The sequence below is a fragment of the Streptomyces sp. NPDC006193 genome, assembly GCF_040613915.1.
GTDB lineage: Bacteria > Actinomycetota > Actinomycetes > Streptomycetales > Streptomycetaceae > Streptomyces.
This window is the reverse complement of sequence record NZ_JBEXTB010000027.1, coordinates 1-56,798: the sequence shown is the minus strand read 5'-3', so window position 1 is coordinate 56,798 and position 56,798 is coordinate 1. Positions and strand designations below refer to the sequence as shown.

Here is a 56,798-nt window from a genome sequence, read left to right as displayed (position 1 = left end):
CCTCGTCGAGGAGTTCGGCGCAGGCGTCCAGGATCCGGGTCAGCCGTTCGGCGCTGCGCCGCTGGACGGGGGCGCGGCGGAGCGATGTCGCGTGGGGCACGGGCCTCATGATGCCTTTCCGCAGGGGTCCGGTGAACCTCGCCCCCTGGTACGGGGAAGGGCGGGCCGTGCGCTCATCCGCCGGCGGCCGGGGTACGCCCGCCGGTCGCGGACCGCGCGGTCCCCGCCTCCGCGTCCGACACCGTGATGTCGGCGGTGCTCTGGACCGGTCTGCCGCGGACCGCCCACACGGTGCCGTCGTCGGCGTACAGCCGGGCGGTGACGCGGTGGGTGCCGCGCGGGACCAGCCGGCCGGGCAGGTGGTACGCCGGGGTGCGCAGCCGGGCGACCCGGCGGCCGTCGACGAGGAGGACGACGAGCCCGCGCCCGGTGACCGCCGCCGGCCGCGCGCCCGGCGGGGAGCAGCGGAAGCGGCGGAAGGCCAGCCGCACGTCCCAGCCGCCGGCCGGGTCGGGGGTGACCTCGACGCCGACCCCGGGCGCGTCCTTCCCGGCGACTTCGCGCAGATGCCGGCCGGACTCGTCGGTGTCGTCCAGGACCTTCCCCACGGGCGACGGCGGGGCCGTGCCCCCGTGCGCCTCGCCGGCCGCGCAGGCGCCGAGCGGCAGCAGGGCGCACGCCGCGAGTGCGGTGAGAGGTCCGCGCGCCCACTTCTTCCACGACATGGCGGGGAGCGTAGAACACCCTTCCGGCACGCCGGATCCACCTGAGGTCGGGTTCGCGCCCTACCCCGGGGGGAGGACCCGGCCCTCTTGCGCGGCGGCCCCCCTCATTCCTACGGTGTTGCATAGGAATCGGGGACGCAAGGGAGCGATCATGAGCGGGGACGCGCGGAAGACCGCCGAGGGGCTGGCGTACCTCACCGGGTTCGGCAACGAGCACGCCTCCGAGGCGGTGCCGGGCGCCCTGCCCGAGGGCCGCAACTCGCCGCAGCGGGCGCCGCTCGGCCTGTACGCGGAGCAGCTGAGCGGCACGGCGTTCACCGAGCCGCGGGCGCACAACCGCCGCTCCTGGCTGTACCGGGTCCGTCCCTCGGCCGCGCACCCGGCGTTCACCCGCACCGGCAACGGCGCGCTGCGCACGGCCCCCTTCACCGAGACCGTGCCCGACCCCAACCGGCTGCGCTGGAACCCGCTGCCGGACCCGCCTGCGGGCACCGACTTCCTCGCCGGCCTCTGGACGCTGGGCGGCAACGGGGACGCGGCCCAGCGCACCGGCATGGCCGTGCACCTGTACCACGCCAACGCCTCGATGGAGCGGGTCTTCTCCGACGCCGACGGGGAGCTGCTGATCGTGCCGGAGCGGGGCGGGCTGCTGCTGCACACCGAGTTCGGCCGGCTGCATCTGGAGCCGGCCCACGTGGCGTTGATTCCCCGTGGGGTGCGCTTCCGTGCGGAGCTGCTGGACGACTCCGCCCGCGGTTATGTGTGCGAGAACTACGGTGCGCCGTTCCGGCTGCCCGAGCTCGGCCCCATCGGCGCCAACGGGCTCGCCAACGCGCGGGACTTCCGCGCCCCGGTGGCCGCGTACGAGGACGTCGAGGGCCCGGTGGAGGTGGTGAACAAGTTCTGCGGCAACCTCTGGACGGCGACCTACGACCACAGCCCCCTGGACGTGGTCGCCTGGCACGGCAACTACGTGCCGTACATCTATGACCTGCGCCGCTTCAATGTGCTCGGCACCATCTCCTACGACCACCCCGACCCGTCCATCTTCACGGTCCTCACCTCCCCGTCGGACACCCCGGGGCTGGCCGGCGTCGACTTCGTCGTCTTCGCCCCGCGCTGGCTGGTCGGCGAGGACACCTTCCGGCCGCCGTACTTCCACCGGAACGTGATGAGCGAGTACATGGGCCTGATCGAGGGCGCGTACGACGCCAAGGCGGAGGGGTTCGTGCCCGGCGGCGGCTCGCTGCACAACATGATGTCCGCGCACGGCCCCGACCGGGAGACCTTCGACAGGGCCAGCGCGGCCGAACTGGAGCCGCACAAGGTGGACGACGGGCTGGCGTTCATGTTCGAGACCCGCTGGCCGGTGACCCTCACCCCGCAGGCGGCCGGCGCGGACCACCTCCAGCGGCACTACGACGACGTGTGGCGGGGGCTGCAGCGCCACTTCCGCGCGTCCTGACGGCGTCGTTGCACACGACGGGCCCCGACCGGTACGGATAGCCCCGTGACCTCCTTCGCTCCGGATTCGATCGTCCTGAACCGCAAGCTGCCGCTGTGGTACCAGGTGTCGCAGTCGCTGCGCGCCTCGATACTGGGCCGCTCACCCGAGGACCCGCTGCGCCTGCCCACCGAGGAGCGGCTGGCGGAGCACTACGGGGTGAGCGTGCTGACCATGCGCCAGGCGCTGAAGGAACTGGAGGACGAGGGGCTGATCAGCCGGCACCGCAGGCGCGGCACGTTCATCGAGCCCGGGGCGCGGCGCGGGGCGCCCGTGCGGCTGCTGGGCTCGGTGGACGCGATCGTGGCCCAGCAGTCCGGGATGACGACCCGGCTGCTCGACCACGGCCCGGCGCCCGTGCCGGCCGGGCTCGCCGAGTACTTCCCCGGCCTCGCGCAGGTGGCGACGTACCACCGCCTGCGCAGCGACGAGAAGACCGGCGAGCCGACCAACCACGCGGTCAACCACATCCGTCCCGAACTGGCCGCGCGCATCGACCCGGAGGACCTGGTCCGCTGGCCCATGACCAAGGTGTTGCGGGACGTGGTGAAGGCGGACATCGGCCGGATCACGGACACCGTGGAGGCCCGGCTCGCCGACCCGGAGACGGCACGGCTGCTCGACGTCCCGCTGCTCAGCCCGATCCTGCACTACACCGGCGTCACGTACGACACCGCCGGCCGGGTGCTCGACGTGGCCGTCATCCACTACCGGGGGGACCGTTTCTCGTTCACCGTCACGCTGGACGCGACCTGATCCACCGGGCGGCTCAGGCCGTACCATGCCCAGCGTGACGCACGACGACGCTCCGCCGCTGGCGGACCTCATGCCGTGGTCCGTCGCACCCCCGCGGGTGGGCCGCACCTGGCCGACGGCGCCGGACCCGGCCTCGCTGAGAGCCCGCTGGGACGCCCTGCTCACGGCCGAAGGGGCGGACCGGGAAGCCCTGTTCGAGCCGAGCCGCGCCCGCACGCTCACCTCGGCGGTGGGCCGGCTGCCCGGCCGGTCCGGCGGCACGGAGCGGCTGGCGCGCGCCGCGGGCCCCTGCGCGGAGCCGGTCCGGGTGCTCGCGGCTCCCTTCGACGAGCAGTGGCTGATCCCGGACCACCGGCTGATCGACGCGGCCCGCCCGGAGCTGTGGCGGGTGGCGGACGCACAGCAGGTGTTCACGGCGGAGACGGGCGACCCCGGCCTCCCGCTGCTCGCGACGCCGTTCCTGCCCGTCCTGCGCACCGGCCGCGTCCGCCCCCTCCACCGCCGCCCCGGCGGCCGGGAACCCAACCTGGCCCCCGGCCTGACGGACCTGCTCGCGGCCCGCCTGGGAGGACCGCCCCCGCCCGCCGCGGACGTGCTGGCCTGGATCCTGGCGGTCGTCCGCCCCGACCTCACCGTCCCGCTCACCGAGGACGCCGGCCTGTGGGCCGCGGGCGTGGACCTGGGCCGCCGCATGCTGCGGCTGATGCTGCGCGACGGCGAACGCCCCAAGCTGCCGGGCGGCCGCCGGCCGTACGTCCGCGCTCCCCTGCCGGGCCTCCCCTCCCCCCGGCCCCGCCCCGGCGGGGGGATCGCGCCGCTCACCCCGCACTACGACCGGGACGAGGAGACCCTGCACCTCGGCGAGGGGCGGATCTCCCCCGTGCCGCCGGAGGCCTGGGACCACGAGGTGGCCGGAGTCCGGGTGCTCGAGGTCTGGTGCGCGGCCCGCACCGCCCCGGCCGAGCCGGGCACGCTGGCCGCGATCCGCCCGGCGGCCTGGCCGCAGACCTGGACGTCACAGCTGCTGGAGCTGATCACCGTACTGGCGCTGCTGGCGGAGGTGCGGGCGCAGCGGGCCGAGTTGCGGGTGACGTCACAGATCACCGCGGCCGGCCTGCGGGAGGCGGGCGTCCTTCCGGCGCCCGAGCCGGCCCGCCGGCCCGCCTCGGTCCTGGACCACCGGGAGGAGGGCCCGGAAGGACAGCTCGCCCTGCTCTGACCTCCCCCTCCCGCGTCCCAGGCCGCCCGCCCGGGAGAGCCGGGCCCGGCGACGGCGCCGCGAAGGCGCGGGCCGCGTCCCGCGGCGCCGGGAACGCCCGCCGGCGACCGGCGCCCCCGGCCCGCCGGTGCGCCCCGGCTCGACCCGGGCGGGCCCGGCCGGCACAGGGTGCGGCCCGGCCGCCACGCGGCGACGGCGGGACACCGCGGCCCGGCGGCCCGCTGCGCCCGCGGGCGCCCGCGCCGAACCGGCACGCGGCCGCCCCCACCCCCGCCTCGGGTCAGCGCGGCGTGAAGGCGTCGAGGACCCGTTCCAGCGCCCGTTCGAACACCGCCTCCAGGTCGACCGGTCCCGCGTCCTCCAGGAACGCGGCGGCCATCCTGGGGTAGGCCCCGGAGGCGATCCGGCTGCTCAGGTAGGCGATGCGCGCCGCGTTCTCCTCCTCCTGCGACCACGGCAGGGCGCGGACCCGCTCGGCGGTGTCGAGTTCGTTGCGGACGTACGTCGTCACCACGCCGTTGAGCATGGCGATCAGCTCGAACTTGGTGCCGTAGGACGCGTCCAGCGGGTCCAGGCAGGCCAGGCAGTGCTCCAGATGGCGCAGGGCGTGCGGGCTGAAGCCGTACACCGGGGACATCAGCCGCGGCAGCCACGGGTGACGGTGCATCAGATCGCGCGTCTGCCGTGCCACCCGGAGCATGTCGGCCCGCCAGTCGCCGCACGGCTCCCACAGCTCGTGCTCGGCGGCGGCCGCGTCCACCATCAGCTCGTACAGGTCCTCCTTGCGGGGGACGTAGTTGTACAGCGACATGGTGCCGCAGCCGAGTTCGGCCGCCACGTGCCGCATCGACACCGCGTCGAGCCCCTGCGCGTCGGCGATCCGGACGGCCGCGGCGGCGATGTCGTCACGCGTGTACGCCGGTCTGGGGCCCCGGCCGGCACGCTCCGGGCGCGCCCAGATCACCTCGGGGGCGGCCCGTCGGACTGCCATCGGTCATCACCTCGCCACCATCCTAGTTACGTACGGCGTACGTAGTGCGGTAGGGTCAGCGCATGATTACTACGTACGCTGTACTTAGTGAGGGCCTGGAGAAGCGTTTCGGCGCCGTCCGGGCCCTGCGGGGGCTGGATCTGGCCGTCGCCGAGGGCACCGTGTGCGGGCTGCTGGGCCCGAACGGGGCGGGCAAGACCACGGCGGTGCGGCTGCTGACCACGCTGCTGCGACCGGACGCGGGCTCGGCGCGGATCGCCGGGCACGACCTGGTGCGGGAGCCGGCGGCCGTGCGCCGCCGGATCGGGGTCGCCGGCCAGTACGCCTCGGTGGACGGTGACCTCACCGGCCGCGAGAACCTCCGCCTGTTCGCCCGGCTGCACCGGGTGCGGGGTCCGGCCGCCCGCGCGGACGAGCTGCTGGAGCGGTTCGGCCTCGCGGAGGCCGCGGACCGGAAGGCGTCGGCGTACTCGGGCGGCATGCGGCGCCGGCTGGACCTGGCGGCGAGCCTCGTGCGCCGTCCCGACGTGCTCTTCCTGGACGAGCCCACCACCGGGCTCGACCCGGCCGGCCGCGCCCGCGTGTGGCAGGCCGTGCGGGACCTGAAGGAGGACGGCACGACCGTGCTGCTGACCACGCAGTACCTGGACGAGGCCGACCGGCTCGCCGACAGCATCGCCCTGATGGACCGGGGACGGGTCGCGCACACCGGTTCGCCGGCCGGTCTCAAGGCGCTCATCGGGTCGTACGCGGAGGCGGTGGTCGCGGACGGCGACGCGCTGGCGGGGGCGGCGGCCGTCCTCCACCGGCTGACCGGCTCCGAGCCCGTGGTCGACCGCGGACGCAACACCGTCGGCGCGGCCGGCGCCGACCGGACCCTGACCCTGCCCCGCCTGGTGCGGGAACTGGACGCGGCCGGCGTGCCGTTGCTGGACGCGAGCATCCGGCCGCCGGCCCTCGACGACGTCTTCCTGCGGCTCACCGGCGAACCCACCCACGGCAAGGAGCACGCGGCGTGAACGCATGGGCGTACGACGGACTGGCGATGACGGGCCGGCAGCTGCGCCGGGTGCGCAACAACCCGGGCCTGGCGGTCCTCACCCAGATGATGCCGGTCAACCTGCTGCTCTTCTTCGGCTACGTGTTCGGCAGCGCGCTGGCGATGCCCGGCCGCGAGTACCGCTCCTTCCTCGTGCCCGGACTGCTCGTCGCCACCGCCGCCGGCGGCCTGATGACCGGCATGTTCCAGGCCGCCCAGGACACCCACCGCGGGGTGGCGGACCGGTTCCGCACGATGCCGGTGAGCCGGGCCGCGGTACCGCTCGGGCAGGCCGTCGCGGACCTCGTCGTCACGGCCGTCGGGACGGTGCCGCTGCTGCTGGCCGGCCTCGCGGTGGGCTGGCGGATCGAGGGGTCCGCGGGCGGGGCGGCCGGCGGCGTCGGGCTGCTGCTGCTCTTCCGGTTCGCCTGCACCTGCGCCGGGATGCTCCTCGGCCTGCTCACCCGCAGCGAGGAGGCCGCGGGTCAGCTCGGCGCCGCCTCCTTCGTGCTGCCGCTGCTGTCCGACGCGTACCTCCCGACCGGCGGCCTGCCGGGCTGGCTGCGCGCACTCGCCGAGTGGAACCCCATCAGCGCCGTCACGACCGCGCTGCGGGACCTGTTCGGCAACGCCCCGGTCCCTGCCGGCGCCGCCTGGCCGGTGGCCCACCCGGTCGCCGGGGCGCTCGCCTGGAGCCTCGCCCTGACCGCGCTGTCCCTGCCGCTCGCAGTACGCCGGTACGCGCGCGGCGAGTGACGCCGCGCTGCTGACAGGGGCGCCGCTCAGGGGCCATGATCCCGGCATGGACCAGCAGCCCCTGCCCCTGGAGGGCATCACCGTCGTCGCCGTCGAACAGGCCGTCTCCGCGCCCTTCGCGACCCGGCAGCTCGCCGACCTGGGCGCCCGGGTCGTCAAGGTGGAGCGGATCGACGGCGGCGACTTCGCGCGCGGCTACGACACGGCGGCCCGCGGTCTCGCCTCGCACTTCGTGTGGTGCAACCGGGGCAAGGAGTCCATCGCGCTGGACCTGAAGGACCCGCGCGGCCTCGACGTGGTGCGGCGGCTGGTCGCGGACGCGGACGTGTTCGTGCAGAACCTCGCGCACGGCGCCGCCGCCCGGCTGGGGCTGGACGCGGCCGCGCTGTGCGCCGCCCACCCGCGGCTGGTCGCCGTCGACATCTCCGGCTACGGCGCTTCGGGGCCGTATGCGGACAAGCGGGCGTACGACATGCTCGTGCAGTGCGAGGCGGGGCTGGTGTCGGTGACCGGGACGCCGGAGCAGCCGGTGAAGGCGGGGATCCCGGCGGCGGACATCGCGGCGGCCATGTACGCGTTCTCGGGGGTGCTGGCCGCTCTGGTGCGGCGCGGCACGACCGGACGGGGCGGGCCGGTGGAGGTGTCCATGCTGGAGGCGCTCGCCGAGTGGATGGGGCATCCCCTGCACCACGCGCTGCACGGCGGCGAGCCGCCGGCGCGCACCGGGCTGGCGCACGCCGTGATCGCGCCGTACGACGCCTATCCGACGGCGGACGGCGGGCGGGTGCTGCTGTCGGTGCAGAACGACCGGGAGTGGCAGCGGCTGGCCGGGCAGGTCATGGGCCGCCCGGACCTGGCCGCGGACCCGGCGTTCGCCACGAATGCCGCCCGGGTGGCGCACCGGGAGCGCACCGACGCGCTGGTCGCGGGGGCGCTGGAGGCGCTGGGGAGCGACGAGGCCCTGGCCCGGCTGGAGGCGGCGGGCATCGCCTGCGCGCGGCTGCGGGACGTGCGCGGACTAGCGGAGCATCCGCAGCTGGCGGCCCGGGACCGGTGGCGCCGGGTGGGGTCGCCGGCCGGGCCGCTGAAGGCGCTGCTGCCTCCGCTCACGCTGCCGGGCGGTGAGGAGGCGCGGATGGGCGACGTGCCCGCACTAGGACAGCACACCGGGGCGCTGCTGCGTGCCGTGGGGATGACGGACGACGAGATCGCAGCGCTGCGCCGGGACGGTGTGGCGGCCTGAGCGCGGGCGCCCTGCGGCGGCCGGTCCAGGATCGCTCGGTGGCGGTCCGGCAGCCGGTCAGTGGCCGCCGAACAGGGAGCGGCGCAGCCGGCGCAGCGGCGCGAAGAGGGAGACGCGGCTGACCCGCGCGCCCCGGTCGCTGCGCTGGTGCACGGAGTCACGCGCCGTCAGTTCACGCATCAGCGAGATCGCCTCCACCGTCTCCCGCTGCGGTACGGCGGGACCCGCCAGCACCGACAGATGACGGTCGAGACGCCTGCTGGTCGCGCTGCTCCCGCAGGTGATCGCAGGAACCCTGGCCCTGCTGCGCACTGTTATCTGCTCCATGTCACTCCCCACCCGTACGAGTCCACCCGGCCCGGGCAGGGTAACCCTATCGTCCCGGTGCGGCACGCGTGCATCTCGGCCACAGGAATCACCTTCCCCTTAAGGGGGTTGACCATCCCTCGCCGACTACTCTCCGAATCCGAGCGATTTCAGGGTGAGTTGGACAATCGGCTGCCCGGTGGGCCGAGCTGACCCACCGTCAGGTTCGACAGTCACGGCGAGTGACGTCGAGGCGGGATCGAGGCCTCTGGCGACCAGGGGCGTGTCGGCCGCGAGGAGCCCGAGGGAACGCGGCTGCGCCCGGGGACGCATGAGCCAGAGCTGGTGCACGCGCCCGCGGGGCGGGGCGCCGTACCCGCCGAGGGTGACCACGGCCTCCCGGCCAGAGGCGGAAGCGATCACTCCGATACTGCGGCCCCGCGCGTCCTCGCTGCTCGCCGCGCGGGCGTCGGGAGCGGCCAGAACGTGGGCGATCTCACGTGCCCGGTCCCGCTCGGCGGCGAGCCGGCCCTCCGTCCGGTGTGCCTGCACCGCGAACAGGGAGGCCACGACGAGCGCGGCGGCGGCCGTGGCGGTGGCGAACGGGACGAGGAGGGGCCGCCGCCGTGCGGTGCGGGCCCGGCGCGGCGGCGGCTGCGCACCCCACACGTGCGGCGGCAGCTGGGCGGCGCGCTCCCGGGCGGGCGTCCGCTCCTGCGGGGTGGTGCGGACGGCGGCCAGCACCCGCTCGCGCAGGGCGGCGGGCGCCGGGGCCGCCGCGGACCAGGCGAGCCGCACCGCGTCCTCGGCCAGGTCCCGCACCTCGGCGGCGCAGCGGTCGCAGGACGCCAGGTGCTTCTCGAAGCGGCGCCGCTCCCCGGGTTCCAGGGCGTCGAGCGCGTAGGGCGCGGCGAGGGAATGCAGGTCCCCGCGGCGCAGCAGCTTGCCGAGGATGCTCATGCGGCGCCTCCCAGGCACTCGCGCAGCCGGGAGAGTCCGTCGCGCATCCGCGTCTTGACCGTGCCGAGCGGCAGCGAGAGCCGCTCGGCCACCTCGCGGTAGGTGTAGCCGTCGTAGTAGGCCAGGGTGACCGACTGGCGCTGCAGCGCGGTGAGCCGGTCCAGGCAGCGGCGCACCCACTCGCGTTCCAGGCCGGCCTCGACCTCCTCGAAGACGTGGTCGAAGGCGACGTCGCCGGCACGCAGGGCCTCGCGCTGCTCGCGCTCCCCGGCCGCGCGGGCGCTGCGCACCCGGTCCACGGCCCGGCGGTGGGCGAGGGTGAGCACCCAGGACAGGGCACTGCCCCGGCCGGGGTCGAACCGGGCGGCGGAGCGCCACAGTTCGAGCAGCACCTCCTGGGCGACCTCCTCGGACTGCGCGGGGTCGCGCACCACCCGCCGCACGAGCCCGTACACCGGCCCGGACACCAGCCCGTACAAGTCCTCGAACGCCCGCTGGTCGCCGCGGGCCACGAGCACCAGCAGCTCGTCCGCCTGCATGCCGGCCCCCTCTCCGTGGCCGCAGCCGGCCCTTCCCCGCGCACCGCGCATCCGCACCGAGACACACCTCCCGGAGGACTTACGGATCGGCGGGCCGAAAACGCGGGTCTCCGGGCGGCGAAAAGTTTTTTCCCCGCGGACCGATCCGAACGGCGCGCCCGCTCCGTATACCCGTCCGACAAAGGCAAGCAGGCACTGAGGACGGACGGCATGACACCTCTCTTCTCCAGGAGCGGCACAGGACGCACGGGCCTGGTCACGCTCATCTGCGGCGCGCTGGCAGCCGGAGGGCTCGCAGCCGCCGGCGCCGCCGCACTGGAACCCGGGGCGGCCTCCGCCTCCTCCCACCGGGAGGCCCCGCTGATCTCGGGCACCCCGCAGTACGACAACACCGACCTGTACGCGTTCGTCAGCCCGGACAAGCCGGACACGACGACGATCGTGGCCGACTGGATCCCGTTCGAGGACCCGGCGGGAGGGCCCAACTTCTACACGTTCGCGGACGACGCGCAGTACGACCTGCACATCGACAACAACGGTGACGCGCGGGGCGACCTGGTGTTCCGCTACACCTTCAAGACCCGCACCAGGAACGGCAACACGTTCCTGTACAACACCGGTCCGGTCACCAGCCTGGACGACCCGGACCTGAACGTCACGCAGACGTACGACATCGAGCTCATCCGGCTCAAGAACGAGCACGTGATGTCGAGGACGAAGGTCGCCGACGATGTGCCGGTGGCCCCGTCGAACGTCGGCAAGGCCTCCATGCCGGACTACGGCAAGCTGCGCGCGCAGGCCGTGTACCGGACCGCGGGCGGCGCCGCGACCTTCGCCGGGCAGGCCGACGACCCGTTCTTCCTGGATCTGCGCGTCTTCGACCTGCTGTACGGCGGCAACCTCAGCGAGGTCGGCCGGGACACCCTCAAGGGCTACAACGTCAACAGCATCGCCCTCCAGGTGCCGAACGATCTGATCCGCGAGTCCGAGCACCAGCCGGTCGTCGGCATCTGGTCCACGACCCAGCGCCGCAACGCCCGCGGTTACTACAGCCAGGTCTCCCGCCTGGGCAACCCGCTGGTCAACGAGGTCGTCAACCCGCAGAAGGACAAGGACAGGTTCAACGCGTCGCAGCCCGCCCACGACGCCCAGTTCCTGAAGAACGTGACCGACCCCGAACTGCCGAAGCTCATCGAGTCCATCTACAAGATCAAGGCGCCGGCCGGACCGCGCAACGACCTGGTCGACGTCTTCCTCAAGGGCGTCAAGGGCCTCAACCAGCCCCCGAACGTGCGGGCCTCGGAGGAGCTGCGGCTGAACACCTCCGTCAAGCCGAGCATGCACCCCAAGCGGCTGGGCGTCCTGGACGGCGACAACGCGGGCTTCCCGAACGGCCGCCGGCTCACCGACGACGTGATCGACGCTTCGCTGCAGGTCGTGGAGGGCGAACTGGTCGGCTCCAAGAACGATCTGGGTGACGCGGTCGACGAGAACGACCGGAAGTTCGAGAAGTCCTTCCCGTACGTCGCCGAGCCCACGGCCGGCTCGCGCGGCCGGCTCGCCAAGGGCACGACCGCGGGGACGGACGTCCGCAGCCAGCTCGGGGACGCCCTCCAGCCGGCCGGCTCCTCCGCCGCCGGGTCCGGCGACACGATGCTGATCGCCGCCTCCGCGGCCTCCGGCGCGGCCGGGATCCTGCTGATCGGCACGGCGTTCGCGTGGTGGCGCCGGCGCATGCAGCGCGCGTACTGACCCCCGCACCCCCAGACCGGCGCGGCCCGTGTTCCCCCTCCCCCCACGACGGGCCGCGCCTCCCACACGAACCACGGAGGACGAGGCATGGGCCCGCGCACGCAGGACGACGAGAAGGACGGGCGGAGGGCGCCGACGGCCGGCCACGCGCCCCCGCCCCCGCCTGCCCCTCGGGCAGCGGGCGCGGCGGCGACCGGGGCGGGGACCGGGGCGGGTACCGGGGACGTGCGCACCGGCGAGCAGAGGACCGGCACCGGCACCGGCTCGGGTACCGGCGCCGGTGCCGGCTCGGGTGCGGGCGGGGCCGATGAGCGGGTCGTCGCCGTTCGCCGGGCCGGCGCCCTCGGGCGGCGGTGGCATGCCGGCCGGCTCGCCGGCGGCGCCGTCCTGCTGGCCGTCGCCCTGACCGGCGGTGCGATCGCCCTCGGCGCGGGCCGGGAGCCGGCGTCCGTGCCGGTCGCCGCCGACGCCTCCGGCGCCGTCGATCCCGGCATCCTGGGCGGCGGGAACCTGGACGCGGGCGTCACCGCGCTCCAGGCGCACCTGCGGTCCCAGCCGAAGGACTCCGCGAGCTGGGCCGCCCTCGGCCTGGCCTACGTCGAGCAGGCCCGGACGAAGGGCGATCCGTCCCGCTACCCGCAGGCGGAGCAGGCGCTGCGGCGGTCCCTGTCGCTGACCCCGGACAGCGACCAGGCCCTGGCCGGCCGCGCCGCCCTCGCCGCCGCCCGGCACGACTTCCCGCACGCCCTGTCCTTCGCCGACGCGGCCCTGCGGCGCAACCCGTACAACGAGCGCGCCCTGTCCTCCCGCATCGACGCCCTGGTCGAACTCGGCCGCTACGCCGAGGCGTCCGAGGCGGCCAAGACCGCCGACACGCGCAAGCCGAGCGTGCCCGTCTTCACCCGGTACGCGTACGTGCACGAGCTGCGCGGCGACGTCAGAACGGCGCGCCGGGTCCTGGAACAGGCCCTGGCCACCGCCACGTCGCCGGGGGACACCGCGTACGTGGCCGCCCAGCTCGGCCAACTCGCCTTCAGCAGCGGGGACCACCGCTCGGCCCTCGCGTTCTACGCCCGCGCCCTCGCCGCCGACGACGGCTACCTCCCGGCGCTGGAGGGCCGGGCCCGCGCGCAGGCGGCGAGCGGTGACCGCGCCGCGGCGATCAAGGGGATGGAGCTGGTCGTCGCGCGGTGCCCGCTGCCCGGCCCGCTCGTCCTGCTGGGCGAGCTGTACGAGGCCCGCGGCGGCGCCGGCGACCGGGCGCGCGCCCGGCGGCAGTACGCGCTGGTCGACGCCTGGACCGCACTGGCCCGCGCCAACGGCGTCGACGCCGACCTGGACACCGCCCTGGCCGCCGCCGACCACGGCGACAAGGCGGCCGCCCTGCGCGCGGCCCAAGCCGAGTGGGCCCGCCGGCACACCGTGCACACCGCGGACGCCCTCGCCTGGGCGCTGCACGTCAACGGCCGTGACGCCGAGGCCCTGCCGTACGCCCGCCGGGCCACCGCCACCGGCTACCGCAACGCGGCCTTCCTCTACCACCGGGGTGTGATCGAACGGGCCACGGGCCACCGGGCGGCCGGCCGTGCCTCGCTGACCGCGGCCCTGGAGCTGAACCCCGGTTTCTCCCCGCTGGGCGCCGCCCGGGCCCGCACGGCACTGGAGGGAGCCGAGTGAAGCCGCGTCCGCTGTGCCTGCTGCTGCTCGCGGTCGGGGCGCTCGTGCTCCTTCCCGCCGGCGCCGCGAGCGCGCACCCCCTGGGCAACTTCACCGTCAACCGGTACGACGGCCTGGTCGCCGCTCCGGGGCAGCTCCGCGTCGACCACGTGGAGGACCTCGCCGAGATCCCGGCGACCCAGGCCGGACCGGAGGTCGAACGGCTGGGTCTGCGCGCGTGGGCCCGGCAGCGCTGCGCGCGGGCCGCCGCGGGCAGCAGGCTCACCGTGAACGGCCGTGCCGTCGCTCTGACGGCAGGCCGCGCCACCGCGCGCCCGCGCCCCGGCCAGGCCGGGCTGGACACGCTGCGGGTGGAGTGCCGGCTGACCGCCGCGCTGCCCCGCACCGGCGCCGTCGCCCTCGGCTTCCGCAGCGCGGGCGCCGCCGGCGGGCCCGGCTGGCGGGAGATCACCGCGCGGGGCGACCGTATGCGGCTGCTGGCGACGGACGTGCCGAGGACGTCGGTCTCCCGTGAACTGACGGTCTACCCCCGCGACCTGCTGTCCTCTCCGGCCGACACCTCCACGGCCTCGGTGCGGGTGCGGCCCGGCGGCCCGGCGCTCGCCGGGGACGCGTCGCGGCGGGACGCCCCGGGCGCCGGTGTGCTGCCCCGCGGCGCCGACCGCTGGACCCGGGCCCTGGACGGCCTGGTGGCCCGGCAGGATCTGACCGTCGGGTTCGCGGCGCTGGCGCTGCTCGTCGCGGTCGCCCTGGGGGCGATGCACGCGCTCGCGCCGGGCCACGGCAAGACGCTGATGGCCGCGTCGGCGGCGGCGCGCGGCGGCCGGGCCCGGCCGCGGGACGTGCTGCCGCTGGCCGCCTCGGTCACCGTGACCCACACCCTCGGCGTGGTCGCCCTGGGCCTGCTGGTCACGGCCGGTTCCGCCGCCGCGCCCGCGGTGCTCTCCTGGCTGGGCGTCGCCAGCGGCGCCCTGGTGCTCGCGGCGGGTGTGACGCTCGTGCGCCGGGCCTGGCGCCATCGCGTGCACGCCGCCGCCCCCGCGAGGCCCCTCGAACCGGTGAGCCGGCGGGAGTTGGCGGCCGTGGGCACCGGTGGTGGGGCCGTGCCCCACCATCACCACCACGACGGTGTGGAACACACCCATGGAAGCAGCGCCCACACCCACGAGGACCACACTTACGAAGGCCCCGCCCACACCCACGAAGGCTTCGCCCACACGCACGAGGCCCACACCCACGGAGGCCGCACCCACACCCACACGCACGGCGGTCACACGCACACGCACGCCCTCGCGCCCACCCTCCGCGGCACGATCCTGCTCGGGTTCGCCGGCGGACTGGTGCCCAGCCCGTCCGCCGTCGTCGTGCTGGTGGGCGCGGCCGCGCTCGGCAAGGCGTGGTTCGGGCTGCTGCTGGTCGTGGCCTACGGCGCGGGTCTCGCGCTGACCCTCACCGCGGCCGGGTTCGCGGTCGTGCGGCTGGGTTCGGGCGCGGCCCGGCTGCTGGAGCGCCGCCCGCGCTGGTCCGCCCACCCGCTGGCCGCCCTGGCGCGCCGTGCCCTGCCGCTCGTCTCCGCACTGGTCGTGGTGGCGCTGGGCGCCGGGTTGGTGCTGCAGGGCGCCGCGTCCGCGCTCGGCTGAGCGCCGCCGCGGGGAGCGCGGGCCCGGCGCGGGCGCACGCGGAGGACGGGCCCCCGGGAACGGGTGCGCCCCCCCGGTCGCCTGTACGGCGTCCGGTCGCCTGGACGACGGCGACGGAGGCCCCGGGGGCGGGACCTCCGTCTCTCCGCCGGGCCCGCCCGGCGGAACGGCCCCGACAGCTTCACCCTGGCGGGTGAGCCCGTACGGGTCAGGCCGCGTTCGTGAGCACCGGCAGGTAGCCGCCGGACTGGCCGGCCGCGGTCGGGTGGTACGACTCGCCGATGTTCAGCCAGTTGACGCTGTGCAGCCAGGAGTTGCCGGAGCAGATCTCGTGGCCGGAGAACGTGGTGCGGACGTCGCCGAAGACGAAGTTGTGGGCGGCGGCGCGGGCCCTGACGGTGGTGTTGAGGTAGTCGGCCGCGTCGTTGATCGCGGACCGCTTGGTCTCGGAGAGGCCGAGGCAGCTCTGGCCGAGCAGGTAGAAGCGGGGGTAGCCGATGACGACCACCCGGGCGGCGGGGGCTTTGGCGCTGATGGCGTTGTAGACGGCGTCCAGCTTGCCGGGGAGCGTGTTGGCGACGTACGCCCTCGCCGTGTCGATCTTCGAGAGGCAGCCGCTGTCGGACTGGATCACACAGGTCGTCATGACGTCGGCGAATCCGGCGTCGTTGCCGCCGATGGTGATGGACACCAGCGAGGTGGAGGAGTTGAGCGAGCCGAGCTGGCCCGAGAGCACGTCGTCCGTCTTCGCGCCCGAGCAGGCGTTGAAGGCGAACGAGGAGGGGCTGTGGGCGGCGCTCCACAGGTAGGGGTAGGCCTTCGTGCTGCGGTTGCAGCTGCCGCTGGAGCTGATGTAGCTGCCGGCGCCCACTCCGGAGGAGTAGGAGTCGCCGAGCGCAACATAGCCGCCGGCCGCCGTCGTCGACGCCTGCGCCGAAGCGGCCCCGGTGAGACCGAGGCCGGCGGCGAGGAGGAGCGAGGTCACGAATCCGGTAAGTCGGGAACGTCTCATGGAACCTCCCTTTAGCAGCATCTCTGCCGCAACTGTCGTAGCAACTACGCGTGTTGACGGGAAGTGTTCATGCCAAAACTTTTGTGATCTCAACAGGATCGACCCGAGACGTTCACCGCTCATGTATTGCGTGTACATGTCATTCGTGGTGACGGCACGTCACCCCCGGAGGCGGCCGCACGGGTGTGTTCTTGACGGCCGCCCAGGTCTGCGCCACATTGAAGCCCGGCATCCGGCGCGTCGGGGGGCGAAGTCGTCAAATGCAGACGTCACGCATCAGGACACCTTCGCCGGACGGCGCCGAGGCGGGCCCCGAGCGGGCGCGGCCGGGGGCGGGGAGGAACCTGTCGCCGCTGCTCGCCGGTGCCGCGACCGCCGTCGCGACGGCCGGCGCACTGCTCGCGCTCACCGGCTCCGCCTCACCTCTGCGCGCCCCGTGCACCCTGTTCTTCCTGCTCGCGGCGCCGGCCGCGCCGATCGCCGCGGCGCTGCGCGGGCTGGATCGCTTCGCCCGGACGCTGGCCGCTCTTGCGGGCGCCGTCGTGGTGAACATGCTGGTGGCCCAGGGCATGCTGGCCGTGCACCGCTGGTCGGCCCGTGGCGGGGTGGCCGCGGTGACCGTGCTGAGCCTGCTGCTTCTCCTCCTGGTGCTGCTCGGGGAACTAATTTCCGGAAAACGCACCCAAAAGTGAATGAGATGGGCCAAGGTTGTGTTACGGCCGAACCAGCAGAAATGTGAGGCAGCCATCCGGGTCTTGTCTCTCGGGTCCAGCCGTTGACACCGTCAGAGATCTCACCCGCACCGGCTCGTCGGCACGCGGCTCCAGGGGAGGGCTCAGGGCCACGGCGTTTCCGGCGCGGGGCGCGGTAGGGGGGTGCCGTGCTCGGTGACCGCAGTCGTGACCGAGTCGTGCCGCGCGACCGGCTGCCGTCGTGTTCCGGCGGACCGGCCAGCTTTGCCAGCTCGTCCGCGGAGCGGCGGACCGCTTCGGACCCCGGTCCGAAGACCGGCTCACCGTGCCGAAGACGAGAACCCCCCTTTCGAACCGGAAACAGAGCCGGACCGCCCGGGGGCGGGCGGTCCACCGGACGAGAGGGAAAACGCTCATGAGTTCCGTACTGCGCCCGCCGAGTTCGGGCCAGGACCCGCTGCTCGCCGCCCGCTACCGGCCCATCTCCTCCCATCTGGCGATCACTCCGCCGGTGAGCGTGGTGATACCCGCCATGAACGAGGCGGAGAACCTGCCCTACGTCTTCAAGAGCCTCCCGGACTGGATACACGAGGTGGTCCTGGTGGACGGCAACTCCACGGACGGCACCGTCGACGTGGCCCGTTCCCTCCGGCCCGGCGTCAAGGTCGTCGCGCAGCAGGGCAGAGGCAAGGGCGACGCCCTGATCACCGGGTTCGAGGCCTGCACCGGCGACATCATCGTCATGGTCGACGCGGACGGCTCCGCCGACGGCGGGGAGATCGTGTCGTACGTGTCCGCCCTGGTCTCCGGCGCCGACTTCGCCAAGGGCTCCCGCTTCGCCAACGGCGGCGGCACGGACGACATGACCCTCGTCCGCAGGCTCGGCAACTGGGCCTTGTGCACCGTCGTCAACCGCAAGTTCGGCGCCCGCTACACCGATCTGTGCTACGGATACAACGCGTTCTGGCGGCACTGCCTCGACAAGATCGACCTCGACTGCACCGGCTTCGAGGTGGAGACGCTGATGAACATCAGAGTGGTCAAGGCGGGCCTGAAGGTGCAGGAGATCCCCAGCCACGAGTACCTGCGCATCCACGGCACGAGCAATCTGCGGGCCGTGCGCGACGGACTGCGCGTGCTCAGGGTCATCCTGAAGGAGCGCTCCAACCGGCGGGAACTGCGCCGCCAGGAACGCCGCTCCCCGCTGCTCGACACGGTGCGGGGAGAGGTCTCTTGACGGATCCCGGCATCTCCGTCGTGATCTGCGCCTACACCGAGGAACGCTGGGAGGACGTCCTCGCGGCGGTCTCCTCGGTGCGCGCGCAGTCGTACCCGGCGCTGGAGACACTCCTGGTCGTGGACCACAACCCGGCCCTGACGGACCGGCTGGCCCGCGAGTACGAGCGGACCGACGGCGTCCGCGTCCTGCCCAACGCCGGACCCCGCGGGCTGTCCGCGGGCCGCAACACCGGCATCGCCGCGGCCCGGGGCGAAGTGATCGCCTTCCTGGACGACGACGCCGTGGCCGAACGGGACTGGCTGCGCCGCTTCGCCGAGGGGTACGCCGACCCGCGCGTGGTGGCGGTCGGCGGACGCACCGAGCCGGTCTGGGCGTCCGGCCGGCGGCCGGCCTGGTTCCCGGAGGAGTTCGACTGGGTGGTGGGCTGCACCTACCGCGGGCTGCCGCCCGGCCGGGTCCGGGTCCGCAACGTCCTCGGCGGCAACGCCTCCTTCCGGCGCACGGCGTTCGAGGCGGCGGGCGGCTTCGCCACCGGCATCGGCCGCGACGGCGACCGCCGGCCGCTCGGCTGCGAGGAGACGGAACTGTGCATCCGCCTCGCCCGCGCCCTCCCCGGTGCCGTCCTGATCGTCGACGACCGCGCGGTGATCCACCACCGGGTGCCCGCACCGCGTGAGCGGTTCGCCTACTTCCGCACCCGCACCTACGCCGAGGGCCTGTCCAAGGCGCTGGTGGCGCGCAGCGTCGGCGCGGACAAAGGGCTGGAGTCCGAACGCCGCTACGCGACCCGCGTGCTGCCGGCCGGGGTCGCGCGAGGCGTCCGGGACGCGCTGCTGGGCCGGCCGGGCGGAGCCGGCCGCGCGGGCGCGATCGTCGCCGGGCTGCTCGGCGCGGCCGGCGGTTACGCGGTGGGCGCCCTGCGAGCCCGGCGGCGCGGCACGGCGTTCCCGGCAGCCCCCATCCGCACGCCGCTCCCGGACCGGTGCCCCGGCGGACCCCCCGAACAGCCCCGCACCCCTGTGCCGGCGCCGGATGCGGGGAGTGCTCATGAGTGACGATGCCGTGCCCATCCTCATGTACCACTCCGTCACCGCCGCGCCCAACGACGCCACCCGTGCCCTGTCGGTCGCACCGGAGGCGTTCGCGGAGCAGATGGCGCTCGTCGGCGAGCTGGGCCTGACCCCGCTGACCGCCGCCGGCCTCGCGGCCCGCTGGCGCTCCGGCCGCCCGCTGCCCGCCCGGCCGGTGCTGGTCACCTTCGACGACGGCTACGAGGGGGTGCACCGGCACGCCCTGCCCGTGCTCGCCCGGCACGGCTTCCCGGCCACGCTGTTCGTCGCCACCGGCTGGCTCAGGGGCGCGTACGACACCGGCGGCGGCCTGGACACCATGCTCGACTGGGCGCAGGTGCGCGAACTGGCCTCGGCGGGCGTCGAGATCGGGGGGCACAGTCACACGCACCCCCAGCTCGACCAGCTCCCCGACGGCGAACTGCGCACGGAGCTCACCCGGTGCACGGAGATCCTCGCCGGCGAACTCGGTCGCCCTCCGGTGTCGTTCGCCTACCCCTACGGCTATGCGAGCCGCCGGGTCCGCCAGGCGGTGCGCGCGGCCGGGTACGGCCAGGCGCTCGCCGTCGGCAACGCCCTCGCCCGCCGCCGGCAGGGCCCGTACGCGCTGCGGCGGGTCACCGTCCGCCGCAGCACGGGCGCCGCCGCGTTCGCGCGGCTGCTCCAGGGCCGTGCGGTGGCCCGCGCCTTCGCCGCGGACCGGGCCCTCACCCAGGGGTACGCGCTCGTGCGAAGAGCCCGCCAGGTCCGCCGGGAGGTCACCCGTTCCCGTGCCTGACACGACCACCACGACCGCAGCCGGATCCGGGACGCCCGGCGCCACGGCGCCCGGGAAGGACGGGCGCAGGCTGCGGCTGCCCGGCACCGGCCGGTCCGCCGGCGGCAGCCCGCTGTTCCGCAACGCCTACGCGCTGATGCTGAACACCGGCGTCTCCGCCGTCCTCGGGCTCGGCTTCTGGCTGGCCGCGGCACGGTACTACTCCGAGTCGGCGGTCGGCCAGGGGTCGGCCGCCATCGCCGCCATGAAGCTGCTCGCCGGGCTGACCGCGGTGACCCTGACCGGCGCCCTGGCCCGCTTCATCCCGGTCGCCGGCGACCGCACCGGCCGGCTCGTCCTGCGCACCTACGCGGGCAGTTCGCTGATCGTGGCGCTGGCCGCCGGGGCCTTCCTGCTGACCCTGGACGCGTGGGGGCCGTCGTACCGCTTCCTGCACGGCACCCTCAACGGGCTCGGCTTCATCGCCGCCGTCGCCGCCTGGAACGTGCTCACCCTGCAGGACGGGGTGCTCACCGGGCTGCGCAGCGCCCCCTGGGTGCCGGTCGGCAACACCGTGTTCTCCGCGGTGAAGCTGGCCCTGCTGGCCGCGTTCGCGGTCGCCCTTCCGACCAGCGGCGTCTTCGTGTCCTGGGTGGCCGCGATCGCCACCTCGGTACTGCCGCTGGGCTGGCTGGTGTTCCGGCGGCTGATCCCCCGGCACCTGGAGGCGACCGGGGGCCGGGCCCGCCCGCCGACGCCGAAGGAGATCGGGCGCTTCCTGGCCGGCGACTACACCGGCTCCCTGTTCTCGCTGGCCGTGGTCCACCTCGTCCCGGTGATCATCGCCGCGCAGGTCGGGTCCGCGGAGAACGCGTACTTCTACATCACGACCACCATCGGCGGCACGACCAACCTGCTGGCGGTCAACATGGGCGCCTCCCTCACCGTCGAGGGCTCGCACGACCCGGCGCGGCTGGCCGCCCACACCCGCGCCGCGCTGCGGCGGATGGCGCGGATCATGCTGCCGGTCGCGGGGGCGCTGTTCGCCGGCGCGCCCTGGATCCTCGGCGTGTTCGGCGACGGCTACGCGGAGGCGGCGACGCCGCTGCTGCGGTGGTTCGCGGTCGGCGCGGTGCTGCGGACCGTGACGGAGACCCACTTCGCGGTCCTGCGCGCGCAGAACCGCACGGCCGGGCTCGCCGTGCTGCAGGGCCTGCTGTGCGTGCTGGTGCTGGGCCTGACCCTGCTGCTCCTGCCGCGGATGGGGCTGACCGGCGCGGGCGTCGCCGAGATCTCCAGCCTCGCGGTGATCGTGGCGATCGCCGCGCCGAAGCTGTGGCGGACGGTCCGGTCCGCGCCCGTCGCCGTGCCGGACGCGACGGCGCCGGACGGCGATCTCGCCGACCTGGGGCCGCTCCCCCGCCCCCGGTTCCGCCGGGGCGGGGGCGCCCGCGCCGAAGCGGCCTCGTCCCCGGCGCGGCGGCGCCCGGCCTGGGCGCTGGACTCCGACACCCCGGCCTTCGGCCTCCGCATCGACTTGGACCACGTGGAGCGCCGGCCGGACGTCCGCCCGGGCCCCGGCACACCGCCCGCGGGCACACCGGCGCCGCCGCCGGCGCGGCAGCCGGAGCCGGAGCCCGGGCCCGATGACGCGGCACCGCGGAACGCCTCACCGCGGAACGCCTCACCGCGGGACGCCGTGCCGCGGGACGCCGCACCTGAGGAAGCGGTTGCGCAGGACGGCGTGCCCCAGGAGCCGCCGCCCGGCCGCCGCCGCGCTCTGCCGGCCCGGACCGGGATCGTCCTCGGCTGTCTGCTGCCGGCCGCGCTGGCGCTGTACTGGGCGCCGGTGCTGCGGCTCGGCGAGGCCGACCTGGACCGGATGGGCGGGCTCGGGCTGGTGTCGGTGCTGCCGCCGCCGACGCTGGCCGGTGCGGGCCTGCTGGTCTGCGTGTTCGCCGCACTGCTCCGGCAGCGCCGCGAACACCGGGTGCTGCTGCTGGTCACCCTGCTGGCGACCGTGGTGTCCCTGCACGCGCTGCCCGCGGTGATCGAGGCCGAGCCGCGGTTCCCGACGGCCTGGCAGCATCTGGGGTTCCTCGACCACATCGACCGGACCGGCACCGCCGTACCGGACCTGGACGCCCGCTGGAGCTGGCCGGGCTTCTTCGCGCTGGCCGCGTTCGCCGGCCGGGCGTGCGGGATCACGGACTTCACCGAGGTCGTCCGCTGGTGGCCCACGGCGATCCAACTCGCCTACCTGGTCCCTGTCCTGCTGCTCACGCGTTCGCTGCGGGCGGGCTGGCGGGCGAAGTGGGCCGGTGTCTGGATCTTCGCGCTGAGCGGCTGGGTCGGCCAGGACTACTTCTCCCCGCAGGGCTTCACCTATCTGCTGTACCTGGTGTTCGTGGCGGTCCTGCTGGTCTGGTTCCGGCCGCCGCGTGTGCTGGGGGGCCGGTTCCGGCCCGGCGAGAGGGAGGTGGAACCGGCCGGCCGGCGGCAGCGGGCGGTGCTGCTCGCGCTGCTGATCGGCCTGTACGCGGCGACCGTGCCCGCGCACCAGCTGACCCCGTTCGTGATGCTGGGGGTGCTCGCGGCCCTCGTCCTGCTCGGCCGGTGCGAGTTGCGCGGTCTGCCGCTGCTGTGCGCGGTGCTGGTCGCGGTCTGGGTCGGGTTCCTGGCCGAGCCGTACTGGTCCGGGCACTTCGACGACCTGTTCGGCGGGGTCGGCGGGGTCGGCGGCAACGTCTCCTCCTCCGTCTCCGGCCGCATCCAGGGCGGGAACCCGACCCACAAGCTGGTGCTGTACACGCGGGTGCTGCTGGCCGGCTCGGTACTGGGCCTGGCCTGCTGGGGCTGGTGGCGGCGCCGTCTGCACCGGTACCGCGAACGGTCCCTTCCCGTCCTGATGTGCGTACCGTTCCTCGGCTTCGGCATGCAGTCGTACGGCGGTGAGATGGCGCTGCGCGTCTTCATGTTCGCGGTGCCGGGCGCGGCCCTGCTCGGCGGGCTCGCGCTCTTCCCGCGGGCCGGCGCCGCCGCGCAGGAGCGCCGGGCGCGTCTGGCCCCGGTGGCCGCGCTGCTCGTGGGACTCCTGCTGACGGGCGGCTTCCTGGTGGCCCGCTGGGGCAACGAGCCCTTCGAGCGCACCCGGCCCGGCGAGGTCGCCGCCATGGACTGGGTGTACGCCCACGACCGGCCGACGGCGCGGCTGCTGTGGCTGAGCCAGGACCCGGTCGACGACGTGACCCCGGCGCTGCCCTGGGGGGCGCGGGACATGGAGCGGGTGACCTACGTGCCGACGCTCGCGCCGGCCGACCCGGTGCTGGTGTCGGGGCTGGTGAAGGCGCTGAAGGACGCCGGCCCGAACGCGTACCTGGTGGTGAGCCGGAGTCAGGTGACGTACCTGCAGCTGGACGCGGGCTATCCGGCGGCCTGGGGGCGCCGGCTGACCGCGCACCTGGACGGCCGGCCGGAGCTGACGAGGGTCCTGGTGAACGAGGACGCCACGGTGTACGCGCTGCGCGCGCCGCCGGCGGGTCCGGCGCCGGAGCCGCACCCGGGGCCGGCCGGGCCGCACGTGACGTGGACGCCGTGGTCGGTGGTCGGTGCGCTGGCCGCCGTGCCCCTGCTCCTATTGCTGGCCGTCCGCGAGCTGGTCCGGGTCGCGGTCCGGCCGGGCGTGCGCCGGCTGCGGCTGATTCAGGGCGGATTCTGGTTCTCGCTGCCGCTGCTGGCGGTGGTGCTGGCCTCGCTGGTGCAGCGGTTCTGGACGATGAGATGAGGGCGGGTGGCGCGGCTCAGCGGTCGAGCCACCTCACCTCGTAGGCCCGCAGGTCGAACCGCTTGCCGTCGATCCGCGCGCTGATCGTCCGGGCCAGGGTGTTGACGACGAGGACGGTCCTGCGCGTGGCCAGGACGCGGACGTTGGGCACGTCGTCGGGGGCGACGGACACGGTCGTGTACCGGGTGCCCGGCGGGAACGCCCCGGCGAACCGGGACAGCAGGCCGTACATGGGCAGGGTCCGTCCCCCGCCGGCGGCGCCGGTCGGCGTCCACAGGCAGCCGGCGCAGTCGCCCGTCCGCTTCTGCGGATTCCAGTAGAAGCCGGAGCCGGCGCCGCCCTCCGCCATGGCGATCATGCCGGTGGCCTGGACGGCGACGCGGTGCGGTTCGGACCAGCCGGTGCGCTCGCCGTCGCCGTCACCGGGTTCGACGTAGTACTCCGCCCACCACAGGGGCAGGCCGTGGGTCTGCCGCCGCACCCACTGGCCGACGGCGGTGAACTTACGGGTGGCGGCGAACTCGTCCGGGAGCAGTTCGTCGTCGCGGGTGTAGCTGGCGCCGTCCACCACGGCGAAGTCGGCTCCGGCCTTGTGCGCGTTCCAATAGCCGAAGGCGTCCAGGACGCGCTGGTCCATGGCGCCCCAGGGGCCTCGGAGCGCGGTGGAGGCGTTCGGGTCGCGCGGGTCGACGCTGTCCATCACCAGGTACGGGCCGCCGACCATGATGTCCTCGTCGACCTTCTTCAGCGCCCGGTACACGAGGTTGTACATCCGGGTGTAGCCCTCGTAGTCCCAGCGGGCCGCCGCGTCGTTCCAGAACCCCTTGAACTCGTTCCAGACGATGAAGTGCCGCACGTCCGGGTAGCGCCGGGCGACGGTCGCGGCGAGGTCGGCGAAGTCCTGGTAGTGGCCGGGGGTGGGCGGGGTCTCCAGCGCGGTCCGGCTCCAGTCGGTGCCCCCGGCCCCGGCCCGGCCGCCCTTCATCCAGTCCGGGGAGCAGCACAGGGTGATCACCGGGGTGCCGCCGGAGGCGCGGACGAAGTCGATGCGGCGGTCCAGCGCCCCGAAGTCGTAGTGCCCCTCGACCGGTTCGGGGTTGTCGGCGCCCCAGCCCATGATGTGCTGGTTCTGCGGCAGCCCGCCGCCCCGGCCGAGGATCCGCGCGACCCGCGCGGTGGCGGCCGCCGGGCCCTGGTCGGCGCTGTACTGGGTGTGCGTGAAGCCCCAGCCGACGTACGGCCGCGGCTCGCGCGCCGGGGCCGGGGTGCCGTGCACGGCGTCGCCGTCGCGGGTGGTGCCGGCGGTGCCGGGGCCTTCGGACCGCGTGCCGACCAGGGTCGCCACCAGGGCCAGCACGACCGCGCCCACTGCGAGCAGGGCGGTGAGCCGCCACCGCCGGTCGCCCGCATTCCACCCAGGACGTGTCATCGGGGACAACAGTAACGGCCGGAGCCGGGCGGGGAGCCGGTGTTGCGCACACCCGCCCGCGCGCGGAACGGCGGTCTGCCGCCGGGCGCGGCAGCGCCGGGCGGGCCGGGTCGCCGCCGGGACCGCTGCGCCGGCGGAGCGGTCCGGCGGCGCAAATGCCGTGCGCGGGAGGCGCCGGTGCCGGATCATGGCGGCATGGCTGCCAACCCGCACGACTCCCTGCCGATCCGGCTGCACGTCGACGACTCCGATTCGCCGTCCGACGTCGTCGACGCGCTGTTCCTCGGCCGTTTCGCGACGGGTGAGCAGCCGTACTCGCACGCGGTGAACATCGACCGGGTCCGGCCGGGCGCGACGCTGCTGCCGGAGGGCGCACGGGTGCTGCGGGTGGCCCGCGACGACGACCGCAGCGCGACCCTCGCCGAGGGGGAGGGCTGGACCCTGCTGGTCTCCCGCTGGAGCCGGGGCGCGGACGTCACGGTCACCGCGACCGGCGCCGAGCTGGCGAAGCGGATCCTGGACCAGGCCACGGACGGCGCGGCCGACGAGCCGGAACCGCAGCCGGAGGACGTGACGATGGGGTTCTGGTACGTCTCCCCGCGGCGCGGCCCGCACCGCACCACCCGTCAGATCTCGGCGGGCACCTGGGAGGAGGTCCGGCCCAACTACACGGCGCCGGTGGCGGACGCGATGGACCGCCTGATGAAGACCACCCCCGAGGACATCGCGGGCCGGCTGCTGCTGCTCCACGGCCCGCCCGGCACCGGCAAGACGTCGGCGCTGCGCACCCTGGCCCGGTCCTGGCGCGACTGGTGCCAGGTGGACTGCGTGCTGGACCCCGAGCGCCTCTTCTCCGACGTCGGCTACCTGATGGACATCGCGATCGGCGAGGACGACGGCGCGGGCAAGGGCCGCTGGCGGCTCCTGCTGCTGGAGGACTGCGACGAGCTGATCCGCGGCGAGGCCCGGCACACGGCGGGCCAGGCCCTGTCCCGGCTGCTGAACCTCACCGACGGCCTGCTCGGCCAGGGCCGCAACGTGCTGGTCGGCGTCACCACCAACGAGGACCTGGAACGCCTGCATCCGGCCGTGGTCCGCCCCGGCCGCTGCCTGGCCCGCATCGAGGTCGGACCGCTGACCCGCCCGGAGGCGCTGCGCTGGCTCGGCGGCGAGGCCCCCGGTCAGGAGGCCGTCGGCCGCGAGGGCGCCACCCTGGCCGAGCTGTACGCGCTGCGCCGGGGCACGGCTCCGACGTCGGTGCCGGGGGCGCGCGAGGGAGCGGACGCGGGTCTGTACCTGTAGTGCTTCCATGAGGGCATGACCGTGTTCGTCGGCACGTCGGGGTGGCAGTACAAGGACTGGCGGGACCTCGTCTACCCGGCCGGGGTGCCGGCGCGGCTGTGGCTGGAGGAGTACACCCGGCTCTTCGCGACGGTGGAGGTCAACAACGCGTTCTACCGGCTGCCGGCGTACGGCACCTTCGCCTCCTGGCGGGACCGGGTGCCGGCGGACTTCGTGGCCGCGGTGAAGGCGAGCCGCTATCTCACCCACATCAAGCGGCTGAAGGACCCCGAGGAGCCGGTGCAGCGCCTGATGGGTCACGCGGCCGGTCTCGGCGACCGCCTGGGTCCGGTCCTGCTGCAGCTCCCGCCCACCCTGCGGGCCGACCCGTCCCTGCTGGACGCCTGCCTGGCGTGCTTCCCGGCCGGGACGCGGGTCGCGGTGGAGCCGCGCCACGACTCGTGGTGGACGCCCGAGGTGCGGCACGTCCTCCGGGACCGGGGCGCGGCCCTGTGCTGGGCGGACGTGCTGGCCCGCCCGGTCACCCCGCTGTGGCGCACCACCGGCTGGGGCTACGTCCGCTTCCACCAGGGCCGCGCCCGGCCGTGGCCGCGCTACGGCCGCCGTTCCCTGCAGACCTGGGCGGAGCGCGTCGCGGCGGCCTGGCCGGACGGGGAGGACGTGTTCGTGTACTTCAACAACGATCCCGGGGGCGCGGCGGTGGCGGACGCGGTGGCGTTCGCCCGGGCGGCGGCGAAGGCGGGCCTGCCGGTGACACGCGTACCCGAGCCGCTGACCCTCCGGTGACCCGGCGCGGGGCGGGGCCCGGTGGGGGCCCGGTGATGCGGGGCCCGGTGGGGCGGGGCGTGACTCAGTCCTCCCCGTAGGCGGCCCGCAGGGCGTCCCGCACCGCGGCGGCCGCCTCCTCCTCCCCCAGGCCCAGCCGCCGCACCCGCTCCGCGTACGCCTGGGCGGCCGCGGACGCCTCCCGCTGCGCGGCCGAGCCGGCGGCGGCCACGAACGTGCCGTTGCGTCCCCGCGTCTCGATCACGCCGTCGCCCTCCAGCGCCCGGTACGCCTTGGCCACCGTGTTCACCGCCAGCCCCAGGGACTCGGCGAGCCCCCGCACGGTCGGCAGCCGGTAGCCCACGGGGAGCGCGCCGGACCGCGCCTGCTGGGAGATCTGCGCCCGCACCTGCTCGTACGGCGGCGCGCTGTCATCGATGCGGATCTTCAGGCTCACGCCACGATTCTCCCGCACCCGCCGGAAAACGGGAGGCGGCCCCGTCAACCGTGCCGTACGGTTCCTGCCCGTGCCCGTGCTCCTGCACGACCGACCGCCCCGTCGGACCGGAGGGGGCCGCGGGCTTCGCACGGGCAGCGCCGGTGAAGGCCGGCCGCGAGTGGCTGGGACACATGAGGTGTCGGACGGAGGTGGGCCGTGTCCGCGAACCGGGCCGAGCCGCAGGGCACGCTGGAGGTGGTCCTGGTCAAGGGGGGCCGTACCAAGATCCGCTACCCGGCGGAGCTGCTGCGGGACGACGGCACCCGGATCGTCGTCCGCGCGCCGTGGGCGGGCGCCGGGGTCCGGGACTTCGGGTTCGTGCGCTTCGAACCGGGTGACGTGTTCACCGAGCACTACTGGCGTGACCGGTGGTACTCGGTGAAGGAGGTCCGCGCCGCGGACGGCTCCGTCAAGGGCTGGTACTGCGACGTCACCCGCCCCGCGGTCCGCTCCGGCTCGGCACTGGTCGTGGAGGACCTCGACCTGGACCTGTGGCGCTCCGCCGACGGCCGGGACGTGCGGCGGCTGGACGAGGACGAGTTCGCCGCGAGCGGGCTCGCGCGGACGGACCCGGAGGCCGCGTCCGCCGCCCTGACCGCCCTCGACGCGCTGGCGGCGCTGGCGGTCCGCGCGGGCGGCTTCGCGGAGCTGCTGGCCTGACGGGCCCGGACCGCCGCTGCCGCCGCGGATCCCGGCTCAGCGGTTCCGGCGGCCCGTGAGGGACTCCGTGCCGCCCGCGGCCGGCGCCCTGTCACCGTGGTCCGGCTCGTCGATGCAGACGGCGTCCCGTGCATCCCCCTCCGCTTCCGGGGCAGCCGCAACCATGTGCTCGTCCTGCTCGTCGTCCCCGGAGAGTGACACACGTCACTGACACCGCCGTACCGATGAGGGACTCTCCCCCACGAGCGTCTGTCTCCGCGCCCCAGCGGATCGCGGTAGGCGCCGAAGGAGGCAGCCATGCGCCGTGCGACCGTGCACAAGCCCCTGAAGAGAACGGACAGCCGCCGGATCCGCGAGGAGGCGGAGGAACGCCCCGCGGGACGCCCGGAGGTGCGCAAGGACATCGCCCGGACCTGGTGGCCCGACGGCTGACGGCCGCGGTGCGCCGCCCCGCCGCCCGCGGTCTGCGCACCGCCCGCGCCGGGCGTGCGCCCGTGCGCGCGGTGTCTACCTGAGCGCAGTCTGAGCACCTCCTTAAGCGCACCATAAAGATCTCCCCGACCGGCCCTCGGCGGGCGTTCTCGCGGTTCTCCGGGGCTAGCTTCTGATCACCCCACGGGATGCAGCCCGCCCCCACGGACCGTTCGGAGGAGTTCCGCATGCCTGCTCGCCGTAAGGCCAAGGCGTCCGCCGTCACCGCCCTCGGCCTCGCGCCGCTCGCCCTGACCGCGCTCGCCGCCGCCCCCGCGTCCGCGCACGGCTCGATGGGCGACCCGGTCAGCCGCGTCTCGCAGTGCTTCGCGGAGGGTCCCGAGAGCCCGGACTCGGCCGCGTGCAAGGCGGCCGTGGCAGCCGGCGGCACCCAGGCGCTGTACGACTGGAACGGCATCCGGATCGGCGACGCGGCCGGCCGGCACCGGGAGCTGATCCCGGACGGCAAGCTGTGCAGCGCGAACAACGAGGAGTTCAAGGGCCTGGACCTGGCCCGCGCCGACTGGCCGGCGACCCGCGTGGAGCGGGGGCCGCGCACCTTCCGGTACCGGGTGACCGCCCCGCACAAGGGGACCTTCACCGTCTACCTCACCAAGCCCGGCTACGACCCGGCCGAGCCTCTCGGCTGGGCCGACCTGGACCTGGAGCACCCGGTGGCGACGGCCACCGACCCGGCCGCCTCGGACGGCTTCTACACCTTCTCCGGCACCCTGCCGGAGCGCTCCGGCAGGCAGCTGCTGTACGCGGTCTGGCAGCGCTCGGACAGCCCGGAGGCGTTCTACTCCTGCTCGGACGTGGACTTCGGCGGCAGCGGCAGCGGCGTCGCCCCCGCCGGCACCCACGCCGCGGGCGACGGCGGGGCCGGGGCCGCCCCGGCCCCGGCCCCGACCGCCTCCGCACCCTCCGACCGGCAGATCGCGGCCGGCGCCGGCCGGTCCACCGTGGAGCACCACGGGCACGGGGACGACGACGCGAGCACCTCGGCGGAGCCCGCCGCCGCACCGCCGCGGTCCGCGACCGCCCCGGAGCGCGCCGGCGCCGGCGCCCCGGCGGAGCCGGCCGCCCCGGCCAACCGTCCCAAGGCGGCGGGGGCCCCGGCGGACCTCGCCGAGACGGGCGCGTCGGGCAGCACCGGATACCTGGCGGTCGGCGGCGCGGCGGCGCTGGCGCTCGGCTCCGCGGCGCTGTTCCTGTCGGTGCGGCGGCGCGCGGCGGGTGGCGGCCACCGCCGGTGAGGCGGTCCGGGGCCTGTCCGGCGGCTCAGGCCGGACAGGCCCCGGCGGACGTCAGCCGACGGCGGACGCGCAGGTCGTGGGGGTGGCGTGGGCCGGGTCGAGCGCGTTGGCCACCTCGTGGAAGGCGATCCGGTCGTACAGGCCGATCGCGACGTGCTCGGAGAGGTCCGGCGGGCACAGGTCCTGGAGCAGGACGTTGTGGACGTCCGGGCCGCTCAGGTACTGGCTGCGCCAGGGGGTGACCACCTCGTCGTACCGGGTGGCGATGACGGTGTAGCGCACTCCGGGGACGGTGTCGCCGCCCGCGTTGAGCCGGGTGAGGAACGCCGAGCCGCTGATCTGGTCGGCGAGGCCCGGGGTGGTGGCCTTGATCAGGTCCTCGGCGCCGGGGAAGTACGGCAGCAGGCCGGTCAGGCCGGCCAGGTCGGTGCCGTGGTTGTCGGGGGCGATGCCGACGAGGGCGTGCACCTTGGCGGCTCCGCCGAGGAACTTCAGGTAGTGGCGCGGCATCATGCCGCCCTGGGAGTGACCGACCAGGTCGGCCTCGGCGGCCCCGGTCGCGGCGAGGACCGTGTCGACGAAGGCGGACAGCTGCTGCGCCGACCGGTCGAGGGGGCCGAGCCCGTGGAAGAAGGGGACGCCGGGGAGCTGCCCGTAGTCGAGGGAGTAGACGCAGTATCCGCGGCCGCCGAGGTAGGGGGCCAGGGAGAGCCAGTTGTCGACCGAGTTGCCCAGGGTGCCGTGGACGAGGACGACGGGGCGCGGGTGGGCGGCGGAGGGCCGGCAGGAGTAGTCGTTCCAGCCCGAGGAGGGGGCGGCGCCGGCGGCGCGGGCGGTGGCGGCGGGCACGACGGCGACGGCGGCGGTCAGGAGCAGCGCGGCGAGGGGTCTGAGCACTCGTATCCAGGGCAGCATCGTGTGATCTCCTTGCGGCTCACGGGAGGGGCACGGCCTTACCCTGTGATCCGGATCACGGGATGCTGTTCACTCGTCAAGTTACGGGCGGGTAGCCCCCGTGGGAAGCTGCGCGCCGGCAAAAACTTGCGGCGGTGACCGGCGCCGCCGCCCGGCCCGGCGCCGGTCGCCCGGGGCGCGCGCCCGGGTCACCGCGCGCCGGCGGCGGGCGGAAAGGCCACGCGCGCAGGCGGTCACCCCGCGCTCCCCGGACTTCGGTGCCACAGCTTCCGTATCGCCGCGGGTCCTTGCGCGGCGTCCTGGCCCGCGGGGCGCAGATCGGCCCACGGGTGCATCCGGTACCCCGTGGGCAGGCGGATCGTCCGGCCCGCCATCGGGTCGCCGGCCGCGGAGCCGGCCGGCGCGGGCAGCCCGTCGGAGCCGGCGACCCGGGCCCGGAACGGGCCGTCGCCGTCGTCCGGCGCGGATCCGTCCCCGGCCGTGCCGGACGGTGCGGCCAGCCGGGCCGCGACCCCGTCGAGCCCCTCCTCGCGCCGCACCTCCACCAGTTCGGCGAGGTTCCAGGCCGCGGAGCCGACCACGCTCAGGCTGCGCGAGCCGCGCCGCTGCACCACTCCGCGCACCAGCAGCAGCCAGGAGTGGAAGACGGTGTGGGCGCAGGCGTCGTGGGAGTCGTCGAAGAACGCGAGGTCGACCAGTCCCGTGCCGTCGTCCAGCGTGGAGAAGATGACCCGCTTGCCGGAGCGGATCGGCGGGGTCTGGGTGGCCGCCTTGGCGCCCGCGACCAGCACGGTCTCGCCGTGCCGGGCCTCGCGCAGCCGGCGCGCGCAGACCACGCCCAGCTCCTCGAGGAACTCCCGGTGGTCGTCCATCAGGTTGTGCGAGGCGTCCATGGACAGCACGCCCAGCTCGGCGCTGAGCCGCTCCGCCGGCGTCAGGTCCGGCAGGCCGGCCGGTGCGGTCTTCCGGCCGCCGGCGAGGGGGAGCTGGTCCCCGCCGCCGCCCCGGGCGCCCCGGTGCAGCTCGGTCAGGTGCAGTTGCAGGTCGCGCCGGTTGGCGCCGAACGCGTCCAGCGCGCCCACCTGGGCGAGCCGCCCGGCCAGCGGCCGGCTGGGCCGGGCCCGCTCCCAGAAGTCCAGCAGGGAGGCGTACGGCTGTCCGTCCTCGATCCGCTGCGCCTCGTCCTCGGTGATGCCGTGCACATCACCGAGGGCGAGCCGCAGTCCCCACACCTCCGGCGACCTGGACACCGGTTCGATCCGGTGGGCCACCCCGGACACGTTCACGTCGAGCGGCAGGATCGGCACCCCCCGCCGCCGCGCGTCCGCCAGCAGCAGCCGCTTCGGGTACATCCCGGGGTCGTGCGTGAGCAGTCCGGCGTAGAAGGCGGCGGGGTGATGGGCCTTCAGCCACGCCGACTGGTAGGTGGGCACGGCGAAGGCGACGGCGTGCGCCTTGCAGAAGCCGTACGACCCGAAGGCCTCGACGATCCCCCAGGTGCGCTGAATCGTTTCTTCGGTGTATCCCCTGGCCGCCGCCCGCTGCGCGAACCACACCTTGATCCGCGCCTGCGTCTCCGGGTCGGACAGCCCGCGCCGCACCCGGTCGGCCTCGCCCCGGCCGCACCCGGTCAGCGTGGCGACGATGTCGATGACCTGTTCGTGGAAGACGACGACCCCGTACGTCCCCTTCAGCGGCTCCTCCAGGTCCGGGTGCGGGCAGCGCACCGGCGCCCGCCCGTGCCGCGCCTCGATGAACGGCCGCACCATGTCGGCGGCGACCGGCCCGGGCCGGAACAGCGAGATGTCCACGACCAGGTCGTGGAAGGTGCTCGGCTGCAGCCGCCCCACCAGGTCCCGCTGGCCCGGCGACTCGATCTGGAAGCAGCCGAGCGTCTCCGTCGAGCGGATGAGCCGGTAGGTGGCCGGGTCGTCGGGCGGCACCGCGTCCAGATCGATCCGCTTCCCGGTCGCCCGCTCCACCTCGGCGACCGCGTGCGCCATCGCCGACTGCATCCGCACGCCCAGCACGTCCAGCTTGAGCAGCCCGAGATCCTCCACGTCCTCCTTGTCGAACTGCGACATGGGAAGCTGCTCGCCGCTGCTCGGCACCACCGGGGTACGGGCGAGCAGGGAGGCGTCGGACAGCAGCACCCCGCACGGATGCATGGCGACCCCGCGCGGCAGGCCGTCGAGCGCCTCGACCAGCTCCCACAGCCTGCCGTACTTCTCCTTCTCCCCCGCGAGCCGCCTCAGCTCGGGCAGCTCCGCCAGGGCGGCCCGGGCGTCGCGCGCCCGGATGTGCGGGAAGGACTTGGCGACACGGTCGATCTCGGCCGGGTCCATGGACAGCGCGGCGCCCACGTCCCGGATCGCGTGCCGGACGCGGTAGGTCTCCGGCATGGAGACGGTGGCGACCCGTTCCGCGCCGAACCGGCCGATGATCGCGCGGTAGACCTCCAGCCGCCGCGCGGACTCCACGTCGATGTCGATGTCCGGCAGCACGACGCGCTCCTTGGACAGGAAGCGCTCCATCAGCAGCCCGTGCTCCACGGGGTCGGCGTGCGCGATCCCGAGCAGATGGTTGACGAGGGACCCGGCCCCGGAGCCCCGCGCCGCCACCCGGATCCCCATCCGCCGGACGTCGTCGACCACCTGGGCGACCGTCAGGAAGTAGGAGGCGAAGCCGTGGTGGGCGATGATGTCCAGCTCGTGGTGCATCCGCTCCCAGTAGGCGCGCCGGCCGCCGTAGCCGAGCCGCAGCATCCCCGCCGTCGCCTGCGAGGCGAGGGTCCGCTGGGCGGTGCGCCGGCCGGCGCCGACGAGGTGCGGCTCGGGAAAGTGGACGGTGCCGATGCCGAGGTCCTCCTCGGGGTCTACCCGGCACTCGGCGGCCGTGGCCCGGGTCTGCTCCAGGAGCCGGTGCGCGGTGTCGCGCCGGTATCCGGCGGCCTCCACGATCCGCTCGGCGACCCGCAGCATGCTCCGCGCGTCCTTCAGCCAGGCCTCACCGGAGTCCAGCTCCCCGCGCGGGTCGATCGGCACCAGGCGGCGCGCGGCGTCCAGCACGTCGGCGACCGGTCCCTGGCCGGGATCGGCGTACCGGACGGCGTTGCTGAGCACCGGGCGGACCCCCTGCTCGGCGGCGAAGCCGACGGTACGGGCGGCGAGCCGCAGGGAACCGGCGCCCGTGCCGGCACGCCCGTGCCAGACGGCCTCCAGCCGCAGCGCGTCGCCGTAGACCTCGCGCCACGGGGCCAGCAGCGCCGCCGCCCGGTCGGGCCGCCCGGCGGCCAGCGCGCGCCCCACGTCCGATCCCGGACCGAGCAGCACCACGAGGCCGTCGCCCTGGTTGCCGGCCCAGGGCAGCAGCGGAGCGCCCCCGCCCGCGTGCGCCGCCGTGACGAGCCGGCACAGGCCGGCCCACCCCCGGGCGCCGTCCCGGGCGAGGAAGGTCACCCGGGGGGCCGACTCGTCCACGAAGGCTCCGCCGCGCACCGGGGTCCGCCGCCGCTCGCTCCGCACGGCCTGCGCCGCCTCCACCGCCAGGTCGACGCCGAACAGCGGACGGACGCCCGCCCCGGCGCAGGCCTTGGCGAAGCGCACCGCGCCGGCGAGGGTGTCGCGGTCGGTCAGGGCGAGGGCGTCCATGCCCCGCTCCGAGGCGCGCTCGGCCAGCCGCTCCGGGTGGGACGCCCCGTACCTCAGCGAGAACCCGGAGACGGTGCGCAGATGCGCGAAGCCCGGCACACGCACCTCCCGCACTCGGACCCCGAACGGCTTTCGAACATCAGTTCCCTATCTCTCTCCCCACCATACCTCCATTCCCGAACACCTGTACGACACCGGCTCCACCGCCTCCCACCTGCGCGAACACCGGAGACACCGCCCGCCCAAGGCGGAGCCCCCGCACGCGGTGGGCGTGCGGGGGCTCGCTGCCGTCACCGGCCGCGCGTCCCGTCAGGAGGACGCGGGGCGCCGGGTCCGTCAGAAGACGTGGACCCCGTAGGCGCTCAGCGCCTCGGTGACCGGCTGGAAGAACGTCGTACCGCCGGAGGTGCAGTCGCCGCTGCCGCCGGAGGTCAGACCGTAGGCCGTGGTGCCGCCGTACAGCGGACCGCCGGAGTCGCCGGGCTCGGCGCAGACGGTGGTCTGGATCAGACCGGAGACGACGTCGCCGCCGCCGTAGTTGACCGTCGCGTTGAGCGCGGTGACACGGCCGCTGTGCGTACCGGTCGTGGATCCGCGGCGGTACACGGTCGTGCCCACGGAGGGGGTGGCCGCGCTGGTGATGTCCTGGCTGCCCACGGCGCCCGACTTGGTCACCGAGCTGTTGGTGTAGCGCACGAGGCCGTAGTCGTTGCCGGGGAAGCTGGAGCCGGCGGTGGTGCCGAGCGTGGTCGTGTGCGAGGAGTTCGACCACCAGGTGCCCGCGCCGTCCGTGCAGTGCCCGGCGGTCAGGAAGTAGTAGTTGCCGCTGGAGTCCTGGACGTTGAAGCCGAGCGAGCAGCGCCAGCTGCTCGCGTAGATGGCGTCGCCGCCCGAGATCAGCTTGGTGAACCTGCCCGGCGTGTGCTTGATGACCAAAGCGTCCGCGGTTCCGCCGGCCTGCTCCTTGATCTTGGCGATCTCGGCCTGGGAGACCGTGCTGTCGACGGTGACGACGACGCGGTTGCTCTTGCCGTCCACCGCCCAGGCCGTCCCGGGGATGTCGGCCCTGAGGACGGAGTCGCTCGCCTTGCTCAGCTGGGTGGCGCTGAAGGTGTCGCTGTCGCTGGCGTTCGCAGTGGGGGCGGCGAACGCGGCTGCGGCCAGGAAGCCGGTGGCCACGGCGGTCAGCCGGGTCCGTCTCGCCGTGCCGCCGCGGGGAGTGGTGCGCTTCTTCCTCACGTGTCGTTCCCTCCAAGGGAAGTCGGGGGCCCGCGTGGGGTCGGGGCCCGTGAGGCGCAGCCAGGGGACCGACCGGATTCGAATACGCATGCCCCTGACAAGCGCTGAGGGGGAGTATTCGGCCGAACGGCCGGTCGGCACAAGGGTGCCTTTCGGCCGTCGGCCCGCAACCACCCGAAGGCACCAACGGCTTCGCCTCCGGCGGCGGCTGACCCGCCGTCGAGCGAGCCGGCGCCCCCACCGCCCCGATCACCGTGCCCCGCGTGCGTCCGGCGGCGGGGAGGCGGGTTCGCCGGCGAGCTCGAAGCCGCGTGCGCGGCCGTCCGCGGCGCCGGTCCGGACGGTGCGCCCGCCGTCGTACGGCGTGCGGCACCCCGGTGCCGTCCGGCGCGGCTCGTACGGGCCGGCCTCGACGCGCCTGGAGGCGGCGGTCCGCGGCCCCGGGGCCGCGGACCCGTACTCCGCGGACGCCCCCGCGGACCGGCACGACGAGCCGCTTCGCGCCGAGCGCGACCCGCGCCCCGGCGCCCGGGCCGGGCTCGGCGGCCGGCGGGACCCCGCCCCGGGAAGGGCCGGCCGTCCAGGGCCGGCCCGCCGGCGCCGGCCGCGGTCGGCACCACCCCGCCCTCTTCGGCCACCCAGGCCCCGGGAATGTCCGGAATTAGACCCTCCATATGGCCCCCGGTCCCGTGGGCCGCGGCCGGCGCGAGCGGCCCGTGCGGCGTCCGCGCCGACGCCTTCGCGGCGCCGTGCGGTCACGGCCCGTCCCCGGTCACGGCCGGCGCCCCGGCCGGGGCGTGGCGGTGCGCGGGCCGGGTCAGGCCCAGGTGCTCGCGCAGGGTGCCGCCCGGGTAGAAGGTGCGGAACCTGCCGCGGTGCTGGAGCACCGCCACCGTGCCGTTGACCAGCCGCTCCAGATCGCGGTGCGGCTCCACGGGGACGAAGTGGAAGCCGTCGGCGACGCCGTCGGCGTGCCAGGCGGCCACCAGCTCCGCGAGGTCCACCGGACCGCCCCGGTACAGCGGGCCCTGCACAGCCGTCCGCGGGCCGCCTCCGCCCTCCCCGAGTTCGCGGCTCCGCCCGAACCGGGCGGGGCCCCGTCCCGGTCCGGCCGTGTGCTCGCCGCCGCCGAGGTCCACCCGCAGGCTCACCAGCACCCGCAACGCGTCCGGGTGCCGCCCGGCCGCGCGCGCCTCCTGCCTGAGCCCGTCCCGTACGGCGGCGGCCCGGGCCGGCGTGGTGGCGTGCACCAGGGCCACGTCCGCGTACCGGGCGGCGACCGTGCGGGCGGGGCCGTCGGCGGCGTCGACCACGCGGACCGGACGGCCGTGCGGCGGCGGGGGCAGGGCCGAGGGGGCCCGGAGCGGGACGGCGGCGCCGGTGCGGCCGGCGGGGTGCGGCCGGTCCGGGCCGGGCGACCGGCCGGTGGCCTCCTGCCACCACCCGGCGGCCCCGCCCGCCTCCCGCGGCAGTTCCCCGGCGGGGGCCGCGTCCCGGTGGCCGGACAGCCGTGCCTCCTCCTCGGCGGCGCTGACGCCGGTCCGCCAGCCGGCCCGCCCCCCGCTGACCCGGTCCAGCACGGCCAAAGCCGCCTGCGCCCGCAGCGCGTCGGCGTGACCTGTGCCGACCGTCGGCACCAGCCCGATCCGCCGGGTCCCCGGCGCCACCCGGGACAGGGCCCCCAGCGCGTCGGGGCCCAAGGGCCCGGCGGGATCGTCCAGCGTCACGAAGTCCAGCCCACCGCGTTCGGCGAGCCGGGCCAGCGCGAGGTGGGAGCCGTCGTCGAAGCGGCCCGGCCGGTCCACGGCGGCGGCGAGGTGCAGCAGACCGCTCATGCCCGGCGCCTGCGCGGGTCTCGCCGCCACGACGGCGCGCATCCGCGGCGTGCCCGCGCCTCCGCCCCCGTCCTGCGCGCGGTGGCGCGGGCGCCCGATCCGCCGCGTCCGGCGGCCCCGGTCCCCACGCTCACAGCACCTTCGCCAGGAACGCCCGGGTCCGCTCCTCCCGCGGCGCGCCGAGCACCTCCTCCGGCGGCCCCTGCTCGACGATCCGCCCGTCGGCCATGAACACCACCGTGTCGGCGACCTCGCGGGCGAACGCCATCTCGTGCGTGACGACGATCATCGTCGTGCCCTGCGCGGCCAGGTCCCGGATGACGTCGAGCACCTCGCCCACCAGTTCGGGGTCGAGCGCCGACGTCGGCTCGTCGAAGAGCAGCAGCCGGGGCTCCAGCGCCAGCGCCCGTGCGATGGCGACCCGCTGCTGCTGCCCGCCGGACAGCTGCCGTGGATAGGCGCCGGCCTTGTCCGCGAGTCCCACCCGCTCCAGCAGCCGGTGTGCGCTGCGCGCCGCCTCCTTCCGGGGGCGCTTCAGCACGGACACCGGCGCCTCCAGGACGTTGTCCAGGACCGTGAGGTGCGGGAAGAGGTTGAAGTTCTGGAACACGAACCCGATCCGGGTGCGCTGCCTGAGCACCTGGCGCTCGGGCAGCTCGTACAGCTTGTCCCCCGCGCGCCGGTAGCCGATCAGCGCGCCGTCCACGCTGATCTCGCCCCGGTCCACCTTCTCCAGGTGGTTGATGGTGCGCAGCAGCGTGGACTTGCCGGATCCCGAGGGGCCCAGCACGACGGTGACCTCGCCGGCGCGTACCTGGAGGTCGATGCCCTTGAGCACCTTCAGCGGGCCGAAGCTCTTGTGCACGGACCTGATGTCGACCATGACGGTCATGGCAGGCGTATTCCTTCGCGTCGTGTTCGTCGGGGCGCCGGTCGCGGAGTCGCCGGTCGCGGAGTCGCCGGTCGTGGAGTCGCCGGTCGCGGAGTCAGGGGGGCGTGGGGTCGTCGGTCGTGAGGTCGTCGGTCGTGGGGTCATGGGATCGTCGGGGAGTTCAGGCGGCGGCACGGCCGGCCAGGTGGCGCAGGAAAGCGAGCGCCGCCCGGGCGGTGGCGTCGTTCTGCCGGAACGCGGGGCCTCCGGTGCGCGGGCGGGTGAAGGCGCCGGCGGTGCGGGAGTCGGTGTACGGGCCGAGCGCGAAGCGCCGGGGGTGCGGGCGACCGGCGCCGTCGAGGATCCGGCCGTCCCCGGGATCGACCCGGAGCAGGCCGCCCGGCGTGGCGGCGGCGCCGTCGGCGTGCAGCGCGCGCAGCAGGCTGTCGCGGGCCCGCCCGAGCGTGGGCTCGGGCAGCCGGGCCTCGACCAGCGTCCGCGCCTCGACGGCGAAGCCCGGCACGGTGGTGCCGGTGGCGCGGAACAGCCCGTTCCCGGTCGTGACGGTCATGCCGGCCCCGACGAACCGGAGCAGGCCGGCCCGGGAGAGCGCGAGCATCTGCCGCAGCCGCGGTCCGGGCGGCCCGGACGCCAGGTGGCTGAAGAAGCCGTGCCACCAGGACCCGATGTCCCCGAGCCGCACGAGCTGCCCGTAGACGGAGAGCAGCCCGAGGAACACGGCCAGGTCAGCGCTGTGCGAGGGGTCATGACGGCGGTTCAGATCCGCCTCGATGTAACGCCGGAGCCCCGCCTGGAAGTCCTCGTGGGAGGCGTACCGCACGCCCTCCAGCGGGCGGTCGAGCGCGGTGAGGTCGAGCCGGTCGGCCGGGTCCGGCACGGCGGCCGCGGCCAGCGCCCGGATCTCGGCGGGGCCGGCGGCCGCCGCGTACTTCTCCTCGAAGTCGGTCCAGGCCATGGCCGTGCGGCCGGGGTGGGCGGTGAACAGCCGGTGGTAGTGGGCGAAGCCCAGTTCCTTCTCCACCAGCGGCCACACATCGCGCCGGAAGTCGAAGCCCCCGGGCCGGGCCAGCAGCCCGTCCACCTCCGCGGGACCGAGGAAGCGGGGCAGCGGGGGCCGGTCGCCGGTCCAGTCGTAGCCGATCTTCGAGTGGTACGGCACTCCGCGCCGCGAACCGACGTACAGCACCGGCTCCCGCCCGGAAGGGCGGTACGTCTCCCCCTCGTACCGGCCGCCGCGTCCCTCGGTCACCAGCACCATCAGGTCGACGAAGGCGAGCCCGAAGCCGCGCACGAGGACGGGGGCGCCGGGTTCGAGCGGCGAGAGGTCGCTGTCGGCGGTGTAGTCGGGCGGCAGGTGCACCAGGCCGTGGGCGCGCGCGTAGTCGGCGAGCTGCCGCTGCTCCGGGTCGAGTTCGGTGTCGAGATGGCCGAGGGCGAGGATCACCAGGTCGGCCGGGAGGGGGCGCGCGCGGCCCTCCAGCCACACCTGCTGGCGGCCCTCGCGCGGCCCGCTGATCCTGAGGGCCCGCCGGGGGTGGTGGTGGACGGCGACGTCCGGGGGGAGCGCGGCGAGGACCTGTTCGTGGAACCAGCGCAGATAGCGGCCCTGGAGCTGCCGGCCGGCGAAGGTGCGGCCCTCGAGGTGGGCCCACTCGTGCAGGGTGGGGCCTTCGCGCACCGGTCCGTCCATCGCCACCGTCTCGTCGGTGAACATGGTGACGTCCTCGGCGTGCGAGTTCATCCACAGCAGCGGCGACTGCTCCTGCCGCCAGATGCGTCCGCCGCCCGGCGGATGGGGATCGACGAGGTGGATGTCGAGACCGGATGCGGGGTACAGCTCGGGCGCGTTGGCGGCGATGCGCTCCAGGACGCCGGTCCCCCGCGGGCCGGCTCCGACGATGACCAGCTGCGGCCTCACCGGGCGTTCTCCGTGCCGCGCGCGTAGCGCTTCTCGACGTAGTGCTGGCCGATGCCGAGCAGCGAGGTGATGATGGCGTACCAGAGGGTGGCGACCATCAGCAGCGGGATCACCTGATAGGTGCGGTGGTAGATCAGCTGGGCGGAGAAGAGCAGGTCGTTGACGGCGATGACGCTGACGATCGAGGTGCCCTTGAGCGTGCCGATGAGCAGGTTGCCGGCGGGCGGCACGATGGCGCGCATCGCCTGCGGCAGCACGATCCGCCACCAGCGCCGGCGGCGGCCGAGGCCGAGCGCCTGGGCGGCCTCGATCTGCCCGCGCTCGACGGAGAGGATGCCGCCGCGTACGACCTCGGCGGCGTAGGCGGCCTCGTGCAGGGTGAGACCGATGACGGCGACGGCGACCGGGCCGAGCAGGTCCACGGTCCGCACGCCGAACACGCGCGGGTACAGCGCCCCGATGTTGAACCACAGCAGCAGCTGCACCAGGATCGGGATCGACCGGAACAGCCACACGTACCCCCAGCCGACCGCCCGCAGGACGGGGTTGGCGGACAGCCGGAACGCGGCCAGCAGCGTGCCGAGGGCGAAGCCGAGGACCATCACCACCGCGGTCAGCCACAGGGTGAGCCACAGCCCGCGCAGGATGGAGTCGGAGGTGAAGGAGTCGGCGACGACGTCCCACCGGAACGCCTCGTTGCGCACGACCGAGTCGACGGCCGCCCCGAGCAGCACGAGGACGACGGCGGCCGCCGCCCACTGCCCGTACCGGCGCTGCGGCACGATCCGCGGGGCGTCGCCGGGGTCGGACGGGTCCGAGACGGCGGGGACTTTGGCGAGGGTGTCGGATGACATGCGAAGGCTCCGTGACGCTTGGGGTCCCCCGCCGGGACGGGCCGGAGCGGGGGAGAGTCGTCGAAACGGGGTGGTGCCTTCACACGGGCGCGCCATGCGGCGCGGCACGGCCGAGCCCCTCAGCAGGGCCGTGCCCCGAGAGTACGGCGGCGTTTCCCTCCGCTGTCAAGGCTGTCCGGACTGTGAGCAGTACATCTCAACTCGGTTGACGCGGAACCGAATGCCTGTTCCACTTGGCCCATGCATCCACAGCAGTGGCTGGTCACCCGCTCCCACATCGACTTCGGTCGCGTGTGGTCCTCCTCCTGTTGAGCTGACCCCCTGCGCGCCTGCCCCCCGGGCCGGCGCAGTCGCGTTTCTCCGCCGTTCTCCGCCTTCACACGCGCGCCCCTCCCCTCGCGTCTGCCTTCGCCCTTCGTTCCAGGAGACCGCTGTCCGATGCGCACGCCCGTTCATCACCATTTCATCCCCTTCGTCGCCATCACTTCGGCCGCTCTGCTGCTCACCGCCTGCGGTGCGGGGGACGGCGGAACGGGCGGCACGGACGCCGCCGGAGTGGCGGCCGAGGCCGCCGCGGTGCCCACCGAGGACGTGGTCTCGGCCGAACGGAAGGACGGCGCCGCGGCGCGGCTGCTGCCCGCGGGCACCACCGGACTCACCGTCGCGGTGAGCGTCGGCGGCACCCCGCCCGGCACCGCCTACCTCTCCGACGGCACGACCCTGACCGGCCAGGACGTCGACTTCACCAAGGCGGTCGCGCGGGTCCTCGGCCTCCGCCTGAAGGTGGAGCAGGCGAGCTTCGAGGCGATCCTGCCCGCCCTGGACAGCGGCAAGTACGACGTCGGGGCGAGCAACTTCGGCGTCACGGACGAACGCCGCCGGACCATCGACTTCGTCACCTACATCAACGACGGCCAGGGCTTCGCCGCCCGCAAGGACAGCGGACTGTCGAAGATCACCGATCTGAGGCAGCTGTGCGGCCTGAACGTCGCCACCGCCGCCGGCACCACCTTCGAGGCGACGCTGGAGGCGCACCGGCATGTCTGCGCCGACGCGGGCAGGAAGGCGTACCGGGTGCAGACGTACAGCGAGCCGAGCGCGATCTGGTCCTCCCTGCAGCAGGGCCGCAGCGACATCGTGATGTCCACCATCAACGGCCTGCGTTACGCCGTCGCCCACCAGCGGGGGCTGAAATTCCTCAACGAATACCACCGCCTGGACGTCGGTTTCGCCTTCAAGAAGGGCACCCGGCTGGCCCCCGCCTTCCAGGCCGCGGTGAACAGGCTCATCAAGGACGGCACCTACGACAGAATTCTCAAGAAGTGGGGCACGACGGGTTCGGCGATCCACGAGTCCCGGATCAACCCGCCGGAGCTGAAGAACTAGCGGCGGTCAGCAGCCGTCGCACGGACAGCAGCATTCGCAGCCGTCGCAGTTCGGACAGGAACAGTCGCACTGATGACAGCAGCCGCTGCGTTTCTTCCGGGACCACGGGCCCTCGTATTCCTCGGCGCAGCACATCCTGCAGGTGCAGAACACCGCGAAGAACGCCCCGCAGCCCGCCCAGAACCCGCGCCTTCCCTTGGCGGGTCCGGGCACGGAACCGCCCCCGAACCCCCCGCCGCCCCCGCCGCTCCCGCCGGCGGATCCGCCGCCGCCCGCGTACGGGTTCCCGCCCGCGTAGGGATTCCCGCCCGCGTAGGGTGCGCCGGCGCCGTGGGCGGGGGCGCCGCCGTACGGCCCCTGCGGCGCACCCGGCCGATGGGCGGCGCACACCGGCGCCGTGCCGAACGCCCGGTCCACCGAGCGCCGCAGTTCGTGGACGAGCAGGAGGTGGGCGAGCCGGCCGTCGCGGAACTCGGTCTCGCGCAGGGCGAGCCGGATGCCGTGCAGGGCGTCGTCGGCGAGCCGGCGGGCCTCGGTGAGCGAGGTGCCGGTGGCGGTGAGCGGGTTCCAGGCGCCCGTCACCGCGTCTGCCTGCCGGTCCTCCACGGCGTCCAGCAGATGCGCGAGCCGCCCGAAGAGCCGCCCCGCCTCCGCCAGGGGCGCGGCGTTGCCCGGCCGTCCGGCCAGCACGGCGGTGTGCGCGAAGGCCGCGGCGGTCGCGGTCTCGGTCGGCTCGGTGACCGTCAGGACCGGTGTGCCGGGCCCGGCGAGGGTCTCCACGCCGAGCTGCCGGTCGACGGCGTCGACCAGTACGGCGGTGTCGAAGCCCACCGCCGCACCGCCGTGCTCACCGGCCCGGCCCCAGCTCGCGGCGACCCGGCGCGCGGCGGCCGCGACCGGTCCGCGGGCCAGCAGTCCGTCCCGGTCGGCGACGTGGTCGCGCACCTTCGCGGAGGCGAGCACCAGGGAGACGGCGGCGGCGAGGCGCGCTCCCTCCCCCTGGGCCACGGACGCCGTCCGCATGCCGCGCAGCGCGCAGGGCCCGGCGGTACGGCGGGCGCCGCCGACCGGTCCGGTCTGAGCCTCTGTCAGGACCGATAGGAGAAGTCCGTCGTAGTTCGTCACCAGCCGTGCGAACTGTCCGTGATCGCGGCGCAGGGCGAGGCAGAGCCCGCACAAGTGCGCCGTCCACTCGGCTCTCAGCACCTCACCGAGCCGGTGCGAGCACGGTCTGACCATTCCGAACACGACATCCCCCGTACTGTCCACGGCGTTCGAGTTCACCCGTACGCACCCGGCATCACCCGTCCGCCGGGAACAATCATATTTCACTCACAGTCAGCAGCCGTATGAGTCGCGCCCCTTGGGGCACAAGGACTCTCGACGGATCTGCTGTGCACCAGTACCGTCACAAACCCCCCGCGCGGCGTCTATCCACTTGGCGCGCCGTCCGCATCATGGATGACCATAGGGATGCGGAAAGCAAGAAAGACCGCTGTGAGAGGAGGCGTCCATGGGATCGGTACGCAAGGCGAGTGCGTGGCTCGGCCTCGTCGACGACAACGATGACGAGCGCTACTACGACGACGACTACTCCGAGGGCACCGAGTCCGGGGACGCCTGGGTCACCGACCCGCGGGTGAAGGTGGCCACGGACACGGCCGAGGAGAAGGGCCGCCGGATCGGCACGGTCACCCCGGACAGCTTCCGGGACGCCCGCGCCATCGGCGAGCTGTTCCGGGACGGCGTCCCGGTGATCATGAACCTCACCAACATGGAGCCCGGTGACGCCAAGCGGGTCGTGGACTTCGCCGCGGGGCTCATCTTCGGGCTGCGCGGCTCCATCGACCGCGTCTCCAACCGCGTGTTCCTGCTCACCCCGGCCGACACGGAGATCATCAGCGGTGACGCCTCGGCACACCGCTCGGACGGCTTCTTCAACCAGAGCTGAGGCAGGGCCGCTCACCGGCCCCGCCCCCACGGGGCTCACCGGAAGGCGTCCAGCCCGGTGAGCGCCTTGCCCAGCACGAGCTGGTGCATCTCGACAGTGCCCTCGTAGGTGAGCACCGATTCCAGATTGGTCGCATGCCGCATCACGGGGTACTCGAGGGAGATCCCGTTGGCGCCGAGGACGGTCCGCGCCTCACGGCAGATCCCGATGGCCTCGCGGACGTTGTTGAGCTTGCCGAAGCTGATCTGCTCGGGACGCAGGCGGCCGGCGTCCATCCGCCGCCCCAGATGATGGGCGAGCAGAATCCCCTTGTGCAGTTCGACCGCCATGTCGGCCAGCTTGGCCTGGGTGAGCTGGAAGCCGCCGATGGGCCGCCCGAACTGCTCCCGCGACCTCGCGTAGTCGAGGGCCGCCTCGAAACTGCTGCGCGCGGCGCCCATCGCGCCCCACACGATGCCGTAGCGGGCGTGCGACAGGCAGCTGAGCGGCCCGCGCAGCCCGGTGACCTCCGGCAGCACCGCCGTGGCGGGCAGCCGTACGTCGTCGAGGACGAGTTCGCTGGTCACGGAGGCGCGCAGGGACCACTTGTGCTTGATCTCCGGAGCCGAGAACCCAGGGCTGTCGGTGGGCACGACGAACCCGCGGATGCCCTCCTCGGTCCGCGCCCAGACGACCGCCACCCCGGCGACGGAGCCGTTGGTGATCCACATCTTCCGGCCGCTCAGGACCCAGTCGCCGCCGTCGCGCTCGGCGCGGGTGCGCAGGGAGGCGGGGTCGGAGCCGTGGTCGGGCTCGGTCAGCCCGAAGCAGCCGATCACCTCGCCGGCGGCCATGCGGGGCAGCCACTGACGCTTCTGCTCCTCGCTGCCGAAGCGGTGGATGGCGTACATGGCCAGGGAACCCTGCACGGAGACCAGGGACCGGATGCCCGAGTCGGCCGCCTCCAGCTCCAGACAGGCCAGCCCGTACTGCACGGCCGTCGCGCCCGCGCAGCCGTACCCGGTGAGCGGCATGCCGAGCGCGCCGATCGAGCCCAGTTCGCGCGCGAGCTCCCGGATGCCGGGCAGCTCGCCCTTCTCGTACCAGTCGGCGACGTACGGCAGCACGCGGTCGGCCGCCCAGGCGCGGACGGTGTCCCGGACGGCCAGGTCCTCCGGCTCCAGCAGGTCGTCGATCCCGAGCGGATCGGCGGCGTCGAACGGGGGCAGCTTCGCGGACGCGGACATGGGACACCCTCCGGGACGCGGTCCTCAGCAAAACTAGCAGCGCTAGTCGCGGCTCTCCGGCAGACGTTACGGCGCGGTGCCGCGCACGTCCAGAGCAGGCCCGGAGCAGGCGGTGAGCACATCCGGAGCAGGTGAGGAGCAGGTCAGGCGGAGACCCGCGGCTTGCCGGAGGCGGGCCCCGGCTCCCGCGGCGCCGGCAGGTCCACCCCGCCCCCGCCCGGCTCCTCGCCGCACTGCATGGTCCGCGGCAGCCGCAGCGCCATCACCGCGCCCAGCAGCAGCAGACCCGCGCTCACCAGCAAGGTCACATGCAGCCCGTGCACGAACGAGTCCCGGGCGGCCCGGCGCAGCGCGGCCCCGCCGGCCCCGCCGAGGCGTCCGGCGACCTCGTAGGCCTCGCCGAGCGAGTGGCCCGCCGCGTCCGACGCGCTGCGCGGCACACCCGGCACCGCGCGCAGCCCCGGGGCGTAGGCGGCGTTCATCACGCTGCCCAGCAGCGCGATGCCGATGCCGGCCCCGAGCTGGTACGACGTCTCGCCGATCGCCGCCGCGCCGCCGGCCCGGCCGGCCGGGGCCTCGTTGAGCATCGACTCGTACGCGCCGAACAGCGTCGTCTCCAGGCCGAAGCCCAGCAGGACGAAGCCGGCCAGCAGCATCGACGGGGCGTCGGCGCCGCCCATCGCCGTCAGGGACAGCACCGCGGCCGCCGTCAGGCAGAAGCCGGCGCACACCATCCGGCGCGGCCCGAAGCGGCGCAGCATGCGGGCGCCCACCAGCCCGGCCGCCATCGCGGCGACCGTCAGGGGCAGCAGCCTCAGGCCGGTCTCCAGCGGGGACAGGCCGAGCACGAGCTGCAGGTACTGGGCGGCGATCAGCTCCAGGCCGACCAGCGCGAGCATGGCCAGCACGATGCAGCCCACCGAGGTGCTGAACGCGGGCCGGCGGAACGTCCGCAGGTCCACCAGGGGATGCGGGAGCCGTCGCTGGCGCCGTGCGAAGAGAAGGAGGAGGGCCGCGCCGGTCAGCAGCGGCAGCACGGTGAAGGGGCTCGCCGCCCCTTCGCCGCCGCCGAGCCGCTTGACGCCGAGGACGGCGCCGAAGAGCCCGGCCGCCGCCATCAGCGCGCCGGCCACGTCCCACGGGCCGTCGCCCTCGCCCCGCGACTCGGGCAGCAGGATGCGGCCCACCGGCAGGCTGACCAGCATCAGCGGGATGTTGACCAGGAAGACCGAGCCCCACCGGAAGTGCTCCAGCAGGAAGCCGCCGAGCAGCGGCCCGACCGCGGCCCCCACCGCGGCGACCGCGCTCCAGACGCCGATGGCGAGGGCGCGCTCGCGCCGGTCGGGGAAGACCTGGCGGAGGATCGACAGGGTCGCCGGCATGATCATGGCGCCGCCGACGCCGAGCAGCGCGCGGGCCGCGATGAGCGTCTCCGCGCTCCGCGCGAACGCGGCCACCGCGGAGGCGACGCCGAAGATGCCGTAGCCGAGCAGCAGGACGCGTCTGCGTCCGACCCGGTCGCCGAGGGTGCCGAAGAGGATCAGCAGCGAGGCGCAGACCAGCGGATAGACGTCGACGATCCAGAGCAGTTCCACGGCGCCGGGCCTGAGGTCCTCGGTGACGGCGGGGACCGCCACGTGCAGCACGGTGGCGTCGAGGGCGACGAGCAGCAGGCTGACACAGAGGACGACGAGGACGACCCAGCGGTCGGCACCCGCTCCGGGCGTCCGACGGCGCGGCCGTACGGCAGCCGTGGTCGTCCCGGACATGTACGTACCTCCCAGATGATCCCTCGCGTGGGGCGGGCCGACGGGACGGGGACTCCCTGCCGTACGGCCGGGAAGGAGCGGTGTTCCCGGCCCGCGCGAACCCCTGCGGGTGACTCGCCAGCGTACGCGAGTTCACCGCGAGGACACGTGGCGGACCTCTCACCCGCCCCGGACGGGGTGTGTGGCGTACAGCACGTCGCCCGCTCCCGGCCGCGACCCGGCGGGCGGTCGGGTTCCCCGCGCCGTCGATAATCGAGCCCGTGACCGATCGTGCGACGCGCGTGGCGCCGCCCCACGCCCCCCTCCTGCGCCGGGCCGCTGCGGCCCTCCTGGGCTACGCGGCGATCCGCGCGCTGGGGCTCGCGGTGCTGGCGGTGTGGAGCGCCGCGCGCGGCAAGGACGCGTACACCCTGCTCACCGCACGCTGGGACGCGCTGTGGTACGCGCGGATCGCCGAGCTGGGCTACGGCTACGAGGTGCGGCTGCCGAACGGCGACGTCCACTCCGACCTGGCGTTCTTCCCGCTGCTGCCGTGGCTGGAGCGGCTGCTGCACGCCCTCGCCCCGCTGTCGTACGCGGACGCCGGCTTCCTCGTGAGCGTGCTCGCCTCGCTCGCCGCGGCCTGCGGGATCTTCGCGGTCGCCGACCGGCTGCACGGCCCTCGGACCGGCGTCCTCGCCGTGCTGCTGTGGGCGGCGCTGCCGGTCGGGGTGGTGCAGTCGATGGCGTACAGCGAGTCCCTGTTCACGGCGCTGGCCGCATGGTCGCTGTACGCGGTGCTGACCGGGCGGTGGCTGAGCGCCGGTGCGCTGGCCGCGCTGGCCGGGCTGACCCGGCCGGTGGGACTGGCGGTGGTGGCCGCGGTGTGGACGGCGGGCGTGGTCTCGTTCGTGCGAGAGCGCAGCACGAAGCGCACGCCGGGCGCGCAGCGCTCGGAACACGCCTTCGCAGCGCGACGCGGCGCACCCGACAGTGCGCACGCCCCCGGCGCATCATCTCTTCCGCGAGCTCCCGCGCGCACGCCGGGCACCGCCAGGGTGCCGCAAGCTCCCGGCGCACGGCCTCTGCCGCACGCCCCCACTGCGGCGAACCCACCGGCCCCTGACGCATCGTCGGTCGCGCACATCCCGCAAGCCCCGGCGGCCACACCCCCGGACGCCCCCGCCCGGCGCCGGGTGCTCGGCATGCTGCTCGCTCCGCTCGGCGCCGCCGGTCACGTCCTCTGGGTCGGGCAGCGCACCGGGAAGGGACCGCTCGGGTACCTGGACGTCCAGGCCGGGTGGCGCAACGGCTTCGACGGCGGCTACGCCTTCGCCCGCTTCACCGCCGACAAGTTCACGTCGTTCCCGTCGGCTCTCGCCGGCCTCGGCCTGATCGCCGGCGTCGCCCTGCTGATCCGGTTGTACGCAGCCTGCGTACGCGCACGCCAGCCGGCCGAAGTGCTGGTGTACACGGGCGTCGTCCTCGCCCTCGCCCTGTGCGCGTCCGGCTACTTCGGCTCCAAGCCCCGGCTGCTGATGCCCGCCTTCCCGGTGCTGCTGCCGCTCGCCCGCGCCCTGGCCCGGCTGCGGCCGTCGCGGTCCGCCCTGGTCACGGCGGGGCTGGCGGTCACGGCGGCGGCCTACGGCGCGTTCTGGCTGAACGGCTCCGGTCCGCCGTGACCGGCTCCGGCGCCCGATGACGCCCGGGGGAATTCCGCACCAGGTCCCGGTTAACGCATTCATAAGCGCCATATAAACAACACCCGGCATGATCAAAGGGAATTGGCGTGATCGACGTCATCGGATTGCGGAAACCCCTTAATCGGGGCCGCCCTTGAGACGTTTCCCACATCACATCGTCATCACAAAGCCGCTGTTTCGGCCGGGACCGTCGCTCACTCGCTGTAACGTCGATTGGGTGCGTACCGAACGAAACCTCACCCGGCGTCTGGACCGGGTGTTCGCCAGACTGGACCGCGAGCCGGAACGACCGGCCCACATCGACATGCCGAGGATGAGCCGGCACCGGGTCGTTCTGTTCTCCGCGACCCTGGCCTTCTACCTGGCGATCGTGTGGGCCGTGGTCACCACCTCCTGGCTGGTCCGGCTGGACTGGCAGGTCATGTTCTTCCGGCCGTACCAGCAGTGGCCGGAGATCCACGCGTTCCTCGACTACTACGTGGTGCTCGGCCAGCGCGGCCCCACCGCGGTGATGGTCGCGTCCTGGCTCGGCTGGCGCTCCTGGCGGCAGCACACCCTCCGCCCGCTGCTGACCCTGGCCGCCTCGCTGCTGCTGCTGAACGTCACGGTCGGCGCCGCCAAGATCGGCATGGGGCGGCTCGGTCCGCACTACGCGACCGTGATCGGCTCGAACGAGATGGGCCTGGGCGGCGACATATTCCCCAGTGGCCACACCGCCAACGCGGTCGTGACCTGGGGAATCCTGGCGTACCTGGCCTCCACGCCGAGAGCGCGCCGGTGGCTGTCGGCCCTCTCCGCGGTGACCTCGCTCGGCGTCGGCCTCACCACCGTCTACCTGGGTACGCACTGGCTGAGCGACGTGCTGCTGGGGTGGGCCGCGGGCCTGCTGATCCTGCTCGCGCTGCCCTGGTTCGAGCCGCTGATCGCCAGGGCGGAGGTGTGGCTCCTCGCACTGCGCGACCGCTGGCGCAGCCGCCGCGGCGCGCCCGCGCCCCGGCCCGTCCCGGTCGCGCCGGTGGTGCTCAAGCCGCGCAGCGCACCGGTGGAGCACGCGCCGGCCCGCGAACCGGTCGCCTCGACCCGGGCCTCGCGGGGACCGGTGCACCTGTCCCCGGGCCCGCACACCGCGCGTTCGGAGCGCACCCCGGTCACCCCGGCGGGCAGTCGCCGCCCGCCGCACGCCGACCGCGTCCCGCACACCGACCGCCCGCGCGGCGCGACCACGCCGGCCCGCCCGCTGACGGGCGGCTGACGGCCGGAGGGCAGCGGGGCCCGGTACGCACACCACCCCCGCGCCGCGGCGAAGGCCCCGCTCCTCGTCCGAGGAGCGGGGCCTTCGCCGTACGGACGCCCGGGGCCACGGACGCCCGGGGCCACGGACGCCCACGACCGCGGACGCCCGGAGCGCGGATCAGCCTTTCCAGGCGCGGGTCACCCGGCCGTCCCGCACCTCGAAGTTCAGGCGTCCCGCGCGGTACTCCATCGTGATGATCGCGCCCGGCGGCAGCGAGCGCACCGCCCGCCACCCGCGCTCCCGCGCGAGCCGCTCGGCGCCTCGGGCGTCGAGGCCGACGTACCCGTCCGGACTGTCCTGGGGCTCCGCTGACGGAGTGGGATTCGGTGCCATGCCGCCACGCTAGGCGGCATCCGGCGGCGACGGAAGCCGGGCACCGCCGGGTACGGGCCGTATCCGACTCCGGTCACACTTCCGTCACAGCTTCCCGACCGGCGTTTCCCCCGGACGCATCACACGAACGGGGGTTTCCGTTCCGCCCACCGGGGTAATCGAACGGAATTCAAGCGTGTCGGACGACCGCCTCGAATTGACCGGCGGAAAGTGCCGCAGTGGGGATCGGGGCGGCCCGGGGCGCCATTCCCCGGCAATGCCGTGCGACGCCGCCGCGCCTGACGGCGCATAGGAATTTCACGATTTCAGCACACGACCGCCGCAGCCCCTGTCGGACCGCAGGTCCCCGGGAGCATCATGGCGGTGGCCCACGGGTACGCGTGCCGCGGGCCGCGGCGAACCCGGGCGCGACGATGCGAAGGGGCGAGCGATGGGGACCGAGACCGTGCGGGCGGCGGCACACCCGAAGCGCACCGACGGGCGCGGCCGGGTGGTCGTGGACTGGCTCACCACCACCGACCACAAGAAGATCGGCCACCTGTACCTGATCACGGCGTTCGGGTTCTTCCTGGCCGGCGGGGTCATGGCACTGATGATGCGCGCCGAGCTCGCCCGGCCGGGGCTGCAGATCATGAGCAACGAGCAGTACAACCAGCTGTTCACGCTGCACGGCACGATCATGCTGCTGCTGTTCGCCACCCCCAGCTTCGCCGGCTTCGCCAACGAGCTGATGCCGCTGCAGATCGGCGCGCCGGACGTGGCCTTCCCCCGGCTGAACATGCTGTCGTACTGGCTCTTCGCGTTCGGCGGGCTCATCGTGCTCGGCTCGCTGCTGGTGCCGGACGGGGCGGCCGACTTCGGCTGGTTCGCCTACGCGCCGCTCAACAACTCCGCGCACTCCCCCGGCCTCGGCCCGGACCTGTGGATCATGGGGCTGGCGCTGTCCGGCTTCGGGACGATCCTCGGCGCGGTCAACTTCATCACCACGATCATCGGGATGCGCGCACCGGGCATGACGATGTTCCGGATGCCGATCTTCACCTGGAACATCCTGTTCACGTCGATCCTCGTCCTGCTGGCGTTCCCGGTGCTGGCCGCGGCGCTGCTGGTGCTGGAGGCGGACCGGCGGTTCGGCTCGCAGGTCTTCGAGGCGGCCAACGGCGGGTCGCTGCTGTGGCAGCACCTGTTCTGGTTCTTCGGCCACCCCGAGGTGTACATCATCGCGCTGCCGTTCTTCGGCATCATCACGGAGATCATCCCGGTGTTCAGCCGCAAGCCGATCTTCGGGTACCTGACGCTGGTCGGCGCGACCATGACCATCACCGGGCTGTCGGTCGTGGTGTGGGCGCACCACATGTTCGCCACCGGGGCGGTGCTGCTGCCGTTCTTCTCCTTCATGTCGTTCCTGATCGCGGTGCCGACAGGGGTGAAGTTCTTCAACTGGACCGGCACGATGATCAAGGGCTCGCTCTCCTTCGAGACGCCGATGCTCTGGGCGATGGGCTTCCTGGTGACGTTCCTGTTCGGCGGGCTGACCGGGGTCGTCCTGGCGTCGCCGCCGATGGACTTCCACGTCACGGACTCGTACTTCGTGGTGGCCCACTTCCACTACGTGGTCTTCGGCACCGTCGTCTTCGCCGTGTTCGGCGGCTTCCACTTCTGGTGGCCGAAGTTCACCGGCAAGATGCTGGACGAGCGCCTCGGCAAGATCCAGTTCTGGACCCTGTTCACCGGTTTCCACACCACCTTCCTGGTGCAGCACTGGCTGGGCGCCGAGGGCATGCCCCGCCGGTACGCCGACTACCTGGCCACCGACGGCTTCACCGCGCTCAACACGGTGTCGACGATCGGCGCCTTCCTGCTCGGCCTGTCGACGCTGCCGTTCGTCTACAACGTCTGGAAGACCGCCAGGCACGGCGAGAAGGTGACGGCCGACGACCCCTGGGGGTACGGCCGGTCCCTGGAGTGGGCGACCTCCTGCCCGCCGCCCCGGCACAACTTCGTCACCCTGCCCCGGATCCGCTCGGAGTCCCCCGCGTTCGACCTGCACCACCCGGAGTACGCGGGCCAGGCTCCGCAGCCCGAGCCAGAGCGGCATCAAGCCGGTTCCTGATCCTCCTGACGGCGTCGGTCAGCCCGGCGGGCTCCAGCACCTCGAAGTCGAAGCCCAGCATCATCACGTGCACGACCATCGTGTCCAGGCTCGCGGCCCCGGTGCGCAGGATGCACGCGTCCGTCCCGTCGGGTTCGAGGGTGCCGGCGAACGGCGTGGTCCGCTCGGCGACCTCCTCCACCGGCGCCAGCAGCCGGACGGTGGCGTGCGTGGCGTACGCGCGGGTGGAGACGCCCTGGGAGACGTAGGCGGCCAGGTCCTCGGCGGGCGGTGTCCGCGGGGTGAACCGCGGTCCGTGCGGCGGCCTGGGCGTGATGCGGTCGGCACGGAAGGTCCGCCAGTCGGCCCGGTCGACGTCCCAGGCGACCAGGTACCAGCGCCGGTCGCTGCACACCAGCCGGTGCGGTTCGACGGTCCGGCGGCTCACGGCGCCGTCGTGGCCGCGGTAGGCGAACCGCAGCCGCTCGGCGTCCCGGCACAGGTGGGCCAGCTCGGTGAGCAGGGCCGGGTCGACCGGGGACGCCGGCGGGGCGGTCCGGGTCATCGGCACGGTGTAGGCGTTGAGGGCGCTCACCCGGCGGCGCAGCCGGTGCGGCAGCACCTGCTCCAGCTTGGCGAGGGCGCGCACGGAGCTCTCCCCGATGCCCTCGATGCCCTGCCCGGCGGCCGTGCGCAGGCCGACGGCCACCGCCACGGCCTCGTCGTCGTCCAGCAGCAGCGGCGGGAGTTCGGCGCCCGCGCCCAGCTGGTAGCCGCCGCCGGTGCCGGGGCTGGCGTTGACCGGGTAGCCGAGCTCGCGCAGCCGCTCCACGTCCCGGCGGACGGTGCGCGGGGTGACGCCCAGCCGGCCGGCGAGTTCGGCGCCGGACCATTCGCGGTGGGCCTGGAGCAGCGAGAGCAGGCGCAGCAGACGTGCCGAGGTCTCCAACATGGGGCCGAGTCTGCCAGCGGTCGCGGACAGCCGCTGTCCTCGTCGAGACAGCGGCTGCCCCCGGGGCGGCCGGGGGTCAGAGCACGAGGCGCTGGCCGGGCACGATCAGGTCGGGGTCGGGGCCGATGACGGTCTCGTTGGCGGCGTATATCCGCTGCCAGGTGGTCTTGTGCCGGGCCGCGACGGTGCTCAGGGTGTCGCCCTCGCGGACCGTGTAGTCGCCGCGGGTGGCGCTGCGGCCGGTGCGGGCGGCAGGCTGCCGCGGCGTCCCGGCCGGGGCGGTCTTCGCCGCCGCGCTCCTCCGGGGGGCCGGGCCCGGCTTCCGCAGGGCGCTGCCCGACTTCTGCGGGGCCGTGCCCGAGGCGGTCGCCGGGGCGGCGCCGAAGGCCCCGGCGCGGGCCGAGCAGACCGGCCAGGCGCCCCAGCCCTGGGCCCGCTGGACCTTGGCGGCGACGGCGATCTGCGCGCTTCTGGAGGCCTGGTCGGCCCTCGGGGCGTAGGCGGTGCCGCCGTAGGCCCGCCAGGTGGAGGCGGAGAACTGGAGCCCGCCGTAGTAGCCGTTGCCGGTGTTGATGTGCCAGTTGCCGCCGCTCTCGCACCGGGCGATGCGGTCCCACACGCCGTTGTCCGCCGCGGCGGCGTCGGTCGCGGTCAGCAGCCCCAGCGGGGCCAGCAGGGCGGCTCCGGCCAGGGCGGCCGTCGTGCGGCCCTTGCGGGCGGCGTCGGGGCGGGTGCTGCGGGTGGTATCGGCACATTCGGACATGTGGTTCCCTCTCCACGAACCCGGGCTCCCCCGGGCGGAGCGCGGGTCCCCGCGCTTGGCCGCGGTTCCTCGCGCCCGCCCCGTCCGCCGTCACCGGTGCGGTGATCGTGCTCTGCCGTGCCGGCCGGCGGACGTACCCGAGCGGTGCTCGTTGCACACGGCGGAGGAATGTAGGGAGAGCCGGCGGCGGTTTCAACCAACTCGCCGTCCTGGCAGGCCAGTTGAACGTTACCCACGGTATCGGCGATTTCCGGACACCCACTTCATGGGCTGATGTCATGATTTTTCGACCATCGGCCACGGCGATCTGTGACCCACATCACCCGTACAAGTTCCTTGACGAGGACCGCCCTTGACGGTGAGTGCCGCATTCCGCACCGAACGTGACCCTGCGCAGCGGAAGGTCCGAACCGGTCCGTCCCGGGGCGTGACCCCCACCACAGGACGTCCGTTGTCTTCTTCATGAGCCCGGAACCCCCGGGGCTCAGCGGCCGGGAGCCACCCGGCCGACCCCAGCACCCGCATCCCGAGGGAGCCACCGTGCCGCGCATGCTCGACGTCAGCGACGCCGTACGCGCCGAGATCGGCGACGAAGAAGCCGACCGGCTGCTCGCCGGAGAGAACGCCCCGGGCAGTTACGACTGCACGTCCTGCCGCACCCCGGGCGACTCCGAGCAGGAGCGCACCAGCACCGTTCTGTTCGTCGGCGACGAGACCGCCGTCCTCGCCTTCGCCCACGCCGGCTGCCTGCCCTCGCAGGTCGTCCAGGTCACCGAGGAGCAGCTCCAGGGCGCCGTCCGCTCCATCGGCGCCGCCGGCGGTGAGCCGCACGCCGCCGCGGCCGAGCAGGCCGTGCTCGGCGTGACCAGCGGACTGGTCCTGATCAGCGACGAGTTGCACCCCGCGCTCGTCGTGGAGCCGACCTCGCCGATCGTCCGGCCGGGCGCCACCGGGGCCGGTGACGACTTCCTCCCCCTGCTCATCGAGCAGGGCTTCATGCCGGTGACCCGGCTCGCGGCCGTGCCGCCGGTGCTGCACGGCTGGTCCGTGCTGCTGGCCGCGGGCCAGCTGCACGCGGTGCTGCAGCCCGCGGTGGGCGGCGGGCAACCGGTGGCCTGGTGGCAGGCGCACCAGCCGCTGCAGGTGACCGACGGCTGGCGCGCCGCCGCGAACAAGCAGCAGCAGGTGCTCCTGTTCGCGGCGCCGGTGGGGTCGATCGGGCGTCAGCCCCGGGAGGACCTGCTGCGCGACGCGCTGGACAAGGCGGCCGCCAACGGGAAGCTGGTCGCCGCGGCGCTGCCTCTCGCCGGCACCTGAGCCCGCCGCCGACGGGGGGCGCACCCCGTCTCGCGGCCACGCGCCGCGCGTGGTCCCGCGCCGCGCGCGGCGGCGGCCGCGCGCCCGCCGGGGACCCGCGTTCGGGGGGCGTCCGTTCGACCGCATCCTCTTGCACGCCCGGTCGTTTGGACATACGTGCACGCATACGACACTCCTCCCCGCCGGTCCTTCTCCTCCGTGCCGTCCGCCAGGGCGGCGCACGAGCCGTCCGGCGGGCCGTCGGCCACGCCGATCTACGACGCGCTCTACGCGGAGTGGGTCAGGAGCTTCCGCACGCTGCCGGGTGACCGCAGCGGTGAGGAGGAGCTGGGGTTCTGCGCCTTCGGCGACTTCCCGGACGGTCGGGGCGCGTACGGCGTCCACGAGGTCCACGCGGTCCACCGGGCGGGATCGTTCAGCAGCTCGTACAGCGCCTACAGCGCGGGGGCCTACAGCGCCCGGCAGCAGTCGCAGCCGCAGCCGCAGCCGCAGTGGCAGCGGGTCGGCACGCTCAGCCGGCCGCAGGAGACGGTGACGACCTACGTCCCGGCGGCCCTGCCGCCGGCCCCGCGCCGGGGCAGGTGACCGGCGGCCACGGCGCGAAGGGCGGCCCCTGGCTCTCCAGGGGCCAGGCCGAGCAGGCCCGTGCGGAGGCGGAGCAGGCACGTGCCGAGGCGGAACGGGCC

Annotated in this window: 48 protein-coding genes (1 of these 48 running past the window's edge); 26 read left to right on the top strand and 22 right to left on the bottom strand. The window is 74.5% G+C overall.

Annotated elements, in window-relative coordinates; genetic code table 11:
* Together ABZ261_RS22745 and ABZ261_RS22740 are read right to left on the bottom strand one after the other, a co-directional pair.
* Positions 1-109, bottom strand: partial view of a TetR/AcrR family transcriptional regulator gene (locus ABZ261_RS22745; RefSeq protein ID WP_356861932.1) — the 5' end (the start) only. Its footprint begins 545 nt before the window's first position; 109 of the gene's 654 nt are visible here — the first part of the coding sequence; the start codon lies at positions 107-109; its stop codon lies off the left edge, out of view.
* 64 nt (positions 110-173) lie between these two features.
* Positions 174-725, bottom strand: coding sequence for a hypothetical protein (locus tag ABZ261_RS22740; protein WP_356861930.1), 552 nt, complete (start codon positions 723-725; stop codon positions 174-176).
* Between the two features lie 151 nt (positions 726-876).
* On the opposite strand from ABZ261_RS22740, the gene hmgA reads away from it, so the two are divergent.
* Genes hmgA through ABZ261_RS22725 form a run of 3 tightly spaced genes read left to right on the top strand, consistent with a single transcriptional unit; the run spans position 877 to position 4,204 of the window.
* Positions 877-2,190, top strand: coding sequence for a homogentisate 1,2-dioxygenase (gene hmgA / locus ABZ261_RS22735; RefSeq protein ID WP_356861928.1), 1,314 nt, complete (start codon positions 877-879; stop codon positions 2,188-2,190).
* Between the two features lie 45 nt (positions 2,191-2,235).
* Complete coding sequence (locus tag ABZ261_RS22730; RefSeq protein ID WP_356861926.1) at positions 2,236-2,985, top strand: GntR family transcriptional regulator; 750 nt, start codon at positions 2,236-2,238, stop codon at positions 2,983-2,985.
* Between the two features lie 25 nt (positions 2,986-3,010).
* Entirely contained in the window at positions 3,011-4,204 is a 1,194-nt protein-coding gene (locus tag ABZ261_RS22725; RefSeq protein WP_356861924.1) for a type ISP restriction/modification enzyme, read from the top strand.
* A gap of 280 nt (positions 4,205-4,484) precedes the next feature.
* Here ABZ261_RS22725 and ABZ261_RS22720 read toward each other — a convergent pair whose 3' ends face one another.
* A complete protein-coding gene (locus ABZ261_RS22720; protein WP_356861922.1) occupies positions 4,485-5,195 on the bottom strand; it encodes a TetR/AcrR family transcriptional regulator in 711 nt (236 codons plus the stop codon).
* Positions 5,196-5,257: 62 nt separating this feature from the next.
* Between ABZ261_RS22720 and ABZ261_RS22715 the strand changes: the two genes are divergently transcribed.
* From ABZ261_RS22715 to ABZ261_RS22705, 3 genes are read left to right on the top strand one after another with little or no spacing between them, the layout of a single operon-like run.
* On the top strand, positions 5,258-6,214 hold the full coding sequence (locus ABZ261_RS22715) for an ATP-binding cassette domain-containing protein (protein WP_356861920.1): 957 nt from the start codon (positions 5,258-5,260) through the stop codon (positions 6,212-6,214).
* Complete coding sequence (locus tag ABZ261_RS22710; RefSeq protein ID WP_356861918.1) at positions 6,211-6,990, top strand: ABC transporter permease; 780 nt, start codon at positions 6,211-6,213, stop codon at positions 6,988-6,990. The genes ABZ261_RS22715 and ABZ261_RS22710 overlap by 4 nt, the downstream gene beginning before the upstream one ends.
* 46 nt (positions 6,991-7,036) lie before the next feature.
* Positions 7,037-8,233 carry a CaiB/BaiF CoA-transferase family protein gene (locus ABZ261_RS22705; RefSeq protein WP_356861916.1) on the top strand — a complete coding sequence of 399 codons (1,197 nt, stop codon included), beginning with the start codon at positions 7,037-7,039 and terminating at the stop codon, positions 8,231-8,233.
* Positions 8,234-8,290: 57 nt separating this feature from the next.
* On the opposite strand, the gene ABZ261_RS22700 is transcribed toward ABZ261_RS22705, so the two are convergent.
* From ABZ261_RS22700 to ABZ261_RS22690, 3 genes are all read right to left on the bottom strand, one after another.
* Positions 8,291-8,560 (bottom strand): hypothetical protein, encoded by a 270-nt coding sequence (locus tag ABZ261_RS22700; protein ID WP_356861914.1) that lies wholly within the window; start codon positions 8,558-8,560, stop codon positions 8,291-8,293.
* Positions 8,561-8,686: 126 nt separating this feature from the next.
* Positions 8,687-9,499, bottom strand: a complete 813-nt coding sequence (locus tag ABZ261_RS22695; RefSeq protein WP_356861912.1) for an anti-sigma factor — start codon at positions 9,497-9,499, stop codon at positions 8,687-8,689.
* Positions 9,496-10,038: a sigma-70 family RNA polymerase sigma factor gene (locus tag ABZ261_RS22690; RefSeq protein ID WP_356861910.1), complete on the bottom strand. Its 543-nt coding sequence runs from the start codon at positions 10,036-10,038 to the stop codon at positions 9,496-9,498. The genes ABZ261_RS22695 and ABZ261_RS22690 overlap by 4 nt, the downstream gene beginning before the upstream one ends.
* A gap of 210 nt (positions 10,039-10,248) precedes the next feature.
* Between ABZ261_RS22690 and ABZ261_RS22685 the strand changes: the two genes are divergently transcribed.
* The 3 genes from ABZ261_RS22685 to ABZ261_RS22675 all read left to right on the top strand — a co-directional run bounded on the left by ABZ261_RS22685 (position 10,249) and on the right by ABZ261_RS22675 (position 15,107).
* Positions 10,249-11,790: a DUF4331 domain-containing protein gene (locus tag ABZ261_RS22685; protein WP_356861908.1), complete on the top strand. Its 1,542-nt coding sequence runs from the start codon at positions 10,249-10,251 to the stop codon at positions 11,788-11,790.
* An 87-nt stretch (positions 11,791-11,877) separates the two neighbouring features.
* Positions 11,878-13,467 carry a tetratricopeptide repeat protein gene (locus ABZ261_RS22680; protein ID WP_356861906.1) on the top strand — a complete coding sequence of 530 codons (1,590 nt, stop codon included), beginning with the start codon at positions 11,878-11,880 and terminating at the stop codon, positions 13,465-13,467.
* A complete protein-coding gene (locus ABZ261_RS22675; protein ID WP_356861904.1) occupies positions 13,464-15,107 on the top strand; it encodes a nickel transporter in 1,644 nt (547 codons plus the stop codon). Before ABZ261_RS22680 ends, ABZ261_RS22675 begins: the two co-directional genes overlap by 4 nt.
* A gap of 208 nt (positions 15,108-15,315) precedes the next feature.
* On the opposite strand, the gene ABZ261_RS22670 is transcribed toward ABZ261_RS22675, so the two are convergent.
* A complete protein-coding gene (locus ABZ261_RS22670; RefSeq protein ID WP_356861902.1) occupies positions 15,316-16,119 on the bottom strand; it encodes an SGNH/GDSL hydrolase family protein in 804 nt (267 codons plus the stop codon).
* A gap of 260 nt (positions 16,120-16,379) precedes the next feature.
* Between ABZ261_RS22670 and ABZ261_RS22665 the strand changes: the two genes are divergently transcribed.
* From ABZ261_RS22665 to ABZ261_RS22645, 5 genes are all read left to right on the top strand, one after another.
* Entirely contained in the window at positions 16,380-16,811 is a 432-nt protein-coding gene (locus ABZ261_RS22665; protein ID WP_356861900.1) for a hypothetical protein, read from the top strand.
* Between the two features lie 415 nt (positions 16,812-17,226).
* On the top strand, positions 17,227-18,048 hold the full coding sequence (locus ABZ261_RS22660) for a glycosyltransferase family 2 protein (RefSeq protein ID WP_356861898.1): 822 nt from the start codon (positions 17,227-17,229) through the stop codon (positions 18,046-18,048).
* Positions 18,045-19,106 carry a glycosyltransferase family 2 protein gene (locus ABZ261_RS22655; protein ID WP_356861896.1) on the top strand — a complete coding sequence of 354 codons (1,062 nt, stop codon included), beginning with the start codon at positions 18,045-18,047 and terminating at the stop codon, positions 19,104-19,106. Before ABZ261_RS22660 ends, ABZ261_RS22655 begins: the two co-directional genes overlap by 4 nt.
* The gene (locus tag ABZ261_RS22650) at positions 19,099-19,899 is read left to right on the top strand and encodes a polysaccharide deacetylase family protein (RefSeq protein ID WP_356861894.1); all 801 of its coding nucleotides are present in this window, start codon (positions 19,099-19,101) and stop codon (positions 19,897-19,899) included. The genes ABZ261_RS22655 and ABZ261_RS22650 overlap by 8 nt, the downstream gene beginning before the upstream one ends.
* Positions 19,892-23,662, top strand: coding sequence for a lipopolysaccharide biosynthesis protein (locus tag ABZ261_RS22645; RefSeq protein ID WP_356861892.1), 3,771 nt, complete (start codon positions 19,892-19,894; stop codon positions 23,660-23,662). Before ABZ261_RS22650 ends, ABZ261_RS22645 begins: the two co-directional genes overlap by 8 nt.
* A gap of 16 nt (positions 23,663-23,678) precedes the next feature.
* Here the strand turns inward: ABZ261_RS22645 and ABZ261_RS22640 are convergent, their stop codons facing one another.
* Positions 23,679-25,091 carry a xylan 1,4-beta-xylosidase gene (locus ABZ261_RS22640; RefSeq protein WP_356861890.1) on the bottom strand — a complete coding sequence of 471 codons (1,413 nt, stop codon included), beginning with the start codon at positions 25,089-25,091 and terminating at the stop codon, positions 23,679-23,681.
* A gap of 195 nt (positions 25,092-25,286) precedes the next feature.
* On the opposite strand from ABZ261_RS22640, the gene ABZ261_RS22635 reads away from it, so the two are divergent.
* Both ABZ261_RS22635 and ABZ261_RS22630 read left to right on the top strand, forming a co-directional pair.
* A complete protein-coding gene (locus ABZ261_RS22635) occupies positions 25,287-26,393 on the top strand; it encodes a DUF5925 domain-containing protein (RefSeq protein ID WP_356861888.1) in 1,107 nt (368 codons plus the stop codon).
* 15 nt (positions 26,394-26,408) lie between these two features.
* A complete protein-coding gene (locus ABZ261_RS22630; RefSeq protein ID WP_356861886.1) occupies positions 26,409-27,179 on the top strand; it encodes a DUF72 domain-containing protein in 771 nt (256 codons plus the stop codon).
* A 64-nt stretch (positions 27,180-27,243) separates the two neighbouring features.
* On the opposite strand, the gene ABZ261_RS22625 is transcribed toward ABZ261_RS22630, so the two are convergent.
* Complete coding sequence (locus ABZ261_RS22625) at positions 27,244-27,615, bottom strand: GntR family transcriptional regulator (RefSeq protein ID WP_356861884.1); 372 nt, start codon at positions 27,613-27,615, stop codon at positions 27,244-27,246.
* Between the two features lie 198 nt (positions 27,616-27,813).
* On the opposite strand from ABZ261_RS22625, the gene ABZ261_RS22620 reads away from it, so the two are divergent.
* The 3 genes from ABZ261_RS22620 (at position 27,814) to ABZ261_RS22610 (ending at position 30,044) form a co-directional block, all read left to right on the top strand.
* Positions 27,814-28,317, top strand: a complete 504-nt coding sequence (locus ABZ261_RS22620; protein ID WP_356861882.1) for a DUF402 domain-containing protein — start codon at positions 27,814-27,816, stop codon at positions 28,315-28,317.
* 297 nt (positions 28,318-28,614) lie between these two features.
* Complete coding sequence (locus ABZ261_RS22615; protein WP_356861880.1) at positions 28,615-28,749, top strand: hypothetical protein; 135 nt, start codon at positions 28,615-28,617, stop codon at positions 28,747-28,749.
* Positions 28,750-28,976: 227 nt separating this feature from the next.
* The gene (locus ABZ261_RS22610; RefSeq protein ID WP_356861878.1) at positions 28,977-30,044 is read left to right on the top strand and encodes a lytic polysaccharide monooxygenase; all 1,068 of its coding nucleotides are present in this window, start codon (positions 28,977-28,979) and stop codon (positions 30,042-30,044) included.
* A gap of 51 nt (positions 30,045-30,095) precedes the next feature.
* On the opposite strand, the gene ABZ261_RS22605 is transcribed toward ABZ261_RS22610, so the two are convergent.
* The 7 genes from ABZ261_RS22605 to ABZ261_RS22575 all read right to left on the bottom strand — a co-directional run bounded on the left by ABZ261_RS22605 (position 30,096) and on the right by ABZ261_RS22575 (position 41,347).
* Positions 30,096-30,959 carry an alpha/beta fold hydrolase gene (locus ABZ261_RS22605; RefSeq protein WP_356861876.1) on the bottom strand — a complete coding sequence of 288 codons (864 nt, stop codon included), beginning with the start codon at positions 30,957-30,959 and terminating at the stop codon, positions 30,096-30,098.
* A 233-nt stretch (positions 30,960-31,192) separates the two neighbouring features.
* Positions 31,193-34,708, bottom strand: a complete 3,516-nt coding sequence (locus tag ABZ261_RS22600; protein ID WP_356861874.1) for a DNA polymerase III subunit alpha — start codon at positions 34,706-34,708, stop codon at positions 31,193-31,195.
* Positions 34,709-34,945: 237 nt separating this feature from the next.
* On the bottom strand, positions 34,946-35,848 hold the full coding sequence (locus ABZ261_RS22595; RefSeq protein WP_356861872.1) for a S1 family peptidase: 903 nt from the start codon (positions 35,846-35,848) through the stop codon (positions 34,946-34,948).
* 755 nt (positions 35,849-36,603) lie between these two features.
* A complete protein-coding gene (locus ABZ261_RS22590) occupies positions 36,604-37,683 on the bottom strand; it encodes an LLM class flavin-dependent oxidoreductase (RefSeq protein WP_356861870.1) in 1,080 nt (359 codons plus the stop codon).
* Positions 37,684-37,813: 130 nt separating this feature from the next.
* Positions 37,814-38,575 carry an amino acid ABC transporter ATP-binding protein gene (locus tag ABZ261_RS22585; protein ID WP_356861868.1) on the bottom strand — a complete coding sequence of 254 codons (762 nt, stop codon included), beginning with the start codon at positions 38,573-38,575 and terminating at the stop codon, positions 37,814-37,816.
* 160 nt (positions 38,576-38,735) lie between these two features.
* Positions 38,736-40,493: an FAD/NAD(P)-binding protein gene (locus ABZ261_RS22580; protein ID WP_356861866.1), complete on the bottom strand. Its 1,758-nt coding sequence runs from the start codon at positions 40,491-40,493 to the stop codon at positions 38,736-38,738.
* Entirely contained in the window at positions 40,490-41,347 is an 858-nt protein-coding gene (locus tag ABZ261_RS22575; RefSeq protein ID WP_356861864.1) for an amino acid ABC transporter permease, read from the bottom strand. The genes ABZ261_RS22580 and ABZ261_RS22575 overlap by 4 nt, the downstream gene beginning before the upstream one ends.
* Before the next feature lie 438 nt (positions 41,348-41,785).
* Between ABZ261_RS22575 and ABZ261_RS22570 the strand changes: the two genes are divergently transcribed.
* On the top strand, positions 41,786-42,733 hold the full coding sequence (locus ABZ261_RS22570) for an ABC transporter substrate-binding protein (RefSeq protein ID WP_356861862.1): 948 nt from the start codon (positions 41,786-41,788) through the stop codon (positions 42,731-42,733).
* Positions 42,734-42,739: 6 nt separating this feature from the next.
* Here ABZ261_RS22570 and ABZ261_RS22565 read toward each other — a convergent pair whose 3' ends face one another.
* Positions 42,740-43,972 (bottom strand): DUF5685 family protein, encoded by a 1,233-nt coding sequence (locus ABZ261_RS22565; protein ID WP_356861860.1) that lies wholly within the window; start codon positions 43,970-43,972, stop codon positions 42,740-42,742.
* 274 nt (positions 43,973-44,246) lie between these two features.
* Here ABZ261_RS22565 and ABZ261_RS22560 point away from each other — a divergent pair, with 274 nt between their 5' ends.
* Complete coding sequence (locus ABZ261_RS22560) at positions 44,247-44,684, top strand: cell division protein SepF (protein ID WP_030650178.1); 438 nt, start codon at positions 44,247-44,249, stop codon at positions 44,682-44,684.
* A 35-nt stretch (positions 44,685-44,719) separates the two neighbouring features.
* Here the strand turns inward: ABZ261_RS22560 and ABZ261_RS22555 are convergent, their stop codons facing one another.
* Complete coding sequence (locus ABZ261_RS22555) at positions 44,720-45,910, bottom strand: acyl-CoA dehydrogenase family protein (RefSeq protein ID WP_356861858.1); 1,191 nt, start codon at positions 45,908-45,910, stop codon at positions 44,720-44,722.
* Between the two features lie 143 nt (positions 45,911-46,053).
* Entirely contained in the window at positions 46,054-47,679 is a 1,626-nt protein-coding gene (locus tag ABZ261_RS22550) for an MFS transporter (RefSeq protein ID WP_356861856.1), read from the bottom strand.
* Positions 47,680-47,939: 260 nt separating this feature from the next.
* Here ABZ261_RS22550 and ABZ261_RS22545 point away from each other — a divergent pair, with 260 nt between their 5' ends.
* Positions 47,940-49,340 (top strand): glycosyltransferase family 39 protein, encoded by a 1,401-nt coding sequence (locus ABZ261_RS22545; RefSeq protein ID WP_356861854.1) that lies wholly within the window; start codon positions 47,940-47,942, stop codon positions 49,338-49,340.
* Positions 49,341-49,578: 238 nt separating this feature from the next.
* Positions 49,579-50,613, top strand: coding sequence for a phosphatase PAP2 family protein (locus ABZ261_RS22540; protein WP_356861852.1), 1,035 nt, complete (start codon positions 49,579-49,581; stop codon positions 50,611-50,613).
* A gap of 159 nt (positions 50,614-50,772) precedes the next feature.
* On the opposite strand, the gene ABZ261_RS22535 is transcribed toward ABZ261_RS22540, so the two are convergent.
* On the bottom strand, positions 50,773-50,988 hold the full coding sequence (locus ABZ261_RS22535; protein ID WP_356861850.1) for an I78 family peptidase inhibitor: 216 nt from the start codon (positions 50,986-50,988) through the stop codon (positions 50,773-50,775).
* Between the two features lie 430 nt (positions 50,989-51,418).
* Here ABZ261_RS22535 and ctaD point away from each other — a divergent pair, with 430 nt between their 5' ends.
* Positions 51,419-53,101, top strand: coding sequence for a cytochrome c oxidase subunit I (gene ctaD / locus ABZ261_RS22530; protein WP_356861848.1), 1,683 nt, complete (start codon positions 51,419-51,421; stop codon positions 53,099-53,101).
* On the opposite strand, the gene ABZ261_RS22525 is transcribed toward ctaD, so the two are convergent.
* Both ABZ261_RS22525 and ABZ261_RS22520 read right to left on the bottom strand, forming a co-directional pair.
* A complete protein-coding gene (locus ABZ261_RS22525) occupies positions 52,992-54,032 on the bottom strand; it encodes a YafY family protein (protein WP_356861846.1) in 1,041 nt (346 codons plus the stop codon). The genes ctaD and ABZ261_RS22525 overlap by 110 nt on opposite strands.
* 76 nt (positions 54,033-54,108) lie before the next feature.
* On the bottom strand, positions 54,109-54,795 hold the full coding sequence (locus ABZ261_RS22520; protein WP_356861844.1) for a transglycosylase family protein: 687 nt from the start codon (positions 54,793-54,795) through the stop codon (positions 54,109-54,111).
* 540 nt (positions 54,796-55,335) lie between these two features.
* On the opposite strand from ABZ261_RS22520, the gene ABZ261_RS22515 reads away from it, so the two are divergent.
* Both ABZ261_RS22515 and ABZ261_RS22510 read left to right on the top strand, forming a co-directional pair.
* On the top strand, positions 55,336-56,112 hold the full coding sequence (locus ABZ261_RS22515; protein ID WP_356861842.1) for a hypothetical protein: 777 nt from the start codon (positions 55,336-55,338) through the stop codon (positions 56,110-56,112).
* A gap of 156 nt (positions 56,113-56,268) precedes the next feature.
* Positions 56,269-56,697 carry a hypothetical protein gene (locus ABZ261_RS22510; protein ID WP_356861840.1) on the top strand — a complete coding sequence of 143 codons (429 nt, stop codon included), beginning with the start codon at positions 56,269-56,271 and terminating at the stop codon, positions 56,695-56,697.
* Positions 56,698-56,798: the final 101 nt, after the last annotated feature.

Excerpts from the sequence above, each read along its gene's own strand:
- ABZ261_RS22740 (WP_356861930.1), bottom strand. The coding sequence starts at position 725 with ATGTCGTGGAAGAAGTGGGCGCGCGGACCTCTCACCGCACTCGCGGCG.
- hmgA (WP_356861928.1), top strand. The coding sequence starts at position 877 with ATGAGCGGGGACGCGCGGAAGACCGCCGAGGGGCTGGCGTACCTCACC.
- ABZ261_RS22725 (WP_356861924.1), top strand. The coding sequence starts at position 3,011 with ATGCCCAGCGTGACGCACGACGACGCTCCGCCGCTGGCGGACCTCATG.
- ABZ261_RS22720 (WP_356861922.1), bottom strand. The coding sequence starts at position 5,195 with ATGGCAGTCCGACGGGCCGCCCCCGAGGTGATCTGGGCGCGCCCGGAG.
- ABZ261_RS22715 (WP_356861920.1), top strand. The coding sequence starts at position 5,258 with ATGATTACTACGTACGCTGTACTTAGTGAGGGCCTGGAGAAGCGTTTC.
- ABZ261_RS22705 (WP_356861916.1), top strand. The coding sequence starts at position 7,037 with ATGGACCAGCAGCCCCTGCCCCTGGAGGGCATCACCGTCGTCGCCGTC.
- ABZ261_RS22700 (WP_356861914.1), bottom strand. The coding sequence starts at position 8,560 with ATGGAGCAGATAACAGTGCGCAGCAGGGCCAGGGTTCCTGCGATCACC.
- ABZ261_RS22695 (WP_356861912.1), bottom strand. The coding sequence starts at position 9,499 with ATGAGCATCCTCGGCAAGCTGCTGCGCCGCGGGGACCTGCATTCCCTC.
- ABZ261_RS22690 (WP_356861910.1), bottom strand. The coding sequence starts at position 10,038 with ATGCAGGCGGACGAGCTGCTGGTGCTCGTGGCCCGCGGCGACCAGCGG.
- ABZ261_RS22685 (WP_356861908.1), top strand. The coding sequence starts at position 10,249 with ATGACACCTCTCTTCTCCAGGAGCGGCACAGGACGCACGGGCCTGGTC.
- ABZ261_RS22680 (WP_356861906.1), top strand. The coding sequence starts at position 11,878 with ATGGGCCCGCGCACGCAGGACGACGAGAAGGACGGGCGGAGGGCGCCG.
- ABZ261_RS22670 (WP_356861902.1), bottom strand. The coding sequence starts at position 16,119 with ATGAGACGTTCCCGACTTACCGGATTCGTGACCTCGCTCCTCCTCGCC.
- ABZ261_RS22665 (WP_356861900.1), top strand. The coding sequence starts at position 16,380 with ATGCAGACGTCACGCATCAGGACACCTTCGCCGGACGGCGCCGAGGCG.
- ABZ261_RS22660 (WP_356861898.1), top strand. The coding sequence starts at position 17,227 with ATGAGTTCCGTACTGCGCCCGCCGAGTTCGGGCCAGGACCCGCTGCTC.
- ABZ261_RS22650 (WP_356861894.1), top strand. The coding sequence starts at position 19,099 with ATGAGTGACGATGCCGTGCCCATCCTCATGTACCACTCCGTCACCGCC.
- ABZ261_RS22640 (WP_356861890.1), bottom strand. The coding sequence starts at position 25,091 with ATGACACGTCCTGGGTGGAATGCGGGCGACCGGCGGTGGCGGCTCACC.
- ABZ261_RS22635 (WP_356861888.1), top strand. The coding sequence starts at position 25,287 with ATGGCTGCCAACCCGCACGACTCCCTGCCGATCCGGCTGCACGTCGAC.
- ABZ261_RS22630 (WP_356861886.1), top strand. The coding sequence starts at position 26,409 with ATGACCGTGTTCGTCGGCACGTCGGGGTGGCAGTACAAGGACTGGCGG.
- ABZ261_RS22615 (WP_356861880.1), top strand. The coding sequence starts at position 28,615 with ATGCGCCGTGCGACCGTGCACAAGCCCCTGAAGAGAACGGACAGCCGC.
- ABZ261_RS22610 (WP_356861878.1), top strand. The coding sequence starts at position 28,977 with ATGCCTGCTCGCCGTAAGGCCAAGGCGTCCGCCGTCACCGCCCTCGGC.
- ABZ261_RS22605 (WP_356861876.1), bottom strand. The coding sequence starts at position 30,959 with ATGCTGCCCTGGATACGAGTGCTCAGACCCCTCGCCGCGCTGCTCCTG.
- ABZ261_RS22590 (WP_356861870.1), bottom strand. The coding sequence starts at position 37,683 with ATGAGCGGTCTGCTGCACCTCGCCGCCGCCGTGGACCGGCCGGGCCGC.
- ABZ261_RS22585 (WP_356861868.1), bottom strand. The coding sequence starts at position 38,575 with ATGACCGTCATGGTCGACATCAGGTCCGTGCACAAGAGCTTCGGCCCG.
- ABZ261_RS22575 (WP_356861864.1), bottom strand. The coding sequence starts at position 41,347 with ATGTCATCCGACACCCTCGCCAAAGTCCCCGCCGTCTCGGACCCGTCC.
- ABZ261_RS22570 (WP_356861862.1), top strand. The coding sequence starts at position 41,786 with ATGCGCACGCCCGTTCATCACCATTTCATCCCCTTCGTCGCCATCACT.
- ABZ261_RS22565 (WP_356861860.1), bottom strand. The coding sequence starts at position 43,972 with ATGGTCAGACCGTGCTCGCACCGGCTCGGTGAGGTGCTGAGAGCCGAG.
- ABZ261_RS22560 (WP_030650178.1), top strand. The coding sequence starts at position 44,247 with ATGGGATCGGTACGCAAGGCGAGTGCGTGGCTCGGCCTCGTCGACGAC.
- ABZ261_RS22555 (WP_356861858.1), bottom strand. The coding sequence starts at position 45,910 with ATGTCCGCGTCCGCGAAGCTGCCCCCGTTCGACGCCGCCGATCCGCTC.
- ABZ261_RS22550 (WP_356861856.1), bottom strand. The coding sequence starts at position 47,679 with ATGTCCGGGACGACCACGGCTGCCGTACGGCCGCGCCGTCGGACGCCC.
- ABZ261_RS22535 (WP_356861850.1), bottom strand. The coding sequence starts at position 50,988 with ATGGCACCGAATCCCACTCCGTCAGCGGAGCCCCAGGACAGTCCGGAC.
- ctaD (WP_356861848.1), top strand. The coding sequence starts at position 51,419 with ATGGGGACCGAGACCGTGCGGGCGGCGGCACACCCGAAGCGCACCGAC.
- ABZ261_RS22525 (WP_356861846.1), bottom strand. The coding sequence starts at position 54,032 with ATGTTGGAGACCTCGGCACGTCTGCTGCGCCTGCTCTCGCTGCTCCAG.
- ABZ261_RS22520 (WP_356861844.1), bottom strand. The coding sequence starts at position 54,795 with ATGTCCGAATGTGCCGATACCACCCGCAGCACCCGCCCCGACGCCGCC.